Below are 46,487 nucleotides of genomic sequence, written 5' to 3'. Positions count from 1 at the left end.
GGCGAAGCTGGTGATCGATACGCGCAATGCCTGCGAGCGGGCCGGCGTCGCGGCCGAGAACGTGGTGAAAGCTTAAGAGTCCTCGCCGACCCGCCGCCAGAAGGAGGAGGAAAGGCCGGGGTCGATGTGGGCGCGGAAGCGCTCCAGCGCCGGGTAGCCGGCCTCGAACAGGTCGCGGGGCAGGCGGCCGTCCTTCGCCGGATAGAGCCGGCCGCCGGCTTCGCGGACGATCGCGTCGAGTCGCGCGAGGAGTTGCAGCGTCGACGCGCCGCGATTGGGGAAGTCGAGCGCCAGCGTCGTGCCCTCCGCCGGAAACGACAGGAGGCCGGGCGAGGCGAGGACGCCGAAGGTCTTCAGCACCACGAGGAACGATCCCTGACCGGCCTTGGCGATCTCGCCCAGCATCGCGCGCGTCGCCTCGCGCGCGAACCTCGGCGGCACGACGCTCTGGTATTGGTACATGCCGCGCCGGCCGTAGAGCCGGTTCCAGTCGCGGATCGCGTCGAGCGGATAGAAGAACGGCTCGTAGGGCACGCGCCGCGCCCCGGCTCGTCTCCGCCCGAGCGCGTAGTAGGCCGTGTTCATCGCGCCGATCGTCCAGCGGTTGAGGAAGAGGCTTGGGGCGTCCATCGGCACCGCCGGACCGCGCCGGGCCGGGACCGCCAGCGGCCCCTCGGTGGCGTGGTTGGCCCGCGTGAACAGGCCGCGCCCGAGCGAGCGCCCGCTGGCGAGACAGTCGATCCAGGCGACGGTGTATTCGTGGCTTGCGGCACTTGCCTCGGCCAGCGCGAAGAAGCCGTCGAGGTCCGGGAACGGGACCGTCTCCGCCTCCATGTCCGAGGTTGCGATGCGGCGCAGGCGGATCGTCGCCTCGGTGATGACGCCGGTGAGGCCGAGGCCGCCGACTGTCGCGGCGAACAGACCGGACACTTCCGCCGGGGGCAGCCGGTGTTCACTGCCGTCGGTGCGGAGGAGCCGGATCCGTTCGATCCATCGCCCGATCGTCCCGGCGCCGTGATGGTTCTTGCCGTGGACGTCGTTGGCGATGGCGCCGGCGAGCGTCGCAAAGCAGGTGCCGGGCGTCACCGGCAGGAAGAAGCCCTGTGGCACGGCGAAGGCGAGGATCGCGTCGAGCGACGCGCCCCCTTCGGCGGTGAGAAGTCCGGTTTCAGGGTCGAACGCCGTGATGCCGGCGAGGGCGCGGCAATCGAGCACCGCGCCGTCGGCGTTGAGGTTCGAGTCGCCGTAGGAGCGGCCGAGCCCGCGCGCGAGGAGACCGTTCTCGAAGCGGTTCGAGCGTTGCAGGAGGTCGGGGAGGTCCGTCTTGATCGACGGACTCGCCACGAACTGGCGCGGACGCAAAACGCGTCCCCAGGACGTGAGGTCGGTGCGTGGAACGAACGGGTCCATGCACCGAGATGATCACCGGAGAGGTTCCCGGATCGCCAACGTGGCCGAACCGGATCGACCTATGGTAAACGCCGGATGTTTCGGCGGCCTCCCGCGCCGAACCCGCCAAGGGGATGCGCAGTGCAGGTCAGCGCCTTGAACGTCTATCCGGTTAAGGGCGCGCGCGGCGTGGCCATGACCCGCTCGCCGGTCGAACTGGCAGGCCTCACCGGCGACCGCCGCTGGATGGTGGTGGAGCCGGACGGGCGCTTCGTGACGCAGCGCGAACTGCCGGCCCTGGCGCTGCTCGAAGCCGTGCCGGACGAGGACGGGCTGCACCTGTCCTTCCCGGCGAGCGTGGCGTCGGACGGCGGCGAGCGCTTCGTGCCCGTGCCGGACGGCGACCAGCGCCTGGCCGTCCGCGTCTGGAAGGACGCGGTGGACGCCGCGGCGGCGGGATCGGAGGACGACCGGGCGCTCTCGCGCTGGCTCGGCCGGCCGCTGCGTCTCGCCCACTTCGACGGGCAGGCGCAGCGCGGCGTGTCGCGCGACTGGCTGGACCGCGACGCGCCGGTCGGCTTCGCGGACGGCTTTCCGGTGCTGGTCGCGACGGAGGCGTCGCTGCGCGCCCTCAACCGCACGATCGTGGCGGGCGGCACGGAGGCGGTGCCGATGAACCGTTTCCGGCCGAACGTGGTGATCGCGGATACGGAAGCCTTCGAGGAGGACGGCTGGGCGACGATCCGCGTCGGCGACGTGGTGCTCGACCTCGTGAAGCCCTGCGCGCGCTGCACGGTGACGACGGTCGACCAGTCGGGCGGCGTCTTCGACGGGCCTGAGCCGCTGGCCAGCCTCACGCGTCTGCGCATGTCCGGCGACCGGCGCGCGCCGGGCGTCCTTTTCGGCTGGAACGCGGTGCCGCGTGCGCCGGGCGAGATCGCCGTCGGCGACGGGGTGGAAGTGCTGGAGCGCCGCGAGGGCGGCTGGCCGCTGCGCCGGCCGAAGGCGGCCTGAGCCTTACGCGTTCATGTGCAGGTAGACCGGATCGAACATGCCGCGTTCCACGAGCCGATCCCAGTCCAGGATCTCGACGGTACGGCGTTCCATGCCGGCGAGGCCCTCTTCGCGCAGCGTGCGCAGCGCCCGGTTGACGCTGACGAAGGACAGGGCCAACAGGTCGCCGATCTCCTGCTGCGTCATGTCGAGCGTATAGCGGCCGTCCCGCACCGCGCCGACCGCATCGAAGCGCAGCGTCATCTCGCAGATCAGGTGCGCGAGGCGCGCCACCGCCGAGAGCTTGCCGATCCGCAGGTTCGACGCCCGGTAGATCGCGGCGTCGATCAGCGTCTCGCGCCAGAAGGCGGCGTTGATCGTCGGGGAGCGGTTGCAGGCGTCGAAGAGGCTGGCATGCTCGACGAAGGCCAGCCGGCATTCGGACAGGGTGCGGATGCTGTGGTCCATCTCGCCGAGATGCAGGCTGCAGAGGTCCGGCAGTTCACCGCGGATCTGGATGGCGTGGATCTGGTACTCGCCGTCGCGCGTCAGCTGGTAGCGCGAGGTCACGCCGTCGAGCACCACGAAGCACAGCGTCGGCGTGTCGCCCATTTCAGCGATCCTGGCGCGCGGGGGAAAGCTGCGATAGTCGAAGTCGAGGCCTGCCAGGATGTCGCGGTCCTTATCGGAAAGCTCGCTCGCCGAGCTCAGCCGCCGCAGAAGGACGTCGAGCGCCTCGTTGTCGGATCCCATCGCGCCGTTCGCCTCGCCCCGCCGCTTTACGTTCAAAGCGCCTGTAGCGCGTCGGGGTTGCGAGAGGAACGGCGCAAATGTCGTGAGGCGCGCCGCTTTCTTGAGCCGTCAAACGATCTCGGTCTCGGGACGCGCCGCGGGGCGGGAAGACCTCGAGGTGGGACCGCCTGGTCCCGTGGATACGGCGGCCGGTTCAGTCCCGCCGCGGCGTGAGCTTGCCGTCGACGCTCCAGCTTCCCGGGCCGGCGGCCGCCAGATACAGGAACACGAAGCAAAAGAGGATCGCCGCGTCGCCCTGGTTGAGAATCGGGAAGGCGCTTTCCGGCGCGTGGAACATCCAGTAGGCCACCGCCATCTCGCCGGACAGGATGAAGGCGACCGGCCGCGTGAACAGGCCGAGCACGATCAGGATGCCGCCGAAGAGTTCCAGGACGCCGCCGAGCCCGAACAGGGAGAACAACGGCGGGCCGGGGTTCTCCGAGGGCGGGAAGCCGAGCAGCTTCTGGGCTCCGTGCTCCATGAACAAGAGACCGGAGACGATCCGGAGCGCTGCGAGGGCGCGGGGGCTCCAGGCTTCGATGTTCATGCGATTGCTTCCCTCCAAGGTTTGCGCGCTCATGGCTTGGCGATGTGCCAAACGTCGTTGACGCCGTCACCGGTCACGTCGCCGGGCCGCGAGTCCTTGACCCAGCCATACAGCGGTTTGCCCTTGTAGGCCCATTGCATGGCGCCGTCATCGCGCGAGACCAGCGACCACTCGCCGTCAGCCTTCGCTCCGGCCGCGGCCGCAAGCGGCGGCCAGTTGGCCGCGCACTTGCCCGAACAGGCGGACTTGCCGGCCTCGTCCTTGTCGAAGGTGTAGAGCGTCATGCCCTTGGCGTCGACGAGCGCCGGGCCGAGCTTCGTCTCGCCTGTCGAGGCGGGAGCGCCCTCCGCCGCGAAGGCGACGGCCCGCGCGGCCAGAAGCGCCGCGATGCCTCCCGCGAGCAGCGTTCGATGAAGGATGGTGCGCATGCGGTCTTCTCCCCTTGCGAAGGCAAGCCCGACCTGCCCGTCATCCGCGAGCATGGCAGGCCGCATGTGACGCCGCTTCGGACCAAAGTCCGATGGCGCGGCGTTCGGTGGTCCGATGGGCTTCGGCCGCCGAAGGCGATAGGATCGCCGGATGGCTCTCGCCTTCCCTTCGACGGTGCGCGCGCTGCTGCGTCGCTGGCGCGTCCTCAGCCTCGCGCGGCAGTATCTCCTCGCCGGCGCGGCGGTGCTCGTCGTCGGCATGGTGGTGATCGGCTTCTGGGTGACGCGCCAGATCGAGGAAGGGGTGACGCAGAATACGGCGACGGCGACGGCTCTCTACGTCGACGGCGTCATCGCGCCGCTGCTGGCCGACATCGACGGGTCGAGCGTCCTGTCCGAGGGGGCGAGGCGCGCGCTCGACGAGACCCTGGCGCAGGGAGCGCTCGGCGCGCGGCTGGAGACATTCAAGCTCTGGGGCCGCGGCGGACTGATCACCTATTCGAGCGATCCCTCGCTGATCGGCAAGCGCTTCCAGCCGACGGACAGCCTGAAGAAGGCGTGGTCGGGCCACGTCGCCGCCGAGTTCGACGACCTCGACGACGACGAGGACGCGACCGAGCGGGGCTCCGACGTGCCGCTCCTGGAGATCTACAATCCGATCCGCGCGCCCTGGTCGGGCGAGATCGTCGCCGTCGCCGAGTTCTACGAGCATGCTGGCGACCTGGAGAACGGCCTGTTCGCGGCGCGACTCAGGAGCTGGTTCGTCGTCGCCGCCGTGACGCTGGCGATGATGGGGGCGCTGTTCGGCATCGTCATGCGCGGCAGCGCGACGATCGCCCGCCAGCGGAGCGACCTCGAAGGCCGCGTCGCCGACCTCCAGCGCCTCCTCGCCGAGAACCGCCGGCTCGGCCGGCGGGTGCGCGAGGCGTCGAGCCGCGTCGCGGCGCTGAACGAGCGGACGCTCCGCCGGCTCAGCGCCGACCTGCACGACGGCCCGGCGCAGCTTCTGGCGCTCGCCTCGCTGCGGCTCGGCAGCCCGGGGCTGGCGCAATCCGGCGACCCGGCGAAGGTGGAGGAGATCAGGTCCATCCGCGGCTTCCTCGACGAGGCGATGTCCGACATCCGCGGCATCTGCCACGGCCTCGCGCTGCCGACGATCGAGTCGCTCGATCTGGCGGGACTCGTCGAGACGGCGGCGCTCGCGCACGAGCGCCGCACCGGCACCCATGTCCGGCTCGACCTGCCGGCGCAGCCGGTGGCGCTCAGCCCGGCCGAGAAGATCGGCGTCTACCGTTTCGTCCAGGAGGGGCTGACCAACGCCTTCCGCCATGCCGGCGGTGCCGGCCAGGCGGTCACGGTCCGGCTCGACGCCGAGCGGCTGACGGTGCGGGTGGACGACCGGGGCGGGGGCATCGGCGCGGCGGAGCCGGGTCTCGGCCTGTCGGGCCTGCGCGACCGGATCGAGAGCCTCGGCGGCACGCTCGACGTCGAGACCGGGCCGGAGGGAACCGGCCTCGTCATGACCATCGCCAACGTTCGGGAGCTGGCCGCATGAGCGAGGTTCGACGCATCGTCCTGGCGGACGACCATCCGTTGTTCCGGGCGGGCGTCGCGCTCAGTCTCGCCGAAACCGGCCGCTACGATGTCGTCGCGCAGGTGCCCGATGCCGACGGTGCGGTGGCGAGCGTGCGGGAAGCGGAACCCGACCTGGCGCTGATCGACCTGTCGATGCCGGGTTCCGGCCTCGACGCTGTGCGCCGTATCGCGGAGAGCGCGCCGACGGTCCGTGTGGTGGTGCTGACCGCTTCGGAGAGCGACGACGACGTGCTGGCGGCGCTGGCGGCCGGCGCGAAGGGATACGTCCTGAAGGGGGTCGGCTCCGAGAACCTGGTGGACGTCTTGGATGCCGTGATGCGCGGCGAAAGCTACGTGCCGCCGACGCTGGCGGCGCGCATCCTGTCCGCGATGCGCCGGCCGGCGCCCCAGGCCGTCAGGGACGACCCGCTGGCGCGGCTGACGGACCGGGAGGACGAGATCCTGCGCCTCGTGGCGGACGGGCTCAGCAACAAGGAGGTCGGGCTCCGCCTCGACCTTCAGGAGAAGACGGTCAAGCATCACATGACCAGTATTCTCGGCAAGCTGAACGTGCGCAATCGCACGGAAGCGGCGGTGCTGCTGAAGGACCGGCCGCGGAGCGGCTGATGCCGCGAAGCGGGGACGCCGGAGCGTCCTCGCGGCGGCGCGGCCTCGTCAGCGCGCGAAGCGTGCGAGCCGCGCCCGGTCGGCCGCCGTCGCGGCGCGCTCCACGATCGTGCGGCCGCGCGGATCCTTCATCTCGTACCGGCCGTTCTCGATCTCTTCCTTGAAGCCGTCGCGCGTCGTGATCTCGATGTTCCGGCCGTCCGTCTCGATCCTGGCGCCGGTCGTGGCCGAAACGTGCTCGAGACCGCGACGCGCCTCGCCGGCTCGCCGGTCGTCGCCCGCCCGGTCGTCGGCGCCGTTCCGACCACCGCCCTTGTCGTCGCCGCCGCGATTCGAGCCGTGGCTGCCGGAATTGCCGGAGCTTCCGCCGTTCGACGAGCCGCCACCGCCCGAGCTTCCGTGACTGCCGGAGCCGCTGGAGCCACCGCTGCCGCCGGAGCTGCCGTGGCTGCCGCCGCCACCCCCGCTGCCGCCACTTCCGCCGCCGTGACCGCCTCCCGATCCGCCGCCACCGCCCGACCCGCCGTCCTTGGCGAAGGCGGCCGCGGCGTGAAACGCCCCGGAGCCGAAAGTGAACGGCTGGGCCGCGAGAATGGTCGCCGCGAACAGAAGCGCGGCTCGGGATGCGATGCGGATGGTCATGGGGGATCCTCGTGCGCTTCGGTCGAAGCGGCGCCCTGCCGCTCCGACGTATCGTTCTTTGGTGAAAAGGCGGGTTCTTACTTGTACTTGCCCTTGCCGTTCTGGTCGTGCGCGCCCGGATGGTCGTCGTTCTTCTTGCCGCCGTGCTTGTCGCCGCCCTTGTCGTCGTTCCGCTTGCCGCCCTTGTCGTCGCCGGCCTCGTGCCTGCCGCCGGACTCGGCTTCCTTCGCGGCGGCCGTCAGGCCCGTGAGGCCGCTCGTGGCGTAGAGCGCGACGGGCGCGGCGGTGAAGGCGAGCGCCAGCGAAGCGGTGGCGAGGGCGCGCTGGATGCGGGTCGTGTCGATCATGGCCTGTCTCCTCGTTGCCGGCAGGCCTGCTGCCCGGCCGGTGAGGAAAACATGCCGGCCGCCGCCGCGCCGCGATAGCGGCCCAGGACCTTTACGGCTCCAGCCCGGACCTCGGTCCGACCGGCACCGGACCATGACCGGGCGGCCGGTCGACCGCCTTTTCCGACGGCCTCTTATCCCCCGTCCGGCGGTGCGCCGTAGCATCCGGCGGCAGCTTTCCCGATCCGACGAGGTTCCGATGCCCGACGACGCGACGCCGAATTTCGCCTTCCCCTACATCATGCCCTCGCAGGCGCAGAAGCATCTTACCCACAACGAGGCGCTGCGGATGCTCGACGCCGTGGTGCAGGTCGGCGTCGCCGACCGCGACCTCGTCGCGCCGCCGGCCGACGCGGCGAACGGGGCGCGCTTCATCGTGGGCGCGGCCGCGAGCGGGGCTTGGGCCGGGCAGGCGGGGCGGATCGCCGCCTGGCAGGACGGGGCCTGGGCCTTCTTCGCGCCGCGCGAAGGCTGGCTCGCCTGGGTCGCGGACGAGGACGCGCTTCTCGCCTTCGACGGCGCCGGCTGGGTGCCGGCGCTCGGCAAGGTTCCGATCCAGAACGCGCCGCTCCTCGGCGTCAACGCGGCCGCGGATGCCGTGAACCGCTTCGCCCTGAAGTCCGACGCCGCGCTGTTCAGCCACGACGACGTCCGGCCCGGCAGCGGCGACATGCGCGTCAAGCTCAACAAGGCCGCGGCGGCGGGCACCGCCTCCTTCCTGTTCCAGACCGGCTATTCCGGCCGGGCCGAGTTCGGCACCGTCGGCGACGACCGCTTCGCCCTGAAGGTCAGCGCCGACGGCGCGACGTGGCGCGAGGCGCTGCGGGTCGACAACGCGACCGGCGGATTGAGTCTGGCCGCCGAAGCCCGCACGGCCGCCATCCGGCCGGCGGCCGACAACACCTCCGCGCTCGGCGGCAGCGGAGCGCGCTGGTCGCAGATCTGGTCGGCGAACGGCGTGATCCAGACCTCGGACCGCCGCGACAAGACCGAGATCGAGGCGCTCGATCCGGAGCTCGCCGCCCGCCTCGTGGATGCGGTGGAGGCGGTGACGTTCCGCTGGATCGAGGGTGGCCGCGACGCGGCGGAGGGTGGCACGGTGGCCCGCCCCGGCCGGCGGCGGCATGCCGGCTTCATCGCGCAGGACCTTCGCGCCGCGCTGGACCGCCAAGGACTCGACGTCGCCGCCTGGGGGCTGGACGACCCGGCCGACCCAACGAGCCGCCACTGGCTGCGGCCGGACCAGCTCGTCGCGCTGCTCTGGGCCGCCTTGCGCGAGACCCGCCAGCGCGTCGAGGCGCTGGAGGCGGCGGCTCAGGCCGCCAGCAGCGCGTAGGTACCGAAGGCCGGCACCTTCACCGCGAGACGCCGCGGATCGATGCCGGCGACGAGGCCGAGGATGTTGACCTCGAAGCCCGACGTCGCGCCGGCCGCGACGCCGGCATAGCCGAGGATCGACAGGCGGAGGTCGCCGCGGTCGCCGTCCCATTCGGCGAAGCGGCCGTCGGACGGGAAGTCCCGCCCGATCGCCGCCGGCGGCAGCGTCGTCCGCAGGCCGGGGACGTTGCGCAGGACGTGCTCGACGAAGGTGTTGGAGTTCGGCCCCGGGAAGATGTGGTAGCCGCCCTGCATGGCGAAGGGATAGGTCTCGATCGCCCGCCGCACCGCCGGGATGATCGCCTTCGTCGCCTCGCCGTGCCGCTCCAGCACGAGGCGCGGCGGGTTCGAATACCAGCGTCCGTCCGGCGGATAGGCGTTGCGGCGGATCGGCGAACCCCAGCCGACCTTGTCCCAGCGCTCGTAGGAGGGCGCGCCTTCGTCCTTCACGACGATCCAGGAATGTTCCGACACCGCGCCCTTCAGACCGCCGGTGCGTGCGGCGAAGACGTAGACGGCCGCATCGCGCGCGGCCGACGCCGGCGGCAGGAGCTTCGCGCTGGTCCAGTCCGCGTCGCGCCAGCTCGAAGGGTGGTTGCCGGCGTACCAGAAGGCGACGGCGAGGCCCGCCGGCACGAGATAGACGAGCACGAAGGCGAGGAGAACGAACTTCAATATCCGCATCTGTCGGGTGGCGAGGAAAGGGCGGGACTGCTAAGCCGCGCAACATATGGCGAGCGGCGGCATCCGGCGGAAGGCCGCCCGCGCGTCGCATGATCGCAGCATCCGCCGGGGGCGAAGCGTTGGACAATCCCGTTCTGGTCGAGGTCACGCGCGGTGGCCGGGTCGAAAGCCGGCATCGCGGCACGGTGGCGGTGGTGGATGCATCCGGCGCGACGGTCTTCGGCAGCGGCGACCCGGAAGCGCCGGTCTATCCGCGCTCGGCGATCAAGGTGTTCCAGGCGCTGCCGCTGGTCGAGACCGGCGCGGCGAACCGCTTCGGCTTCGGGAACCGGGAGCTCGCGCTGGCCTGCGCCTCGCATTCCGGCGAGGAAGGGCACGTGGCGCTCGCGGCCGACATCCTCGTCCGCGCCGGCCTCGGCGAGCCGAACCTCGAATGCGGCTGCCATTGGCCCTCGTCCGGCACGGTCGCGCGCCAGATGGCGCGGAACGGCGTCGAGCCGACGCAGCTCCACAACAACTGCTCGGGCAAGCATTCCGGCTTCCTCTGCACCGCCGTCCACGAAGGCGAGGCGACGGAGAGCTATGTCCAGCCGCGGCACGTCGTGCAGGACCGCATCCGCCGGACGATGGAGGACGTGATGGCGCTCCGTCTCGATCCGGACGAGGCCGGCGTCGACGGCTGCTCGATCCCGACATACGCCGTGCCGGTGCGGGCGATGGCGCACGGCTTCGCGCGGCTCGTCGGGGAAACCGGCGTCGAGCGAAGCCGTGCGCAGGCCGGACGCCGGCTGATCGAGGCCTGCATGGCCGAGCCGTGGTACATGGCGGGCACCGGCCGCGCCGACGTTTCGCTGATGGAGGCGGCGCCGGGCCGCGTCTTCGTCAAGGCAGGGGCCGAGGGCGTCTATTGCGGCGCGGTGCCGGAACTCGGACTCGGTTTCGCGCTGAAGATCGACGACGGCGCGGGGCGCGCGTCGGAAGCCGCCGCCGCCGCGACGCTGTCGCGCATCTTCCGCGACCGGGACGCGGCGCTCGCCGAGCGGTTCGCCGAGCATTCGCGGGAGACGCTGCGCAACTGGCGCAAGATCGAGGTCGGCGACGTCCACGCCGTGGCGTGATCGCGCAGCCTCCTACAGCCAGCGTTTGTAGCGGAAGAAGACCAGCGGCAGGACGGCCGAGAGCACCATCACGCCGAGCGCGAACGGGTAGCCGAGCCGCCAGTTCAGCTCCGGCATGTGCTGGAAGTTCATGCCGTAGATCGAGGCGACCAGCGTCGGCGGCATGAAGCCGACCGCGGCCACCGAGAAGATCTTGATGATGGCGTTCTGCTCGATCGAGATCAGTCCGACCGTGGTGTCGAGCAGGAAGGTCGTCTTGTTCGACAGGAAGGACACGAAGTCGTTCAGCGAATGGATGTCCCGCATCATACCCTTCACACGGGCGCGCGCATCCTTCGGGCATTTGCGCCCGTCGAGCACGTATTGGAGGTAGGGCATCAGCCGGTCGAGCGTCGCGAGGCTTTCGCGCGTGCGGGAGGAAAGGTCACCCGCCGCGCCGATCTGGCGCAGAAGCTCCTTGAATTCGTGCGTCGCGATCGGCTTCTTGTCGCGCGAGGCGGCGAAGATTTCGTTTGCGATCCGATCGAGATCGGCGGCGATCGATTCCAGCATGTCGGCGACGCGGTCGACCACCGTTTCCAGGAGGCCGATCAAGGCGGTTTCCGCGCTCGGCACCTTCGGCGGCTTGTGCCCGGACGGTTCTTCCGGCGCCACCGGATCGTCGGCCGCGAGCGGCGCGCGTTTGCCGTTGCCGCCGCCGTTCTCCTGCGCGTCGCGCGTCAGTTTGGCGGCGAAGATCGCGAAGGAACGCGGCTCGGTGTAGCGCAGCGTCACCAGCCGCTCGCCGGCGAGGATGAAGGTCACCGGCGCGAAGCTCGGCGTTCCGCCGTCGAGCCCGTAGACGACCGAGGCGGTCATGAAGTCCGCGCCGTCCTCGGAATAGAGCCGGCTGGAAACCTCGATCTCGCGCATCTCCTCGCGCGTCGGCACGTCGATGCCGCACAGCCGCTCGACCGCGCCCTCCTCATCGTCCGAAGGGTTCAGGAGGTCGATCCACAGGGCGTCGGGCGGAATGTCGGTGCCGGCGACCTTCAAGGCGCGCGTCCGCCCAGCCTCGAAACGATAGGCTTCGATCATGATCCGGCTCCGGAGCGCCCCCGCGCGGCTGTCGCCGGCGGGTCATGGGCCGTTCGCCCGGCCCTTGCAAGCCGGCGAGCCGGGGATTTCAGTGGACGAGGACGGTTTCCGGCGGGCAGCGCAGCCGCCATTCGACGCCGGTCGGCGCGAAGGTCATGTCGACCTCGCCGTTGAGGCCGCGCGCCGTCATCTTCTGTACAACGAGTGAACCGAAGCCGGAACGCTTCGGCACCTTGACCGGCGGACCGCCGATCTCGCGCCAGGACAGCGCGAAGCGATCGTCGAGCGACCATTCGATCCGCACGTAGCCGTCCGGAACGGACAGGGCGCCGTATTTCGCGGCGTTCGTCGCGAGTTCGTGCAGCGCGAGGCCGAGCGTCTGCGCTGCGGTCGGGTTGAGCTGCACCTCGGGACCCGAAGTCTCGAACTGTTCCGCATCGGCGGCGCCGAAGGCCTTCAGCTGCGCGAGGACGAGGTCCGACATCGTGACGCTTTCCCAGCCGCGGCCGGCGAGGAGGTCGGCGGAGCGCGCCAGCGAGCTCAGCGCCTCCGACAGGGTGTCGAGGAACTCGCCCGTATTGGCGCTTTCCTTGGCGGCGCGGCGGGCGATCGCGGCGATCAGCGCGTACTGGTTCTTGGCGCGATGCGTCATCTCGCGCATCAGGAAGCGGCTCTGGTCCTCCGCCTCGCGCCGCTCGCGGGAGGCCTGCGCCAGAACGCGCGACACGTCGCCGATCTCGGCTATGCGGGTGGCGACCGGGTGCGCCGGCCGACCCTTGCCGATCGCGTCGGCCTGCTTCGCGAGCGAGTGGATCGGCGCGAGCAGGAGGCGACGGCCGAAGAACATCGCCATCGCCACCGAGAAGGCGATGAGCGCCAGGCAGACGATGGCGAGCAGCGACCACGACCGCATGATCGGCTGGCCGATCACCGCGTCCGGCACGGCCACCGAGGTCGTCCAGCCGGACAGCGCGGAAGTGTAGTTCGCCTCGATCAGCGGCTGCGCCGCCATCTCGCCCAGCGCGTGGTCGGCGGACGGGTTGTCGAAGGCGACGGCGCCGCTCTGCCGCGCCCGTCCGCCGGTGGCGAGGGCCGCGACGACCCGGTGGCCGCTCCGGTCCGTCACCACCGCCGACCAGGTGTCGGGCAGGTTGCGGTCGGCGACGAAGCTGCCGAGGTCGCGGGCCGGCCGCGTCAGCGACAGGACGTAGAGCACCCGGTCGCCGCGCGTGACGGGCACCGCGACGTGGAACACGAAATCACCCGACTGGCCGCTGCGGAAGACGTCGGACACGAAGGGCGCACGGGTGCGGAACACCGCTTCCTCCGCCGCGACATCCTTGCCGGTGACCGCCGGGTCGGACTCGCCGCCGCGCGTGTCGGCGACAATGCGCAGCGCCGGGTCGATCAGGAGCGCGTCGGCGTTCGACATGGCGAGAGCGGAGGTGGTCCGCTCGACGAAGTCCGTCATGTCGCCGCCGTCGATCGCCGGCGAGGAGGCCAGCACACGCGCCATGGTGATCATGGTGGAAAGCTCGCGGTCGATCGTGTCGGACAGGATCTCCGCCGTGTCCTTCACCTGAGCGGAGGCGATCTCGCCCTGCTGCTGCGAGAAGCGTACGATCAGGAAGGCGCTGAACAGGAGCGCCGGGATCATGATCATCAGCGCGAAGGCGGAAAGATGCGCGATCAGCGGCGGACGCCGGCGCAGCCGCGCGAAGCTGGACGGCCGCTGAGAGCTGGCCGTGCGCTCCGCCGGCGCCGTTTCCACTTTCCGCCTCACGGCTCCGATCGATTCCGACATGCCAAGCGGCCTTTGTCGTCCAGCATGTTCGTTTCGCCCCCGACGCTCGCGACACTATTGGTTGCGCGCTGCGGAGGGCAAGCTCCGTGGGCGGTTCTGCAGAGCGTTCGGGGCTTTTATCAGGCGAACTGCGACAGGCCTGGCGTCGTCTGGATCACGCGGTCGACGGTCTCGTCGCCGGCGTTCCGGCGCGCATGGGACACGAGCTCGCGCGCCACCGCCTGGATCCCGTCCATGTCGAGGCCGAGGCTCATCAGCCGCGAGCCGAGCGCCATGATGCCGCCCCCGCCGCCGAACATGCCGCCGAGACCCGACGCGTCGGCGTCGGCGTTGCCGGCCTCGATGATCGCCTCGTTGGCGCCGGGCGTGCCGTCGATCATCGTCTCCACCGCCGGATCGGTGCCTTCCGTCTTGATGTAGAGAAGGATCTGGCCGAGCGCCTGCATCGCCTTTTCCGGGGAAAGGCCGGTTTCGGCGGCGATCCTGCTGATCAGTTCCTGCATGGCGCTGCTGTCCTCGAATCGTCCGCCCGCATCGGCTCGCGCAATCTACGGAAACAACACGCGCTCGGCCACCGGGAACCTTCGCGGCATCGATTCGCGCGACCCGACGAGCGGGCTCGATGTACGGCGAAAACGCGGCTAGTCTGCAACCCAATCGATTCGAAAGCGTCTAAACTCATAGCCAGCACCGAAACGGAGCGATGCGGTGACAGATATGCGTTCGATCCCAGGCCCGATCGTCGAAGCGATGGAAGTCGGAATTCCGGCAGCCAAGGCGTTTCGCGTCTACTCCGATACGTCCATCCCGGAACTCGCGGAAGCCACGCAACTGGAGGCGGGCCGCATCTGCATGATCGAGGCGGGCGTCTCGCCGACGCTTTCCGAAGCCGACGCGATCGGCCGTGCGCTCGACATGCCGACGGCCCTGCTCGTCGAGGAATTCTAGCGGGTCAACGCCCGTCGTTCAGGCGCGGCGTCACTTTGTCGTCCCCGAAGGCGGTGTGGCTTTCGGCGGTCTCGCGCTCGGCGCGGAAATCCTGGGCGTTCTCGCCCTCCGCCGCCGCTTCGCGGCTTTCCTCCGCTTCGGTGACGGCCGGGTCCGCCGCCTCGTCGTCTCGCTGTTTGCCGATATCGCTCACGCCGGCCTCCCGATGGTTCGCCGGTAGAAGCATCGGAACGGGCTTCGCGTTCCGTCTGCGGCGGTTCAACTCAGGCTCGCGCCGATGTTGATCGCGAGCGCCAGGACGGTGGTGTTGAACAGGAAGGCGAGGATCGTCTGGACCAGCACCACGCGGCGCATGGTGCGGCTCGTCACCGCGACGTCGGACGTCTGCGCCGCCGCGCCGATGGTGAAGGAAAAGTAGAGAAAGTCGGCGTAGTCGGGCGCCGGCGTCTTCGGAAAGTCGAGCCCGCCCACCGCCTTGCCGCCCGTGCCGTAGAACAGGCGGGCGTAGTGCAGCGTGATCGTCGTGTGGATGAACAGCCAGGATACGACGATCGTCGTCGCGGCAAGGGCGAGCCGCCAAGCGTCGACCTCCTGCCCGGGACCGCCGGCGGCGTGGAGTTCCAACCCGATCGCGCCGAGGCTGACGATCGTCGCCAGCGCGCAGATGCCGAGCACCACCCATTCGGCCTCGTCCTGCTCTGCGGCGCGTCGTCGCACGTCGCCGACATCGGCGCGCAGCATGTCGAACCACGACCAGACGAGATAGAGCCCGGCTCCGGCGTTCCAGCCGATGAGGGCGCGAGTGCTGGTGGCGAGCCGCCCGGCGAATGCGAATATCACCGCGCCGAGGAGCGCGGAGAGCGCGAGGCGCTTGCGCGCCCAGATCATGCGCCAGAGGGGCCGCCGCATGCCGGCGTCCTCAGGTTGCCACCAGCCGGGCGACATGCGCCCGGAAGTCGAAGTCGTCGCGCGCGACGTCGGCTCGCGCGAGATGGAAGTCCGAGGCCAGCAGCTTGCGCCCGGCCATGTGCTCGCCGGGCCGGTTGATCGTCTCGATGCCGAGCAGGCGGTCGCCTCGGAAGCAATAGGCGACGAAGCGGCCGTCTTCGGGCGAGCCGACCGCGTGGACATGGTCCGCGCCGGCGGTGATCCCGGCGATCTGCAGCTTGAACGTGCCCTGGTCGCTCCAGAACCAGGGAACGCTGTCGTAGGGCACGTCCTGTCCGAGAATGCGCGCCGCGACGCACTTCGCCTGGTCGACGGCGTTCTGCACGGATTCCAGCCGCACCGGGGCGGAGGCGTGGCGGCTCTCGAAGACGGCGCAATCGCCGATCGCGAAGATGGACGGGTCGCTCGTCGTCATGAACCCGTCGACCTCGATGCCGCCGTCGACGGCGAGCCCGGCATCGCGCGCCAGCCCGTCGTTCGGCGCGACGCCCGCCGCGACGAGCACGAGGTCGGCCGGGTGGCGACCTTCGGCCGTCTCGACCGCTTCGGCTTTCGTGGGGCCGGCGATGCGCAGCACCTTCTGTTCGAGCAGGACCTCCGATCCCATCGCGCGGTGCGCGTCGAGAAAGAACGCGGAAGCCGCCGGCGAGACGACGCGCGCCATCAGCCGCGTCCCGGCTTCCAGCACGGTGACGGCAAGGCCCCGCGCCCGCGCCGACGCTGCGACTTCGAGGCCGATGAAGCCGCCGCCGATCACCACCAGCCGCCTGGCCGTCTCCATCGCGGCGCGCAACCGCTCCGCGTCGGCCGCGCCGCGCAGCATCAGGACATTCGGCAGCGTCGCGCCATCGATCGGCAGCGCCCGGTTGCGCGCGCCGGTCGCGAGCACGAGGCGGTCGTAGGCGAGAGTGTCGCCCGAAGCGACGTGGACATGCCGCCGGTCCCGGTCGATCCAGACGGCCGCGTCGTCCAGCCGGAGTTCGATAGAGTTCTCGGCGAAGAAACTTTCCGGTCGGAACAGCAGACGATCGAAGCCGAACCCTTCCTTGAGATAGGCCTTCGACAGGGGCGGGCGTTGGTAGGGAAGCCGTCCCTCGTCGCCGACAAGCGCGATGTCGCCCGCGAACCCGCCTTGGCGCAGGCTGAGCGCGACCTGGAGTCCCGCCTGTCCCGCGCCGACGATGATTACGCGCATGGCTTCAACGCTCCCGTTGCCGGAGGGGCGAGCGATGGCACGGGACGAGGAGGCCGACAAGCTTCAAAGCGCCGACGCGTTTTGTTATCGCGAGTTCGACTCAACGGAGAGACCATCCATGACCATCCGCCGCGTCGAACCCGGAAAGCGCATGTCGGGCGCCGTGATCCACGGCGACACCGTCTATCTCGCGGGGCAGGTGGGTGACCCGTCCAGCGGCATCACCGAGCAGACGGAAAGCGCGCTCGCCGAGGTGGAACGGCTGCTCACCGCCGCCGGCTCGTCGAAGGCGAAGATCCTCTCGGCGCAGATCTGGTTGAAGGATATCGCCGACTTCGGCGCGATGAACCTCGTCTGGGACGCCTGGATCGACCCGGCGAACCCGCCGGCGAGGGCGACGATGGGCAAGGCCGACCTTGCGACCTCGGAATACTTGGTCGAGGTGATCGTCGTCGCCGCGCTCTGACGCGCTCTCGCGGCGGTCAAGGCATGAGCTGGCCGCCGTTCACCTCGATCACCTGGCCGGTGACGTAGGCGGCCAGCGCGTTCGAGGCGAGGAAGAGGTAGGCGCCGGCGCAGTCCTCCGCCGTGCCGAGGCGCTTCAGCGGGATCGCCTCGGCCGTCGCCCGGAGCTTCTCTTCCGACGAGTAGCGGCGGTGAAAGTCGGTCATGATCGTGCCCGGCGATACGGCATTGACGCGGATGCCGTCGGGCGCGACCTCGCGCGCCAGCGAGCGCGTCCAAGACGAGAGGAAGCCCTTCGCGCCGGAATAGAGCGAGGAGCCGGCGCTGCCGCCGGCCCGCGCCGAGATGGACGAGGTGTTGACGATCGCGCCGTCCTTCGCGACTTTCAGCGCTGGCAGGAGCGCTGTCGTCAGCGCCACAACGGAGCGGATGTCGAGATCGAGGACGCGGCTGTATTCCTCGTCGGTCACGTCTGCGGCCATGATACGACCGACCATCGTCCCGGCGTTGTTGACGAGGACGTCGACCCGTTCGCCGCCGGAGAGTATGTCGGCTGCGAGTTTTTGGCCGCTGCCCGGGCGGGCGAGATCGCCGGTGAGGATAGTCAGGCGCGCCGTCCGGTCGGAGGCGAGCCCGGGCGTCAGGTCGCGCGAGACGTATTCGTCGGTGCGGCCGGCATGGGCGACGACGGTCGCGCCGCAGGCGAGGAAGGCGCGCGCCACCGCCGCGCCGATGCCACGGCCGGCACCCGTCACGACGACGCGCTTGTCCGCGAAGAGGTCGGGGGCGAAGCCGTTCGTCATGTCCCGGTCCTTCCGGCTGGTGGGTAAAATCGTGCGGCCGTCGCGCCCGCTGCGACCAGCAGCCAGCCGACGATGAGCAGGCTGCCGCCGGTCGGCGCGGCATCGACGAACAGCCGGCCGCCGTTGAAGAAGCGCGACGCCAGATCGCCCGAGAACAGGACGACTCCGGCTGCCAGCAGCAGGCCGGCCGCGAGCCGGAAGCGCAGCACGCCGGCCGGCAGGGCCGCCAGCGCCAGCAGCGAAGGGGCGTGGACGAGCGCGATCTCGGCGGCCGAAGCCATCAGCCGCGCCTCACCCGACCCGTGCGCGGCGAGCGCAGCGAAGGCGACGCCGGCCGCGCCCGACAGGCCGGCGGCGAGAACGAGCGCGAAGGTGGCGGCGGAGCCCATCGGCGCTTCTGTAGAGGCTATCCGCCGCCGGGTACAAGCAAAGCATTTGCATGGTGCCCCACGCTTCGCTCTTATGTTGCCATGACTGCGCCGAACCTCGACGACTTTCTCGCCACCATGATCGACGCCGCGGCGGACGCGGGCGCGATCGTCCTCGCCTTCTTCGAGGGCGAATGCGCCGCGCGAGCGAAGCGCGACGGCTCGCCGGTGACCGAGGCCGACCGCGCCGCCGAGACCGCGATCGAGCGGGCCCTGCGAGAGCGGTTTCCGGACATGCCAGTGGTGGCGGAGGAGGCGATCGCCGACGGGCACGTGCCGCCGGTGCTCGGCGAGCGCTTCTTCCTGGTCGATCCGCTCGACGGCACGAAGGAGTTCGTCGCCGGCCTCTACGACTTCACGGTCAACATCGCGTTGGTCGAGGACGGCGTGCCCGTCGCCGGGGTCGTCTTCGCGCCCGCCTACCGCGAACTGTTCTACGGATCGCCGGCGGGCGCGTTCAAGCTGCGCACCGGCGACCGGGGCGAGCGCGGCGAAGCCGTGCCGATCGCCGCGCGGGCGGAGCCGGAGGCGATCATCGCCGTCGTCAGCCGCTCGCACTACTCGACCGATACGGACGATTTCCTGGCGGGACACACGCTGGAATCGGTCGTGCCGGTCGGCTCGTCGCTGAAGTTCTGCCGCATCGCGGAAGGGATGGCTGACATCTACCCGAAGCTCGGCCGGACGATGGAATGGGACACCGCCGCCGGCCACGCGATCCTTGCCGCCGCCGGCGGCAGCGTCACCCGCATCGACGGCTCGCCGCTGGTCTATGCGAAGCGCGGCGTCGAAGGGGAGGCGGACTTCGCCAACCCCTCCTTCATCGCGCGCGGCCGACCCGACCCCACCGCCGCCGGCGAGATGCGGGCCGGCGCGCGGTCGCGCGCATAGCGGCACTCCGCGACGGATCGTATCGACATCGCCGCCATCATGCGGCATTCGGGGTCCACATTGGAACGAGGCCGCCGTCGCGCCGGCCGCCACAGGATCGACCGCAGCTTTTGACTGACCAGCAGCCCATCCCCTTCGCCACTGCCGCCGCCGGGCGTACCGCGCCCGAGGCCGAGCGCCGGCCGCTCGAACTCGAAACGCACGGCATCCGCCGCACCGACGACTACGCCTGGCTGCGCGCGCCGAACTGGCAGGAGGTGTTCAAGGACCCGCGCGTCCTCGACCCCGCCATCCGGTCGCATCTCGACGCGGAGAACGCCTACCAAGCGGCGATCCTCGAGCCGCTGGGCTCGCTTCGCGAGGCGCTGATCGCCGAGATGCGCGGGCGCATCAAGGAGGACGACTCCTCCGTACCGGCGTCGGACGGCGAGTGGAGCTACGGCGTCTCCTACCGGCAGGGGGCGGAATATCCGCGCTTCGTGCGCTATCCGCGCCACGGCGGCGAGCCGACCGTGATGCTCGACGGCGAGCGGGAGGCGGCGGACGTTTCCTACTTCTCGCTCGGCGACGTGGCGCATTCGCCGGACCACGCGCGCATCGCCTGGTCGCGCGACGACAAGGGCTCGGAATACTACGCGATCTCGGTGCGCGAACTGGAGACCGGCGAGGACGCCGAAACCCGCATCGAGGACACGAGCGGCAGCGTCGTCTGGACCGCGCGCTCGGACGGCTTCTTCTACGTGCGGATGGACGCCAACCACCGGCCGAGCCGGGTGTTCTACCACGCGCTCGGCAGCGACCCGGCCGGCGACCGGCTGATCTACGAGGAGACCGATTCCGGCTTCTTCATGGGCGTTTCGGAAACCCAGCCCGGCGAGCACGCCGTGATCCACGTCCACGATCACCAGACCTCCGAAGCATGGCTGATCCCGCTCGCCAACCCGGCAGCCGAGCCGCGCCTGCTCGCCCCTCGCGAAACGGCGGTCGAGTACGATGTCGACGAGGCGAACGGCACCCTCTACATTTTGACCAACGCCGACGGGGCGCGCGACTTCAAGATCGCGACCGCGCCGGTGAACTCGTCCTCGCGCGACGAGTGGGCCGATTACGTGCCGCACGAGGACGGCCGGCTGATCCTCGACCACCTCGCGCTCAAATCGCATCTCGTCTGGCTGGAGCGTCGCGACGGCCTGCCGCGCATCGTGGTGAAGCGCTTCGCGGACGGCGCGGAGCACGCGATCGCCTTTGCCGAGGAGGCTTATTCGCTCGGTCTCGGTGGCACCTACGAGTTCGACACGAACACGATCCGCTTCACCTATTCCTCGCCGACGACGCCGACGCAGACCTTCGACTACGATCTGGAGTCGCGCGAGCGCCGGCTCCTGAAGACGCAGGAAGTGCCGTCCGGCCACGACCCGGACGCCTACGTCACGCGCCGCATCCTCGCGCTAGCCGCGGACGGCGAGAGCGTGCCGGTGACGCTGCTCTATGCCAAGGACACGCCGCTCGACGGCTCGGCGCCGCTGATGCTCTACGGCTACGGCGCCTACGGCATCACGATCCCGGCCTCGTTCTCGACCAACGTCCTCAGCCTCGTCGACCGCGGCTTCGTCTATGCGACAGCGCATATCCGCGGCGGCAAGGACAAGGGCTTCCGCTGGTACGAGGCGGGCCGGCGCGAGCACAAGACCAACACCTTCACGGACTTCATCGCGGCGGCCGACCATCTCGTCGCCGAGGGCTTCACGCGCTACGACCGGATCGTCGCGCAAGGGGGGTCGGCCGGCGGCATGCTGATGGGGGCCGTCGCCAATCTCGCACCGGAGAAGTTCGGCGCGATCGTCGCGGCGGTGCCCTTCGTCGACGTGCTCAACACGATGCTCGACGATACCCTGCCGCTGACGCCGCCGGAATGGCCGGAATGGGGCAATCCGATCGCCTCCGAGGAGGACTTCCGCCGCATCGCCGCCTACAGTCCCTACGACAATGTCGAGGCGAAGCGCTATCCGGCGATGCTGGTGCTCGCCGGCCTCACCGACCCGCGCGTCACCTACTGGGAGCCGGCGAAGTGGGTGGCGAAGCTGCGGGAGCGGAAGACCGACGGCAACGTCATCCTGTTCCGCACCAACATGGATGCCGGCCATGCCGGCGCGTCCGGCCGCTTCAACCGGCTGGAGGAGATCGCGCTGATCCACGCCTTCTCGCTCCACGCGATGGGGAAGGCGTGAAGGAAGCGGCGCGGCGCTGCATCCTGCGCGCCGCGACCGCGGCGGATCGCGAGGCCATCGCCGCGGTCTGGCATGCGAGCGCCAGCCTGCCGGACGTCGGACCGCCGGCCATGCCGACGCTGCGGGAGTTGCGGCAGCGGCTCGACGCGGAACTCGCCGCCGGTTGGGCCGTGACGGTGGCCGTTCAGGACGGCGCGGTCGTCGGTTTCGTCGCGCTGAAACCGGCCGAATGCATCCTCGCCGAACTCTTCGTCCGCCCGGACGCGATCGGCGGCGGCCTCGGCCAAGCGCTGCTCGACCATGCCAAGCAGGCGATGCCGGACGGCTTTACGCTCTACACCCGCCCGGCGAACGTGCGGGCCTGCCGCTTCTACGAGCGCGCGGGGCTTAGCTTCCTTCGCTACGGCACGCATCCGCGCACCGGCGAGCCGACGGTGTACTACCACTGGAAGGGGCGCTGAGCCGGCGCGTCCTTGCGCCGCCGGACTTGCCGAACGCGTCTCCCGCGCAAAGTGCCCGAAAGGCACGAGGCGGGAGAAGGCCGGATGGCGATCACGGAAGGCACGACGGCGACGGGTGGCCGGACCTGGAACCCGGACTTCTCCAAGCACCGCCCGACCCTCTGGGTGCTCGGGCTGCTGGGGCTGGTGCCGATCGTCGTTCCGACGGCGCTGCTTCTCTACGCCGGCGACCGCTTCATCGCCTTCTCGGCGCTGGTGACTGCAGTCGGCGGCTACAGCGCCGTGATCCTGTCCTTCCTCGGCGGCATCCGCTGGGGCTCGTCGCTGATGACCTCGGTCAGCGGGCGCGGCACGCTGATCGTCTCGATCCTCCCCGCTTTGTTCGGCTGGATCCTCCTGTTCGTGCCGGCGCCGTGGATCTTCGCCGGCTTCGCGATCGCCTTCCTGCTGCAGGGCATCTGGGACGTCTTCGCCATCCAGCGCGGCGCGCTGCCGCTCTACTTCCGCAAGATCAGGATCGTCCTCACCGTGGTCGTGGTGCTCTGCGAGGCCGCGAGCTTTCTCGCCACCTACGGCTATGTCCCGCCCTCAGCGTGAGAGCGAGGAAAAGCCGATCGGGTAGATGCGCGTCTGGCCGATGACATAGGCCTTCGCCGTCTCCAGCCGGAACAGGCCGGCGAAGGGTGCGTCGAGCACGTTGAGGCCGCCGGTGGTGATGCCGAAGCTCGGCATGATCATGCGCGATCCGTCGCTCGCGAAGCAGGCACCGCGAATGGAGCGGCCGTTCTTCGCGACGCGCGCCATCGGGTGCAGGTGGCCCGCGACCTCGCCGAAGCGATAATCGGCGCTCGGCTCGTGCCGGAACACGAGGCCGCCGATCCGGACTTCCTCCACCGTCTCGCCGCCGAGACCGGCGGGCGGCTCGGGATCGTGGTTTCCGCGCACCCAGACCCATTCCCGTCCCTGCATCAAAAGCGCCAGGGTGTCGCGATAGGGCGCCGGCATCAGCGCCGCGCCGTGCCGGTCGTGGAAGGAGTCGCCAAGGCAGACGACGCGAGCCGGCGCATAGCGCTCGATCGCGGCGGTGAAGAGCGCCAGCGTCGCGGCCGTGTCGTAGGGCGGCAGCATCATGCCGCGCCGGGCGAAGGCCGCGCCCTTCTCCAGATGGAGGTCCGAGACGACGAGCAGCGCGTGGTCCGGCGCATAGAGAACACCGGACGGGTCGCAGAGAACCGCCTCGCCGTTCAGCGCGCTCGCATGCGGCTCCGCCTCCGACTGGCGCGCACGGCGCAGGATCGCATTCATTCGGGCCGTGCTCGCGGATGCTTCGTTCACGGCCGATAGAATCACGCTTTCCGGCAAACACAAGGCGAGCGCGCTGCGACCGAACGACTCGATCTAGCGCAGATAGTTCGAGCGGAACTTCGTGGTCTCGCCGAGCGCCCTGATCACCGCGTCGGTGTCGTCGTCGCTCATCGCTTCGGCCAGGAGTTCGTCGCGCGCCTCGCCCTCGATCCGCTCGCGGCCGGCTTCCAGCATGATCGGCACGGCGAGCGGCGAAATTTCCTCCAGGTCCTGGTGCAGGATGTGGTGGCGGATGCGGCCGAGAAGGTCGGAGACACGACGGACGTCGAGAAGACCCGTCGCCGCGTCCGCCCAGGTGGCGCGCAAGAGGATGTGGTCCGGCTCGTGCGCGCGGAGCACGTCGTAGACGAGATCGGACGAGACCGTCACCTGCCGCCCGGTCTTCTCGCGGCCGGGCTGGTTCTTCTGGACGAGCCCGGCGATCACCGCGCATTGGCGGAAGGTGCGCTTCAGCAGCCAGGAGTCGGCCATCCAGGCTTCGAGATCGTCGCCGAGCATGTCCTCGTCGAAGAGGTCGTCCAGCGCGAGGCGGCCGTCGGTGATCATCGCCCCGATGTCGGCCGCGCCCCAGATCGACAGCGCGTAGTCGGTCGCGACGAAGCCGAGGGGTTTCGCCCGCGCCCGCTCCAGCCGGCGGGTGAGCAGCATGCCGAGCGTCTGGTGCGCGAGGCGGCCCTCGAACGGGTAGGCGACCATGAAGAAGCGGTTGCCGTTCGGAAAGGTCTCGATCAGCATCTGGTCGGCGCGCGGGATCGCGGATTTCAGGCGCTGGATGTCGAGCCAGTCGTGGACCTGCGGGGGCAGGGCGTCCCATTGCCGCTCGTCGCCCAGCATCTCGCGGATGCGCTCGGCGAGGAAGGTCGTCATCGGGAACTTCTGGCCGCCGTAATAGGGGACTTTCGCCTCCTCGCCCTTGGTCTTCGTGACGAGGCATTCCATCTCGTGGATGCCCTCGAACCTGACGACATGGCCGGAGAACAGGAAGGTGTCGCCGGGCGACAGGGTTTCGAGAAAGTTCTCCTCGATCTTGCCGAGCACCATGCCGCCGCGATTCGCCGTCGCCTTGGTCTTCTTGCCGACCATGCGGACCAGCAGCGTTTCCGATTCGATGATCGTCCCGGCATTCATCCGATAGCCCTGCGCGACGGAGGGATGCGTGATCCGCCATGTGCCGTCCTCGGTCAGGCGGATCTTGGCGTAGCGCTCGTAGACGCGGAGCGAATAGCCGCCGGTCGCGACGAAATCGACCACGCGGTCGAAGGTGTCGCGGTCAAGGTCGCGATAGGGGAAGGATGCGACGATCTCGGCGTAGAGGTCGTCGGCGCGGAACGGGGCGGCGCAGGCCATGCCGAGCACGTGCTGGGCGAGGACGTCGAGGCAGCCGTCGCGCATCGGCGGCGAATCCTGCGCGCCGAGATAGTTCGCGTCGAGCGCCGCCTGGCACTCCATCACCTCGAAGCGGTTGGCGGGGACGAGGATCGCCTTCGACGGTTCGTCCATGCGGTGGTTGGCGCGGCCGATCCGCTGGGCGAGGCGGCTCGCGCCCTTCGGTGCGCCGACATGGACGACGAGGTCGACGTCGCCCCAATCTATCCCCAAGTCGAGCGTCGAGGTCGCGACGACGGCGCGGAGCTCGTTCGCCGCCATCGCGGCCTCCACCCGCCGCCGCTGACCGACGTCGAGCGAGCCGTGATGCAGCGCGATCGGCAGCGTCGCCTCGTTGATCCGCCAGAGTTCCTGGAACAGCAACTCGGCCTGGGAGCGGGTGTTGACGAAGAGCAGCGTCGTCCGGTGCTCCCTGATCGCCTCGTAGATTTCCGGCATCGCGTAACGCGACATGTGCCCCTGCCAGGGCACGCGCTCGCGCGATTTCAGGATGGTGATCTCCGGCTTCGCGCCGCCTTCGACGGTGATGAGGTCGGCGAGTTCCGTCTCGCCCGGCCTCTGCGCCACCAGCCAGCCGCGCAGTTCGTCCGGGTCGGAAACGGTGGCGGACAGGCCGACGGTCTTCAACTCCGGCCGCAGCCTGCGCAGCCGGGCGAGGCCGAGCGCGAGGAGATGTCCGCGCTTCGAGGCGACGAGCGAGTGCAACTCGTCGAAGACGACCACCTTCAGGTCGGAGAAGAAGCGGTCGGCGTCCGGGTTGGAGATCAGGAGCGCGAGCTGTTCCGGCGTCGTCAACAGGATGTCCGGAGGCGACAGTCGCTGGCGCTGGCGCTTCGACTGCGAGGTGTCGCCGGTGCGCCCTTCCATCGTGACTTTGAGGCCCATCTCCTCGACGGGGCCGGCGAGGTTGCGCTGGATGTCGGTCGCGAGCGCCTTCAGCGGCGAGACGTAGAGCGTATGGACCCCTGGCGGCCGCGTGCCGGGCTTGCGGCGCGGCCGGCGGGCGAGGTCGACCAGCGACGGCAGAAACCCGGCCAGCGTCTTGCCCGCGCCGGTCGGCGCGATGAGCAGCACGGACGCGCCGCCCTCGACCTTCTCCAGAAGGTCGAGCTGGTGCGGGCGCGGCGCCCAACCTTTCTTCGCGAACCACTCGACGAAGGGCGAGGGCAGGGGAAAGGCGCTGGTCTCGGCGGGGTCGATGCGGTGGACGACGGTCACACCCCGAAAAGTAAGACTCGAGTCCGCCGCCGCCTAGTCTGCGTCGCGTTGACGGTTAAGCGCCAACGGCTAGGTCGAGAGCTGCTTCATCCCGAGCTTCGGCTCCCGTTGGCCGGATGAGCCCCGCGGCTCCAGCCAGCGCGCCGGGAGCGAGTTCCAGTCCAAGCAGCCGGTGCCGTTCGAACGGGCCCGGCATGGCAAGATCGGCGGCCGGCGCGGCCGCGAAGCCGAATCGCTCGTAGTATTCCGGATCGCCGACGAGCAGGATCGCCGCGTGGCCGAGCCATGCGGCCTTGGCGACCGCGCGGCGCATCAGTCGCGAGCCGACGCCGAGCCCGGCATGGGTCGGCGCGACGGCGAGCGGCCCGAGCAGGAGGGCGGGGCGACCGTCGTCGCCGGCCGCGACGTTCCACAGCCGCACCGTGCCGACAAGCGTACCAGCCTCGTCCGTCGCCGCGAAGGACAGGCCTTCGGCGGGCAAGCGGCCGCGCCGGATCGCCTCTGACGACTTGCGGCGGCGGTTCGCGCCCATCGCGAGGTCGAGCAGCGCCTCGCGCGCGGCCGCGTCGCCGGCGCACTCGTATCCGAGCGTGACGATGGGCATGGCCGGTGCGATGCCGGTGGAACCAGGAAGAGCTTCCGCGAACATGAACGATTCAACCCCGATGGGAGCCGAAGAATGACGCGCCGGAGGTCTGGTTCCGGCGCGCGGGCGAAAGGCCCGGCGCCGGAGCGCCGGGTCAGATCACGTAGGCTCGCAACGGCTCGAAGCCGTTGAAGGAGACCGAGGCGTAGGTCGTCGTGTAGGCGCCCGTGCCCTCGATCAGGATCTCGTCGCCGACGGTCAGCGAAACCGGCAGCGGGTAGGGCGTCTTCTCGTAGAGGACGTCCGCCGAGTCGCAGGTCGGGCCGGCAAGGACGCAAGGCGTCTTCGCCTCGTGGTCCCGCTCGGTGACGATCGGGTAGCGGATCGCCTCGTCCATCGTCTCGGCGAGGCCGCCGAACTTGCCGATGTCGAGGAACACCCAGCGGTTCTCGTCCGCCGCCGACTTCTTCGAGACGAGCACCACCTCGGCCTTGATCACGCCCGCGTCGCCGACCATGCCGCGGCCCGGCTCGATGATCGTCTCCGGAATGCGGTTGCCGAAGTGCTTGCGCAGCGCGTCGAAGATCGAGCGGCCGTATTCGGCGGCGCTCGGCACGTCCTTGAGGTACCGCGTCGGGAAGCCGCCGCCCATGTTGACGAGCGAGAGCTGGATGCCGCGCTCCGACAGCGCGTCGAACACCATCGCCGCATCCGCCACCGCCGAGTCCCAGGCATCGAGGTTGCACTGCTGCGAGCCGACGTGGAACGACACGCCGGTCGCGCGGAGGCCCAGCGCCTCGGCGCGCGTCAGGACGGCGATCGCCATGGCCGGCACGCAGCCGAACTTCCGCGACAGCGGCCATTCGGCCCCCTCGCCGGAGGTAAGGACGCGGCAGAACACGCGGGCGCCCGGCGCGGCGCGCGCCACCTTCTCGGCCTCTTCCACGCAGTCGACCGCGAAGAGCGACACGCCGAGGGCGTGGGCGCGCGCAATGTCGCGCTCCTTCTTGATCGTGTTGCCGTAGGAGATGCGGGCGGCCGGCGCGCCGGCGTCCATCGCCATCTCGATCTCGGCGACCGAGGCGCAGTCGAACGAGGAGCCGAGCGAGGCGAGCAGGCGCAGGATCTCCGGCGCGGGATTGGCCTTCACCGCGTAGTAGATGGCGGAATCCGGCAGCGCGCGGCGGAAGGCGTTGAAGTTCGCCTCGACCACGTCGAGGTCGACCACGAGGCAGGGGCCGGTCGGTCGTCGGGTGGCGAGGAAGTCGATGATGCGCTGCGTGGCCATGGGCGTCGATCCTTCGAATCGGCGTTCAGACAGGAGCGGACGACTTCGCGTTTCCGCCGGCGCCGAAGAGGCGACGAGCGAATCCGCGCCGTCGTGCCGCGACGGCTTGACCGGCGAGCCGCGCGAAGGACGCGCGTCACCGGCTCTATGTCTGCCTTGGCGTGGAGGGCTTGAACCCGCCGCACTTGGGGCAAGGAAGGTGTGCCTCTTCAGTATTCCCGGCTTTGGAGACCGGGAGAGACCAAAAAAGCCCGCACCGTCGTTGCTTTAAGGCGTCCTCGACTTCGCGATGCCGCGAGGTCGACTGGAGGCGTTCTCCAGGACCGTCCCGATGGCCCGCGCGATAGCGGATCGGGGGACGCCCACAGGCTCGTGCGACTTTGGGCGAGGCGGCATATAGGCCCCGCGTCCGTCACACACAACACCGATTTTTAGGGATATGTTGATTTCGTTTCCCGGCCATCGGATGAAGGCGCGAGGCGGTCCCGTTCGCGTGGCGGCCGGCGGGTTTCGGGTAGGGGTCGAGGGGGTGGCTTGGATACGCTGACGCGGATGCGGGCGTTCATCGCGGTGGTCGAGAACGAGGGCTTCTCGGCGGCGGCGCGCAAGACCGGGCGCTCGAAGGCGCTCCTGTCCAAATACGTGCGCGAGCTGGAGGACGAGCTCGGCGTCCTCCTCGTGAACCGCACCACGCGGCAGATCGCGCTGACGGCCGCCGGCGAGGTGTATCACGCCCGCGCTTCCGCGCTTCTCGCCGAGCTCGACCACCTGAACGAGGACGCGCGCGAGGCGACCGGCGAGGCGCGCGGCAAGATCCGCATCAGCGCGGCGCGCACCTTCGGCGACGCCGAGCTCGGCCGCTGCCTCGTCGACTTCGCGGCGGCGCATCCGGCAATCTCGCTCGACATCCACCTCGACGACAACTTCGTCGATCTCCTGAACGAGGGGTTCGACGTGGCGGTGCGGATGACCCGGCTCGGCGATTCGGCGATGATCGCGCGAAAGCTCGCCGAGCTCTCGTTCCGCCTCTGCGCCAGCCCGACGCTGATCGAGCGCGTCGGGACCCCGAAGCATCCGAGCGAACTCGCCGGCCTGCCGGCGGTGATCGACACCAATTCGCGCATGTTGTCGAACTGGGGCTTCCGCGATCCGGCGGACGGCTCGCCGATCGCGATCTCCGTATCCGGCCAGTTCCTCGCCAACAGCCCGGTCGCGGTGCGCGAAGCGGTGCGCGCCGGCCTCGGCTTCTCGGTGATCCCGGAATTCGTGGTGCGCGACGACCTCGCCTCCGGCCGCCTCGTCAGCGTCCTCGAACCCTTCATGCCGCAGGAAGCGGGCATCTACGCAGTCTTCCCGCATCGCCGGCACCTGCCGACCCGCGTCCGGCTGTTCGTCGACTTCCTGGCGGCGTGGTTCCGGCGCAACCATTGCGACGGAAACGAAACGAAGGCCGCCTGAGCCCGGGCTTACGAAGCGCTAATCTCTATGCCTGAAACTTCGCGTCGCCTATCGGTCGGCCTGTCGCCGCGATGGGAGGAAGGATCGATCATGCGCCGCGCCGTGCTCTTCGCGCTTTCGCTTCTCGCCGGTGCGGCCGCCTGGATGCCGGGCGCCGAAGCCGCCAGCATGCCGCGCCCGAACTTCCGGCAGACGGAGTTCGACGGAAACTTCGAGCCGGGCACGATCGTGGTGCGCACGTCCGAGCGCAAGCTCTACCTCGTCACCGGACCCAGCCAGGCGCTCCGTTACGACATCGCGGTCGGCCGGCCGGAGGAGCAGTGGTTCGGGCGGAGCTGGGTGTCGAAGAAGCGGCACGACCCGGTCTGGATCCCGACCGCCGACATGCGCGAGAAGAACCCGGACCTGCCCGTCTCCGTCGGCCCCGGCCCGAAGAATCCACTTGGGCTACGGGCGATGAATCTCGGCTGGGGCACCTATCGCATCCACGGCACCAACTCGCCGAACTCGATCGGCTCGGCCGCTTCCGCCGGCTGCTTCCGCATGCGCAACGCCGACGTGCTCGACCTCTTCGAGCGCGTGAACGTCGGTGCGCAGGTCGTCGTCGAGGAATAGCGCCCGCCCGCGCCCGCTCCGCTTGAATTCCGCCATTCTTGCGCGGCAGAAGGCGCGGGGGTCGAAGGGGCACGGCAGCAGAGCATGCGATCATCCGCGCAACGCGCCGCGCTCGGCGCAAGCCTCGCCGCATGGCTCCTCGCCGCGGCGACCGGCACGGCCGAGGCCCATCCGCACGTCTTCGCGGACGCGCGCATGGAGATTGTCGGCGACAAGGCCGAGAGGGTGGAGGCGATCCGCAACATCTGGCGGATGGACGAGATGTTCTCCACCAGCGTCGTGGTGGACTACGACAAGAACAAGAACTCGATCCTCGACGACGACGAGCTGCAGGCCGTCGCCGACACGGTGAAGGAATCGATCGCCGAATATTCGTTCTACACCTTCGTGCAGAAGGGAGGCGCGCCGGTGAAGATGAAGCCGCCGGAGGAGATCCGGGCGCTGTTCCAGGACGGGCAGCTGCTGATCTTCTTCGAGATGAAGCCGGAAGCGCCGATCGACCTGAAGGGCGGGCCGATCACGGTCGCCGCCTTCGACGAGACGTTCTTCACCGCCTTCCAGTTCGCCGACGACGGCTTCCAGCTCGTCGACCTCGCCCCCTCCTGCAAGGCCGCCGTGACCGTGCCGGACGAGGACGAGGCGGCGCAGCAGTGGATGGCCTCCATCGCCGCGCTCGGCCCCGACCAGACCGTGCCGGAGGACGGGGTGAACTACGCGCAGGTCCTCGCGACGCGGGCGGAAATCAAATGCGGCTGAAGCACTTCGTCCTTCTCGCCGCGGCAGCGGCGGTTATCGTCGCCGCGGCGGAGCCGGCGCTGGCGAAATCCTCGCTCGGCATCGGCACGGCGGAAGCCAGCGGCCTGCCGGGCGGCGGCCCGTTCGGTGGGCTGCTGCTCCAGATCAACGTCTGGCAGCGCCAGTTCCTGATGCTCCTGAACAAGTCGCTCGTCGCGATCCGCAACGGCAGCGGGGGCACGTGGATCCTCGTCGGCATCTCCTTCGCCTACGGCGTCTTCCACGCCGCCGGGCCCGGTCACGGCAAGGCGGTCATCTCCTCTTACGTCCTGGCCGACCGTGTGCAGCTTCGGCGCGGCATCGGGCTTTCCTTCGCGTCCGCCGCGCTGCAGGCGGCGATGGCGATCCTCGTTTCCTGTCTCGGCTGGTTCGCGCTGCGCGGCACCGGCCTCTCGATGACCGCGATCACCGGCTGGCTGGAAACCGCCTCTTTCGCTCTGGTCGCCGGTTTCGGCGCGTGGCTGCTCCTGCGCAAGCTCGTGAGCATCGCCCGCCGGCCGCGGCGGACGCGGATCGCCCTCGACTTCGCCGCGCCCGTCCCGGCTTTCCGCACGAGCGGCGGCGCGCTCGCCTTCGCCGGCCCCGCCGCCGTATCGGCCGGGCCGATCATGCGGCCGGCGTCCGGTGCGCTCACGGCCAGCGAGACCTGCGACGAAGACGACGAGAACTGCGGCTGCGGACGCGCCCATATCGCCGACCCCTCGCAGCTTTCGGGCAACCGCTTCACCTTCGCCAACGCGGTGTCGACGGTTTTCGCGATCGGCCTTCGGCCCTGCTGGGGCGCGGTCAGCGTGATGGCCTTCGCGCTGGTCAACGGCCTTTATCTCGGCGGCGTGCTCAGCGTCCTCGCGGTATCGCTCGGTACCGCCATCACGGTATCGCTGATCGCCGCTTTCGCGGTCTTCGCGAAAGGGCTCGCCATGCGGCTCGGCCGCGCCAGCGGGCGCGGCACGCTGGTGATGGACGTCTTGGAGATCGCGGGCGCCTCCATCGTCCTGGCGATGGGCCTGTTGCTCCTCGGCGGCGCGCTGATCTAAGGGCTAGCGCAGCTTCACGAAGCGCTTGAACACGAAGCCGCGCTTGCCGGCGGCTTCGACCTCGCACCAGTACTTGCAGCCGATCACCGTCACCGCCGTGTTCGAGGCGAGAACCGTCAGGGTGCCGGCCGAGCCGTCGGGCTTCGCGCGCAGGTTGACGCTGGAAACGATGCGACCGATCCGGCTGGTCGAGGTGTCGGCCATCCCGCCGGCCGCCTGAGGCTCCTCGCGCACCGGCGAAGCCGAAGCTGCAGCAGCCGGCTCCGGCGGGAGAAGCGACGTCGCCATCGCCGGCAATCGCGGCGGCGCATCGCCGTTTCGCGCCGCGACGCTGCCGGTCGTGATCAGCGCGTCGCCGAGATCCTCCATCGGCACCGCGACGTCTTCCGACGCCAGCATCCGGAGCATCACGGCATTTTCGGCGGACGCCATGCTCGGCGAGGTCTCGGAAGAATCCCGCTCCACTTCGGAAGAGGTCCGCAAGGTCGCGGCACCCAGCACTGGCGACGCGGCCGGGGAGGGCGGCGGGCCGTCTTCCGCCCGCGCGGCGCCGAGGCCCGCGACCGTAAGGCCTAGAAACGCGCCCGCCAGGAGGCTCGCCCGCGAGCCGTCCCTCCATCGTCCATGCGCCTGATGAGGACCGCTTCGACCGAACTTCGTCACCCTCGTTCCCCTTACGCAAGGGCGGGACGCTCGCCCGACCGGACAGTGCCGGTTTCTCGCGAGCGGTTCCCGCCGGCATCATGTCCCCCGGCATTAACCAACGTTAATGTGATTTAACGATTGTGGCGATTCGAAGTTGAGCGTCCAGCGATTACTCCGCCGCTGCGGCGAGGTTGTTGCGATAGACTCGGCAGGCATCGCCGAAAGCCCGGAAGATCGCCGCCGAGTGCTGGTCGGTTTCGGCGAAATATTCCGGGTGCCACTGGACGCCGAGCGCGAAGCCCCGCGCGCCGGGCACCGATACCGCCTCGATCGTCCCGTCCGGCGCGCTCGCCTCGACCTTGAGGCCGTCGCCCAATCGGTCGATCGCCTGCCGATGCAGCGAGTTCACGCGGATGTTCGAGGAACCGAGGATGCGCTTCAGGCTCTCGCCTTCGACCAAAACGTCTTGGCGGATGGCGTAGCGGGTGTCGCGCTCCGGGTGCTCCGGCGAGCGGTGGTCCATGCGGCCGTCGAGTTCCTGGATTTCGGTCGCGAGCGTGCCGCCGTGGAGGACGTTGAGCTCCTGGATGCCCCGGCAGATCGCGAGGAGCGGCAGGCCGGCGGCCAGCGCACCGCGCATCAGCGCATCGGTCAGGGCGTCGCGGCGCGTGTCGAACGGCTCGTGCCGCGCGGAGGGCTCGACGCCGTAGCGCGACGGGTGGACGTTGGACACCGCCCCGGAGATCAGGACGCCGTCGACGCGCTCCAGAACGCTGCCGACCTCGAAGTCGTCCGACAAAGCGGGGACGATCAGCGGCACCACGCCTGCGACGCGCAGCGCCGCCGTCAGGTATTGCTGCGGGCTCGCGTGCCACGGCGCGCCGTTGAACGACTGCACGTCGCTCGGCACCGCGACGAGCGGGGCTTTGGCATCGAGCATTCCGAGGCTCCATCGGTGAAGTCGCCGAGAAGCATCATGCGCGCCCCGCCGCGTCAACCGTTTGCCGAACGCGGGTTTCCCGGCACGGGCAAGCTTTACCCGTTCCGGGAGCGCGTCTATTTGAATCCGGGGACGGGGGAGGTTTCACGGCGAGGGGAGGAGAGCCATGGCTCGCCAGCGGCCGATCGTGCGCGCGGGAATTTTCTGTCGCGATCCGCGGCGTTCGGCCGTGCGTGCCGAAGTTTCGGCGCAGAGCGCTGGTTTCAAGGGCGCTCGCGAGAATCACCTCGCCGTGAAGAAGGACGATCGCTCCCGGATGCGCGCCGCCGAATCAAGCCTCGACACGCAAGACGATCCGGCGGCGCGAGGATGCGGCGTCTGGAGCGCGCGCTAATGGATCGTCGGCGGTTCATTCGCGCTGGAACCCTTGGCGCGGCCGGGGCCGCGGGTCTCGCCGCGCCGGCCCTGGCGCAGGGCGCGCCGCAGGTGCGGTGGCGCTGCACTTCGGCTTTCCCGAAGGCGCTCGAGACGCTCTATGGCGGTGCGGAGGACATCGCCCGCTTCGTTCGCGAGGCGACGGACGGCGCCTTCGACATCCAGACCTTCGCGGACGGCGAGATCGTGCCCGCAGCGCAGGCCGCCGACGCGGCGATCGGCGGCACGGTGCAGATGTGCCACGTCGCCTCCTACGACTATGTCGCGAAAGACCCTACCTACGCGCTCGGCGCGGCGGTGCCCTTCGCGCTGAATGCGCGCGGCATGGCAGCCTGGCTCTACAGCGGCGGCGGCGTCGACCTCCTGAACGAGTTCTTCGCCGGCCAGGGTCTCCACTACCTGCCCGGCGGCAACACCGGCACCCAGATGGGCGGCTGGTTCCGGCGCGAGATCAACGCGACGCAGGACTTGAAGGGCTTGAAGATGCGCGTGTCGGGGCTGGCGGCACAGGTGCTCGGCCGGCTCGGCGTCCAGCCGCAAGCGGTGGGCGCGAACGACATCCCCGCCGCGCTGGAGCAGGGTACGATCGATGCCGCCGAATGGATCGGTCCCTACGACGACGAGAAGCTGAACCTCGTGAAGGTCGCGCCGTTCTATTATTATCCCGGCTGGTGGGAAGGGAGCCTCACGCTCAGCTTCCTGATCAACAAGGGCGAATACGATCGGTTGCCGGCGAGCTATCGCAGCATCCTCGCCACCGCCGCGCGGGCGGCGACGATCGAGATGCAGGCGAAGTACGATTTCCGCAATCCGGGCGCGCTGAAGCGGCTCGTCGCGGCCGGCGCGCAGCTCCGTCCCTTCCCACAGGACGTCCTGAACGCCTCCTTCGACGCGGCGAATCAGGTTTACGGCGAGATCAACGGACAGAACCTGCCGTTCAAGAAGATCTTCGACTCGATGATGGCGTTCCGTGCCGAGACGTATCTCTACCAGCAGGTGCCGGAATACACGTTCGACACCTTCATGATGATCAAGCAGCGCGAGGGCGCGCTCGGCGGCAAGTGATCGGCCGGGGCGCGAAGGGCTTGCGTCCCGGCGGTGAGGCGCGTGCCGTTCGGCCGAAGCCGGTCACGGTGGACTGGCTGTTCCGCGCCGGCGCGCACTACCTCGAACGCTATGCGAGCTCGGCGGAAAACCTCCGCCGCGTTCTCGCCCGCAAGGTGGAGCGCCGCGTCGCGACGCACGAGGAGCCGCCGGACGAGACGGCGCGGGCCGCACATGCCGCGATGATCGAGGAAGCGCTCGGACGCTTCACCGAGCTGAAGCTGATCGACGACGCGAGCTTCGCCGAATCGAAGCTGCGGAGCCTCCGGCGGGCCGGGGCGTCGAGCCGGCAGGCGCAGGCGAAGCTCGCCGCCAAGGGCGTCGACCGCCAGACGGTTGCGGAGGTGGTCGCGGGCGACGAGACGAGCGAGCGCGAGGCCGCCCATCGCTACGCCAGCCGCCGCAGGCTCGGGCCGCACCGGACCCGCGAGCGGGAAGAGCGGCGCGAGCGCGACGTCGCCGCGATGATGCGGGCCGGCTTCGGCTACGCCGACGCGAAGGCCGCGATCGACGGCCTGCCGGACGAGGCGGAATAGCGCCGCCCGTCGCTGCGCACCGCATTGCCTGTTCGCGGCGGAGTCGTGTAGATGCGAAGGCGATACACGGCACCTCGCGGCGGACGGCGAGACGGCGCCGGCAATGGAGACCCCGCATGGCAGAGCAGCCAGGATTCGACCCTCACGCCGTCGGCGAGATGGACTATCCGGAGCACAACCGGACCTACGGGCGCTTTCTCGGCTTCTTCAAGTACGGGGCGATTGCGGTCGTCGCCATCCTGATCTTCATGGCGACCGCGCTGGTCGGCCACGGCGGCTTCATCGGCGGCATCCTGCTCGCCGCGATCTTCGCCGCGGTCGCCGTGTTCGTGCTCGGCAAGGGCGAAGAGAATTCGATGAAGCATTGACCGGCTCGGCCTTGCGTCCTTCGGCGGACGCGGGCGGGCCATGCCGCACGGGCGGCGGGAGGGGAACATCGGCATGAAGGTCTTCGTCCCGCGCGAGCGCGAGGACGGCGAGCCGCGCGTCGCGGCCTCGCCCGATACGGTGAAGCGTCTCGCCGGCTACGGCGTCGAGGTCGTGGTCGAGGCGGGCGCGGGCGACGCATCCCGCCTGCCGGACGATGCTTTCGCCGCGGCAGGAGCGCGGATCGGATCGGCCGAGGATGCGCGCGATGCCGACGCGGTCCTGAAGGTGCGCCGGCCGAACCCGGACGAGTTCGCCGGCTACCGGTGCGGCGCGGCGGTGATCGCGATCATGGACCCGTACGGCCGCGACGCGGAACTCGCCGCGATGGCCGATGCCGGTATCCAGGCCTTCGCCATGGAGCTGATGCCGCGCATCACCCGCGCGCAGACGATGGACGTGCTTTCGTCCCAGGCGAACCTCGCGGGCTATCAGGCGGTGATCGATGCGGCCGCCACCTACGACCGCGCTTTCCCGATGATGATGACGGCAGCCGGCACGGTGCCCGCCGCGCGCGTCTTCGTCATGGGCGCGGGCGTCGCGGGCCTCCAGGCGATCGCGACCGCCCGCCGGCTGGGAGCGGTCGTCACCGCGACCGACGTCCGGCCCGCCGCGAAGGAGCAGGTCGAGTCGCTCGGCGCGAAGTTCATCGCGGTGGAGGACGAGGAGTTCCGTGCCGCGGAAACGGCCGGCGGCTACGCCAAGCAGATGTCCGCCGACTATCAGGCGAAGCAGGCCGAACTCACCGCCTCGCACATCGCCAAGCAGGACGTGGTGGTGACTACCGCGCTGATCCCCGGTCGCCCTGCGCCGCGGCTGATCACGCGGGCCATGCTGGAATCGATGAAGCCGGGCTCCGTCGTCGTCGACCTTGCGCTGGAGCGCGGCGGCAATGTCGAGGGCGCGGAGGCCGACCGGATCGCCGAGATCGGCGCGGTGAAGGTCGTCGGCTACCGCAACGTGCCGGGCCGCATCGCCGCGACCGCTTCGCTGCTCTACGCCCGCAATCTCTTCGCCTTCCTCGAGACGATGATCGACAAGGACACGCGCTCGCTGAAGATCAATCTCGAGGACGAACTGGTGAAGGCGACCATGCTGACGCGCGACGGCCGGGTCGTGCATCCGGGCTTCGCCCCGCCGGACTCCTCGCCCGCCGACGAGATCGTCGAGGCTTCCGCGGAAAGGGACGCGTGATGGAGGAAACGACGCTTCAGGACGCGATCCGCCGTCTCGACGCCGCAGGCAGCGCAGTCGGCGCGGCGCGGGAGAGTGTCGGCGCGCTCGCCCGGCAGCATGCCGAAGGCATCGCCGCCGCCGGCCATGCGGTGACGGGCGTCGACCCGTTCGTCTTCCATCTCGCGATCTTCGTGCTGGCGATCTTCGTCGGCTACTACGTCGTCTGGTCGGTGACCCCGGCGCTCCACACGCCGCTGATGTCGGTGACGAACGCCATCTCCTCGGTGATCGTCGTCGGCGCGATCCTCGCCGTCGGCATCTCGGCCTCGGGCGCCGCCAGCTTCTTCGGCTTCGTCGCGCTGGTGCTCGCCAGCGTCAATATCGTCGGCGGCTTCCTCGTGACGCAGCGCATGCTCGCGATGTATCGCAAGAAAGGGAGCTGAGCGGCGCGATGAGCGAGACCACCGCCGCCTTCCTCTACCTCGTTTCCGGCGTCCTGTTCATCCTGGCGCTGCGCGGGCTGTCGCATCCGACCACGTCGCGGCAGGGCAATCTCTACGGCATGGCGGGCATGGCGCTCGCCGTCCTGACGACGCTGTTCCTGGCGAGCCCGCATTTCGGCGGGTTCCTCTTCATCGTTCTCGGCCTCGCCATCGGCGGCGGCATCGGCGCGGTGGTGGCGAAGCGCATCGCGATGACGGCGATGCCGCAGCTCGTCGCCTTCTTCCACAGCCTCGTCGGCCTCGCGGCGGTGATGGTCGCGGCCGCCGCGCTCTACGCGCCGGAGGCCTTCGGCATCGGCTTCGTCGGCGGCATCCGCGGCGAGGCGATCGTCGAGATGAGCATCGGCGTCGCGATCGGGGCGCTCACCTTCACCGGCTCGATCATCGCCTTCCTGAAGCTCGACGGGCGGATGAGCGGCAAGCCGATCCTCCTGCCGAACCGCCACGCGATCAACATCTCCCTCGGCGTCGCTGTCGTGGTGCTGATCGCGGTCTTCGCCTCCACCGAAAGCCATCTCGCCTTCTGGCTGATCGTCCTCGCCAGCCTTGCGCTCGGCGTGCTGCTGATCGTGCCGATCGGCGGGGCGGATATGCCGGTCGTCGTCTCGATGCTGAACAGCTATTCCGGCTGGGCGGCGGCGGGCATCGGCTTCACGCTGCAGAACCTCGCACTGATCGTCACCGGCGCGCTGGTCGGCTCGTCCGGCGCGATCCTCTCATACATCATGTGCAAGGGCATGAACCGCTCGTTCCTGTCGGTGATCCTCGGCGGCTTCGGCGGCGAGAGCGCGGTCGCCGCCGGGCCGGACGGCGTCGAGCGGACAGTCAAGCAGGGCTCGGCCGACGACGCGGCCTACCTGATGAAGAACGCGAGCCGCGTGATCGTCGTGCCCGGCTACGGCATGGCGGTGGCGCAGGCGCAGCACGCGCTGCGCGAGATGGCGGACCTCCTGAAGCGCGAGGGCGTCGAGGTGAAGTACGCGATCCATCCGGTGGCGGGCCGCATGCCGGGGCACATGAACGTGCTTCTCGCGGAAGCCAGCGTTCCCTACGACGAGGTGTTCGAACTGGAGGACATCAACTCGGAGTTCGCGCAGACCGACGTCGCCTTCGTGATCGGCGCGAACGACGTGACGAACCCGGCGGCGCGCGACGACAAGACCTCGCCGATCTACGGCATGCCCATCCTCAACGTCGACCAGGCGGCGACCTGCCTCTTCGTCAAACGCTCGATGGGCTCCGGCTATGCCGGCATCGACAACACGCTGTTCTACAAGCCGAATACGATGATGCTCTTCGCCGACGCCAAGAAGATGGTCGAGGACATCAACAAAGCCTTCGGGCACTGACCGGCTCAGCCGCTTCCAAACGAAAGCCCGCCCGGAGCGATCCGGGCGGGCTTTTTCGTTTCGCGAAAGCGGAATCAGTTCTTGTAGACGGCCTTGCCGGTGTCGGCGGCAGCGAGCTCGAAGCGGGAAACGCCGGCTGTCGCGTTCAGGCCGAACTGCGCCTGGAGGCCGATCGGCTGCAGCGTGAAGCCGTTGTTCGGGCCGCCGACCAGCACCTTCGCGCCGCCGCCGCTGGCGATCGCCGCATCCACCGACGCGCCGTAATAGGCGCCGTCGAGGCTCATCGGTTCGCCGGAGCGGAAGGAGGGCGCGTAGACCGCCCAGGAAAAGTCCTGCCGGCCGGTGATGCCGACATCGACGCCAACCGTCCGCAGCCGCCCGACATAGGGCTCGCTCGGATAGCGGCTCGACGCCGGCGTGAAGACGCAGAGATAGTCCTTCTTCGAGGTGACGAGCAGGCCGAGCGAGCCATCGCTCTGGCAGGTCAGCAGCCCGATCTTCTGCCCGGCTTGTGCCGCCGGTGCGAAGGATAGCGCCGCGGCGACGGCCGCCCCGGCGAGAAGAGCACGTTTGAACATGACGCGAGAACTCCAGTCAGATTTCCGCGAGCCAAACGTCGTGCCGACCGTTCGGGTTGCCGGGCGGCGTTCAAGCCTGTCCCGACGCGGAAATCTTTCGGGAGTTGCTTCCCGCCTCAGGCCGTGCCGCGCGTGCGTGCCAGACCATCCTTCGCCGGCTTGTAGTTCGGGTCGAGCTGCGCCGCCCGCGCGTAGGACTTTGCCGCCCGCGCCTTGTCGCCGCGCCGCTCGAACACGATCGCCTGGTTGGTCCAGTACTCGGCGCTCCGGTCGTTCAGCTTCAGCGCCATGTTGAAGTCGCTGAAGGCATTCTCGTCGTCGCCGAGCGCCAGATACGAGACGCCGCGGCCGGAATAGGGCTCCGGCGCGTCGGCGCGGAGCGAGATCGCGGTCGAGAAGTCCTCGATCGCCTGCTTGTGCTGCCCGTCGCGTTGATAGAGGAGGCCGCGATTGTGGTAGGCGCGCGGGTCCGTCGTGTTGAGGTCGATCGCCTTCTGGAAGTCGGCCAGCGCCTCGCGGTTGCGGTTCGCCGTGCGGTAGAGGTTGCCGCGGCCGATATAGGCGCCGTCGTAGTTCGGGTTCAGCCGGATCGCGGCGTTGTAGTCGGCGAGCGCGGCTTGGTTGTCGCCGGTCTGGCGGTAGACGAGCGCGCGGTTGGCATAGGCCTGGTAGAAGTTTGGATTGAGCTGGATCGCGGTCGTGAAGTCGGCGATCGCGTCCTTGTTCTGCCCGGCGCGCCCGTAGGCGGTGCCGCGCACGTTGTAGCTTTCCGGGTTGCGCGGGTCGGCGTTCACGGTGGCAGTCAGGGACGAGATGTTCTCGCTCGACCCTTGCGCCTTGTCGAGCGTGATGACGCTCGGCGCGGATACGGTCTGGCAGGCGGCGAGCAGCGCCAGCAGTGAAACGGCGGCGAGGCGCTTCGCGTCGAACAACAATGCCGTCTTTCCCTCTTAGTCGAACCGACCGCATCCGGCCGGACTGGACCCCTCGCCGGAGGAGTCCGTCCACGATGCCGGACTTCCCGTTAAGAAAGGCGAAACCATGCGGCCGCCGTCGCGAAGTCCATTGGTTGCGATGTCGTCGAAATCATGATCCGGCAAGCCCTATACCCTTGTCGGACAATCGAAATCGAAACCATGTCGCATTTTTGCCGCGTGCGGTGCGGCGTCGCGGTGGGCTACGGCTCATGGGCGCGTCACGGCGGCGTCGCAAAATGAGCTTGATCGACGGTTCAAAGCTCTAGAAGAGTTCCTCCGCCCGCGCGTCGTCCAAGCGCTCGCGGCGGCAGCAGCCTTAGACGGGGATGCCCGAATGCGACGTTTCTCGGCCTTCGCGGTTGCGCGCGAGGCGTTCCGCAACCACAGCGGCTGGGGCGAGCAGTGGGCTTCGCCCGAGCCGCGCCGGCACTACGACGTCGTCATCGTCGGCGCCGGCGGGCACGGGCTCGCGACCGCCTACTACCTCGCCAAGGAGCACGGCATCACCGATGTCGCCGTGATCGAGAAAGGCTGGCTCGGCGGCGGCAATACCGGCCGCAACACGACGATCATCCGCTCGAACTACCTCTACGACGAGTCCGCCGCGATTTACGACCACGCGGTGAAGCTGTGGGAGGGCCTGTCGGAGGACCTGAACTACAACGTCATGTTCTCCCCGCGCGGCTGCATGATGCTGTCGCACAACGTCCACGACCAGCAGGTTTTCAAGCGCCACATCCATGCCAACCGGCTGAACGGCATCGACAACGAGTGGCTGACGCCGGCCGAGGCCAAGGCGTTCTGCCCGCCGCTGAACATCGCGGCGAACGTCCGCTACCCGATCAACGGCGCCGCCCTGCAGCGGCGCGGCGGCACGGCACGGCACGATGCGGTCGCCTGGGGCTACGCGCGGGCTGCGTCGGCGAGGGGCGTCCACGTCATCCAGAACTGCGCCGTCACCGGCATCCGGCGCGGCGCCGACGGCGCAGTGCAGGGCGTCGAGACGAGCCGCGGCTTCATCGGCGCGAAGAAGGTCGGGGTCGTCGCGGCCGGCTCGACCTCCGTCGTCATGGAGATGGCGGGCGTCCGCATGCCGCTCGAAAGCTACCCGCTGCAGGCGCTGGTGTCGGAGCCGGTGAAGCCGGTGTTCCCGTGCATCGTCATGTCGAACACGGTGCACGCCTATATCTCGCAGTCCGACAAGGGCGAACTCGTGATCGGTGCCGGCACCGACCAGTATCCGAGCTACAGCCAGGCCGGTAGCTTGCACATCCTCAACCACACGCTCGACGCGATCTGCGAGATGTTCCCGATGTTCCGGCGCATGCGGATGCTGCGCTCCTGGGGCGGCATCGTCGATGTGACGCCGGACCGCTCGCCGATCCTGTCGAAGACGCCGGTGAAGGGCCTCTACGTCAACTGCGGCTGGGGCACCGGCGGCTTCAAGGCGACGCCGGGCTCGGGCAACGTCTTCGCCCACACGATCGCGCGCGACGAGCCGCACCGGATCAACGCCGCCTTCAGCCTCGACCGCTTCGTGTCCGGCCGCTTCATCGACGAAGCCGCCGCCGCCGCCGTCGCGCACTGAAAGAGAAACCGATGCCCGAAGCCGTCAATCTCGAAGCGAAGCTGTCGCTGTTCCACGAGCCCTGGTCGCCGAAGATCGTCACCACCTACAACGACAACGACATCATGGTCGTGAAGTTCGAAGGCGAGTTTCCGATGCACAAGCATCCGGACACCGACGATTTCTTTCTCGTCCTCGACGGCCATGTGACGATCGAGACGGAGGAGGGCGACGTCGAGCTGCGGCCGGGCGAGCTCTACGTCGTGCCGAAGGGCGTGATGCATCGCCCGATCGCGCATGGTGAGGCGAAGGTTCTGCTGATCGAGCCGAAGGGCCTGCCGAATTCCGGCGATCCGGCCACCGCGGCAACCAAGGTTCGCATCTAGATGCTGCTGATCCACTGCCCCTATTGCGAGGAAGAGCGGCCGGAACTGGAGTTCCGCCATGCCGGCGAGGCGCACGTGCCGCGCCCGGCCGGCGATGCCGGCCTTTCCGACGAGGAGACGGCGCACCGCCTCTACTACCGCTCGAACGAGCGCGGGCTCGTGTTCGAGCGCTGGCGGCACGGTTCCGGCTGCGGCAAGTTCTTCAACGCCGCGCGCCATTCCGTCACCGACAAGTTCGTCGTCACCTACAAGACCGGGGAGCCGAAGCCCGAGCTTGCCGACCTCGGCGATGCCGACTTCGATGCCAACGTCAATCCACGCGTTCAGGGCGATCCGGCCCATACGCCCGCGGCCCGGACGGAGGCGCAGCAGTAATGACCGAGCGCTTTCGCATCCCGGGTGCCGGCCGGCTCGATTCCGCCCGCCGCATCGCCTTCTCGTTCGACGGCAACCGCTACGAGGGGCGGGAGGGCGACACGCTCGCCTCGGCGCTGCTCGCCAACGGCGTCCATCTCACCGGCCGCTCGTTCAAGTACCACCGGCCGCGCGGCATAATCGGCATCGGCTCGGAGGAGCCGAACGCGCTGGTCGAGATCCGGCGCGACCGCGCCCGGCGCCAGCCGAACGCCCGCGCGACGGTGCAGCCGCTCTACGAGGGGCTCCGCTCGGTCAGCCAGAACCGCTGGCCCTCGCTCGACTTCGACGTCGGCGGCGTGAACCAGTATTTCTCGCGCTTCCTGCCGGCCGGTTTCTACTACAAGACCTTCATGTGGCCGCGCGGCTTCTGGCACCGCGTCTACGAGCCGAAGATCCGCGCCGCCGCCGGCCTCGGCCGCGCCCCGGCCGATCCCGATCCCGACAGCTACGCCAACCGCTTCGAGCATGCGGACGTGCTCGTCGTCGGCGGCGGTGCCGCCGGCCTGACGGCGGCGCTCGCGGCAGGCGAGGCGGGCGCCTCCGTCATTCTCTGCGATGAGAACGCTGAGTTCGGCGGCTGGCTCAGGGCCGAGCGCAACGCCACGATCGACGGCGTCCTCGCGGTGAACTTCGTCGCCGATGCCGTCCGCCGGCTGGAAGCGATGCCGAACGTCCGGCTGCTCCGCCGCGCGACGGCCTTCGGCTACTACCTGCAGAACATGGTGGCCGTGTCGGAAGAGGCGACCGACCATCTGGCGAACCCCGATCCGGCGACGCCGCGCGAGCGGCTGTGGCAGATCCGGGCGAAGCGCGTCGTGCTCGCCACCGGCTCGATCGAGCGCCCGCTGGTGTTCCCGGACAACGACCGGCCGGGCGTGATGCTGGCCTCCGCCGCCCGGACCTACCTCAACCATTACGGCGTCGCGCCGGGCCGCCGCGTCGCGGTGTTCACCGCGCACGACGCGGCCTATGCGGCAGCGGGCGACCTCCGGCGCGCCGGCATCGACGTGCCGGTGCTGGTCGACCTCCGAGAGGAACCGGACGCAAGCCTTCTGCGCGAGGCGAGGAACCTCGGCATCGAGGTGCTGACCGGCTACTCCATCGCGTCCGTCCGCGGCCGCAGGCGCGTGCGCGGCATCAAGGTCGAGGAAACGCGAAGCGGCCACGACCAGCGCGGCTTCGATTGCGACGCGCTCCTGATGTCGGGCGGCTTCACGCCTTCCGTTCACCTGTTCTCGCAATCGCGCGGCAAGTTGAAGTTCGACGCGGCCTCGCACGCCTACATTCCCGGCGAGTATTCGCAGGACTGCGTTTCCGTCGGCGCCTGCGCCGGCGATTTCGACCTCGCCTCGACGCTGCGCGCGGCGCGCCTCGCCGGCTTCACGGCGACCGGCGGACAGGCGCTGGAAACGGCGGCCGATGTCGCGGTGGAAGGCATGGCCGGCACCGCCGGCGGCTCGGCCGGCGCGACGCCGACCGCCGCGCCGGGGCGCTTCCGAAAGGCCTTCGTCGACTTCCAGAACGACGTCACGGCGAACGACATCCGCCTCGCGACCCGCGAGGGCTTCCGTTCGGTGGAGCACATCAAGCGCTTCACCACGAACGGCATGGCGACCGACCAGGGCAAGACCTCGAACATCCACGGCATCGGCGTCGCGGCCGAGGCGCTGAACGTGACCATGCCGCAGGTGGGGCTCACGACCTTCCGCGCGCCGTTCACTCCAGTCACCTTCGGCACGATCGCCGGGCACAATCGCGGCGACCTGTTCGACCCGGTGCGCCGGACGCCGATCCACGAGAGCGCGGTCGCCGAAGGCGCGGTGTTCGAGGATGTCGGGCAGTGGAAGCGCGCCTGGTACTTCCCGCGCGGCGCCTCGATGCACGACGCGGTGAAGCGCGAATGCCGCGCGGTGCGCGACGCCGCCGGCATGTTCGACGCCTCGACGCTCGGCAAGATCGAGGTCGTGGGACCGGACGCGGCCGCCTTCCTCGACCTCATCTACGCGACGCCGATGGCCTCGCTGGCGGTCGGCCGCTGCCGCTACGGGATCATGCTGTCGGAAGCGGGCTACATCATCGACGACGGCATCGTCGCTCGGATCGGCGAGCATCGCTACCACGTCACCACGACGACCGGCGGGGCGGCGCGCGTCCTCAACCACATGGAGGACTACCGCCAGACCGAGTTCCCGCACCTGAGGGTGTGGCTGACCTCGATCACCGAGCAGTACGCGACGATCGCGGTGCAGGGTCCGAAGGCGCGCGAGATCGTGACGCCGCATTTCGAGGGCGCCGACGTCTCGAACGCCGCCTTCCCGCACATGTCGGTGGCGGAAGGGCGTTTCCTGGGCGTGCCGAGCCGCTTCTTCCGCGTCTCGTTCACCGGCGACGCGGGCTTCGAGATCAACGTACCGGCCCGCTACGGCCGCGCCGTCTGGGACGCGATCCGCGAGATCGGCCGCCCGCACGGGATCGCGCCCTACGGCACCGAGGCGATGCACGTGCTGCGCGCCGAGAAGGGCTACATCATCGTCGGCCAGGAGACCGACGGCACAGTGACGCCGGCCGATGCGGCGCTCTCCTGGGCCGTGTCGAAGAAGAAGGCGGACTTCGTCGGCAAGCGCGGCATGGGTCGGCCCGACCTCCTCGCCGCCAACAGGAAGGAACTCGTCGGGCTGTTCACCAAGAACCCGCTCCACGTCCTGGAAGAAGGGGCGCAGATCGTCGCCGATCCGAAGCAGGCGAAGCCCATGACCATGATCGGCCATGTGACGTCGTCCTACTGGTCGGAAACGCTCGGCCGCTCCATCGCGCTGGCGCTCGTCAGGAACGGCCGGGCACGCAAGGGCGAGACGCTCCACGTCCCGATGCCGGACGGCGACCACGCCGTCGAGGTGACCGATCCGATCTTCTACGACAAGGACGGGGAGAAGCTGCATGGCTGACGCCGCGACCGCGCTCGCGCCGATCCGCGCGCTCCATCCGCTCGACGGGCGCTACCATTCCGGCCCGGGCATCGCGCTCGGCTCTGTTCCGGCGCGGACGCTGATCGCGCTGCACCTGTCGGAGCCCGCCTTCGAGCCGGTCGGCCGGGCGCTCGGCTTCGACCTGCCGCGCCGCCCGAAGGCAAGCACGGCGACGGACGGCATCGCGGCGCTTTGGCTCGGGCCGGACGACGTGATGCTCGTGTCGGAAGCGACCGGCGACGACGCGGCGGCGGAACTGATCGCGAAGATCGAGGCGAGCGGCACGGCGGAGCAGTCGCCGGTCGACGTGTCGGACCGATTCGTCGCGATCTCGCTGGAAGGACCGGCGGCGGAGGCGGTCCTCGCCGCGGGCTGCCCGCGCGACCTTCGGCTCGCGACCTTTCCGGTCGGCGCGGTGACGCGCACCGTGTTCAGCCGCGCCGAGATCACGGTGTGGCGCCGGGGCGAGACCCATTTCGAGGTCTTCTGCGGCCGCTCCTTCGCAGACTACCTCTGGGAATATTTCGTCGACGCATCGCGCTCGCCGGCGGTTTGACGCGCCCTTCCTTCTCCCGACCCGGAAGAGGGAAGGACCCTCTTCCTCCGATGCCTGCTTCTAGCGCACCCGCATGCCGGCGGCTTTGTCGTAGTGCAGCACCTTATCCGACTTCGGCAGCGGTGCGTCCGTCCGGCCGATCGTGACGCCGTTCGGGGCGTCCGGCGGGCAGATCGCGACGTAGCGGGCGTAGCCGCCGAGGCCCCCGCCGAACTTCGGATAGCCGATGGTGACGAGGCAGCCGGTTTCCGGCACCTGGTCGAGGTTCGCGACGCCTTCGGCCTGCGCGTAGCCGTTGTGCATCAGCCAGTGCTCGCCTTCCAGCGTCGGCGTCGAATCGGTGTCGAGCGGCTCGTGGCCGTGGAACAGGAT

At 69.6% G+C, this 46,487-nt stretch carries 51 protein-coding genes (1 of these 51 cut by a window edge); 27 read left to right on the top strand and 24 right to left on the bottom strand.

Going from position 1 to position 46,487, the window contains the following annotated elements; translation table 11 throughout:
• Positions 1 to 72 precede the first annotated feature (72 nt).
• Positions 73 to 1,344, bottom strand: coding sequence for an FAD-binding oxidoreductase (locus F6X38_RS10805; RefSeq protein WP_246191298.1), 1,272 nt, complete (start codon positions 1,342 to 1,344; stop codon positions 73 to 75).
• A 186-nt stretch (positions 1,345 to 1,530) separates the two neighbouring features.
• On the opposite strand from F6X38_RS10805, the gene F6X38_RS10800 reads away from it, so the two are divergent.
• A complete protein-coding gene (locus tag F6X38_RS10800; protein WP_150969778.1) occupies positions 1,531 to 2,403 on the top strand; it encodes an MOSC domain-containing protein in 873 nt (290 codons plus the stop codon).
• Positions 2,404 to 2,406: 3 nt separating this feature from the next.
• Here the strand turns inward: F6X38_RS10800 and F6X38_RS10795 are convergent, their stop codons facing one another.
• The 3 genes from F6X38_RS10795 to F6X38_RS10785 all read right to left on the bottom strand — a co-directional run bounded on the left by F6X38_RS10795 (position 2,407) and on the right by F6X38_RS10785 (position 4,149).
• A complete protein-coding gene (locus F6X38_RS10795; protein ID WP_150969776.1) occupies positions 2,407 to 3,135 on the bottom strand; it encodes a Crp/Fnr family transcriptional regulator in 729 nt (242 codons plus the stop codon).
• A 193-nt stretch (positions 3,136 to 3,328) separates the two neighbouring features.
• On the bottom strand, positions 3,329 to 3,721 hold the full coding sequence (locus tag F6X38_RS10790) for a DoxX family protein (protein ID WP_150969774.1): 393 nt from the start codon (positions 3,719 to 3,721) through the stop codon (positions 3,329 to 3,331).
• A 29-nt stretch (positions 3,722 to 3,750) separates the two neighbouring features.
• Positions 3,751 to 4,149: a COG4315 family predicted lipoprotein gene (locus F6X38_RS10785; protein ID WP_150969772.1), complete on the bottom strand. Its 399-nt coding sequence runs from the start codon at positions 4,147 to 4,149 to the stop codon at positions 3,751 to 3,753.
• A gap of 151 nt (positions 4,150 to 4,300) precedes the next feature.
• On the opposite strand from F6X38_RS10785, the gene F6X38_RS10780 reads away from it, so the two are divergent.
• Both F6X38_RS10780 and F6X38_RS10775 read left to right on the top strand, forming a co-directional pair.
• Positions 4,301 to 5,704 (top strand): sensor histidine kinase, encoded by a 1,404-nt coding sequence (locus tag F6X38_RS10780; protein WP_150969770.1) that lies wholly within the window; start codon positions 4,301 to 4,303, stop codon positions 5,702 to 5,704.
• Positions 5,701 to 6,351: a response regulator gene (locus F6X38_RS10775; protein ID WP_150969768.1), complete on the top strand. Its 651-nt coding sequence runs from the start codon at positions 5,701 to 5,703 to the stop codon at positions 6,349 to 6,351. The genes F6X38_RS10780 and F6X38_RS10775 overlap by 4 nt, the downstream gene beginning before the upstream one ends.
• Before the next feature lie 48 nt (positions 6,352 to 6,399).
• On the opposite strand, the gene F6X38_RS10770 is transcribed toward F6X38_RS10775, so the two are convergent.
• Both F6X38_RS10770 and F6X38_RS10765 read right to left on the bottom strand, forming a co-directional pair.
• Entirely contained in the window at positions 6,400 to 6,993 is a 594-nt protein-coding gene (locus F6X38_RS10770) for a hypothetical protein (protein WP_150969766.1), read from the bottom strand.
• Between the two features lie 77 nt (positions 6,994 to 7,070).
• A complete protein-coding gene (locus F6X38_RS10765; RefSeq protein ID WP_150969764.1) occupies positions 7,071 to 7,340 on the bottom strand; it encodes a hypothetical protein in 270 nt (89 codons plus the stop codon).
• Between the two features lie 238 nt (positions 7,341 to 7,578).
• On the opposite strand from F6X38_RS10765, the gene F6X38_RS10760 reads away from it, so the two are divergent.
• On the top strand, positions 7,579 to 8,715 hold the full coding sequence (locus F6X38_RS10760; RefSeq protein ID WP_161992710.1) for a DUF2793 domain-containing protein: 1,137 nt from the start codon (positions 7,579 to 7,581) through the stop codon (positions 8,713 to 8,715).
• Here F6X38_RS10760 and F6X38_RS10755 read toward each other — a convergent pair.
• A complete protein-coding gene (locus F6X38_RS10755) occupies positions 8,694 to 9,440 on the bottom strand; it encodes a DUF3750 domain-containing protein (protein ID WP_150969760.1) in 747 nt (248 codons plus the stop codon). The genes F6X38_RS10760 and F6X38_RS10755 overlap by 22 nt on opposite strands.
• A gap of 119 nt (positions 9,441 to 9,559) precedes the next feature.
• Here F6X38_RS10755 and F6X38_RS10750 point away from each other — a divergent pair, with 119 nt between their 5' ends.
• Entirely contained in the window at positions 9,560 to 10,558 is a 999-nt protein-coding gene (locus tag F6X38_RS10750) for an asparaginase (RefSeq protein WP_246191297.1), read from the top strand.
• 12 nt (positions 10,559 to 10,570) lie between these two features.
• Here F6X38_RS10750 and F6X38_RS10745 read toward each other — a convergent pair whose 3' ends face one another.
• The 3 genes from F6X38_RS10745 to F6X38_RS10735 all read right to left on the bottom strand — a co-directional run bounded on the left by F6X38_RS10745 (position 10,571) and on the right by F6X38_RS10735 (position 13,942).
• Entirely contained in the window at positions 10,571 to 11,635 is a 1,065-nt protein-coding gene (locus F6X38_RS10745; protein ID WP_150969756.1) for a magnesium transporter CorA family protein, read from the bottom strand.
• A gap of 88 nt (positions 11,636 to 11,723) precedes the next feature.
• On the bottom strand, positions 11,724 to 13,439 hold the full coding sequence (locus F6X38_RS10740; RefSeq protein ID WP_150969754.1) for an HWE histidine kinase domain-containing protein: 1,716 nt from the start codon (positions 13,437 to 13,439) through the stop codon (positions 11,724 to 11,726).
• A 119-nt stretch (positions 13,440 to 13,558) separates the two neighbouring features.
• Complete coding sequence (locus tag F6X38_RS10735; protein ID WP_150969753.1) at positions 13,559 to 13,942, bottom strand: hypothetical protein; 384 nt, start codon at positions 13,940 to 13,942, stop codon at positions 13,559 to 13,561.
• Between the two features lie 205 nt (positions 13,943 to 14,147).
• On the opposite strand from F6X38_RS10735, the gene F6X38_RS10730 reads away from it, so the two are divergent.
• A complete protein-coding gene (locus F6X38_RS10730; protein ID WP_161992709.1) occupies positions 14,148 to 14,387 on the top strand; it encodes a hypothetical protein in 240 nt (79 codons plus the stop codon).
• A gap of 4 nt (positions 14,388 to 14,391) precedes the next feature.
• Here F6X38_RS10730 and F6X38_RS10725 read toward each other — a convergent pair whose 3' ends face one another.
• The 3 genes from F6X38_RS10725 to F6X38_RS10715 form a co-directional block, all read right to left on the bottom strand.
• Positions 14,392 to 14,580 carry a hypothetical protein gene (locus F6X38_RS10725; protein WP_150969745.1) on the bottom strand — a complete coding sequence of 63 codons (189 nt, stop codon included), beginning with the start codon at positions 14,578 to 14,580 and terminating at the stop codon, positions 14,392 to 14,394.
• Between the two features lie 65 nt (positions 14,581 to 14,645).
• Positions 14,646 to 15,296 (bottom strand): DUF1345 domain-containing protein, encoded by a 651-nt coding sequence (locus F6X38_RS10720; protein WP_161992708.1) that lies wholly within the window; start codon positions 15,294 to 15,296, stop codon positions 14,646 to 14,648.
• Positions 15,297 to 15,306: 10 nt separating this feature from the next.
• On the bottom strand, positions 15,307 to 16,530 hold the full coding sequence (locus F6X38_RS10715; RefSeq protein WP_150969741.1) for an NAD(P)/FAD-dependent oxidoreductase: 1,224 nt from the start codon (positions 16,528 to 16,530) through the stop codon (positions 15,307 to 15,309).
• A gap of 118 nt (positions 16,531 to 16,648) precedes the next feature.
• Between F6X38_RS10715 and F6X38_RS10710 the strand changes: the two genes are divergently transcribed.
• On the top strand, positions 16,649 to 16,996 hold the full coding sequence (locus tag F6X38_RS10710; protein ID WP_150969739.1) for a RidA family protein: 348 nt from the start codon (positions 16,649 to 16,651) through the stop codon (positions 16,994 to 16,996).
• A gap of 16 nt (positions 16,997 to 17,012) precedes the next feature.
• Here F6X38_RS10710 and F6X38_RS10705 read toward each other — a convergent pair whose 3' ends face one another.
• The gene (locus F6X38_RS10705) at positions 17,013 to 17,798 is read right to left on the bottom strand and encodes an SDR family NAD(P)-dependent oxidoreductase (RefSeq protein ID WP_150969737.1); all 786 of its coding nucleotides are present in this window, start codon (positions 17,796 to 17,798) and stop codon (positions 17,013 to 17,015) included.
• The gene (locus F6X38_RS10700; protein WP_150969735.1) at positions 17,795 to 18,187 is read right to left on the bottom strand and encodes a DUF423 domain-containing protein; all 393 of its coding nucleotides are present in this window, start codon (positions 18,185 to 18,187) and stop codon (positions 17,795 to 17,797) included. Before F6X38_RS10700 ends, F6X38_RS10705 begins: the two co-directional genes overlap by 4 nt.
• Positions 18,188 to 18,268: 81 nt before the next feature.
• On the opposite strand from F6X38_RS10700, the gene cysQ reads away from it, so the two are divergent.
• The 4 genes from cysQ (at position 18,269) to F6X38_RS10680 (ending at position 22,403) form a co-directional block, all read left to right on the top strand.
• A complete protein-coding gene (gene cysQ, locus F6X38_RS10695; protein WP_150969733.1) occupies positions 18,269 to 19,117 on the top strand; it encodes a 3'(2'),5'-bisphosphate nucleotidase CysQ in 849 nt (282 codons plus the stop codon).
• A gap of 110 nt (positions 19,118 to 19,227) precedes the next feature.
• Positions 19,228 to 21,345 (top strand): S9 family peptidase, encoded by a 2,118-nt coding sequence (locus tag F6X38_RS10690; protein WP_246191296.1) that lies wholly within the window; start codon positions 19,228 to 19,230, stop codon positions 21,343 to 21,345.
• Positions 21,342 to 21,806, top strand: coding sequence for a GNAT family N-acetyltransferase (locus F6X38_RS10685; protein ID WP_150969731.1), 465 nt, complete (start codon positions 21,342 to 21,344; stop codon positions 21,804 to 21,806). The genes F6X38_RS10690 and F6X38_RS10685 overlap by 4 nt, the downstream gene beginning before the upstream one ends.
• Positions 21,807 to 21,890: 84 nt before the next feature.
• A complete protein-coding gene (locus F6X38_RS10680; RefSeq protein WP_150969729.1) occupies positions 21,891 to 22,403 on the top strand; it encodes a DUF3429 domain-containing protein in 513 nt (170 codons plus the stop codon).
• Here F6X38_RS10680 and pdeM read toward each other — a convergent pair.
• From pdeM to odc2, 4 genes are all read right to left on the bottom strand, one after another.
• Positions 22,395 to 23,111, bottom strand: coding sequence for a ligase-associated DNA damage response endonuclease PdeM (gene pdeM / locus F6X38_RS10675; protein ID WP_150969727.1), 717 nt, complete (start codon positions 23,109 to 23,111; stop codon positions 22,395 to 22,397). The genes F6X38_RS10680 and pdeM overlap by 9 nt on opposite strands.
• A gap of 93 nt (positions 23,112 to 23,204) precedes the next feature.
• On the bottom strand, positions 23,205 to 25,775 hold the full coding sequence (locus F6X38_RS10670; RefSeq protein ID WP_150969725.1) for a ligase-associated DNA damage response DEXH box helicase: 2,571 nt from the start codon (positions 25,773 to 25,775) through the stop codon (positions 23,205 to 23,207).
• Positions 25,776 to 25,830: 55 nt separating this feature from the next.
• Positions 25,831 to 26,379: a GNAT family N-acetyltransferase gene (locus F6X38_RS10665; protein WP_150969723.1), complete on the bottom strand. Its 549-nt coding sequence runs from the start codon at positions 26,377 to 26,379 to the stop codon at positions 25,831 to 25,833.
• Positions 26,380 to 26,515: 136 nt separating this feature from the next.
• Positions 26,516 to 27,649, bottom strand: coding sequence for an ornithine/lysine decarboxylase (odc2, locus tag F6X38_RS10660; RefSeq protein WP_150969721.1), 1,134 nt, complete (start codon positions 27,647 to 27,649; stop codon positions 26,516 to 26,518).
• 534 nt (positions 27,650 to 28,183) lie between these two features.
• Between odc2 and F6X38_RS10655 the strand changes: the two genes are divergently transcribed.
• The 4 genes from F6X38_RS10655 (at position 28,184) to F6X38_RS10640 (ending at position 31,554) form a co-directional block, all read left to right on the top strand.
• Positions 28,184 to 29,107, top strand: a complete 924-nt coding sequence (locus F6X38_RS10655; protein ID WP_246191295.1) for a LysR family transcriptional regulator — start codon at positions 28,184 to 28,186, stop codon at positions 29,105 to 29,107.
• Positions 29,108 to 29,197: 90 nt separating this feature from the next.
• Complete coding sequence (locus tag F6X38_RS10650; protein WP_150969719.1) at positions 29,198 to 29,722, top strand: L,D-transpeptidase; 525 nt, start codon at positions 29,198 to 29,200, stop codon at positions 29,720 to 29,722.
• A gap of 84 nt (positions 29,723 to 29,806) precedes the next feature.
• Positions 29,807 to 30,478 carry a DUF1007 family protein gene (locus F6X38_RS10645; protein ID WP_150969717.1) on the top strand — a complete coding sequence of 224 codons (672 nt, stop codon included), beginning with the start codon at positions 29,807 to 29,809 and terminating at the stop codon, positions 30,476 to 30,478.
• Positions 30,469 to 31,554, top strand: coding sequence for a nickel/cobalt transporter (locus F6X38_RS10640; RefSeq protein WP_150969716.1), 1,086 nt, complete (start codon positions 30,469 to 30,471; stop codon positions 31,552 to 31,554). The genes F6X38_RS10645 and F6X38_RS10640 overlap by 10 nt, the downstream gene beginning before the upstream one ends.
• A 3-nt stretch (positions 31,555 to 31,557) precedes the next feature.
• Here the strand turns inward: F6X38_RS10640 and F6X38_RS10635 are convergent, their stop codons facing one another.
• Both F6X38_RS10635 and F6X38_RS10630 read right to left on the bottom strand, forming a co-directional pair.
• Positions 31,558 to 31,986 carry an SH3 domain-containing protein gene (locus F6X38_RS10635; protein ID WP_150969714.1) on the bottom strand — a complete coding sequence of 143 codons (429 nt, stop codon included), beginning with the start codon at positions 31,984 to 31,986 and terminating at the stop codon, positions 31,558 to 31,560.
• Between the two features lie 382 nt (positions 31,987 to 32,368).
• Positions 32,369 to 33,139: a gamma-glutamyl-gamma-aminobutyrate hydrolase family protein gene (locus F6X38_RS10630; RefSeq protein ID WP_150969712.1), complete on the bottom strand. Its 771-nt coding sequence runs from the start codon at positions 33,137 to 33,139 to the stop codon at positions 32,369 to 32,371.
• Between the two features lie 166 nt (positions 33,140 to 33,305).
• Between F6X38_RS10630 and F6X38_RS10625 the strand changes: the two genes are divergently transcribed.
• The 7 genes from F6X38_RS10625 (at position 33,306) to F6X38_RS10595 (ending at position 38,668) form a co-directional block, all read left to right on the top strand.
• A complete protein-coding gene (locus tag F6X38_RS10625; protein WP_150969710.1) occupies positions 33,306 to 33,533 on the top strand; it encodes a hypothetical protein in 228 nt (75 codons plus the stop codon).
• Positions 33,533 to 34,639 carry a TRAP transporter substrate-binding protein gene (locus tag F6X38_RS10620; protein ID WP_150969708.1) on the top strand — a complete coding sequence of 369 codons (1,107 nt, stop codon included), beginning with the start codon at positions 33,533 to 33,535 and terminating at the stop codon, positions 34,637 to 34,639. Before F6X38_RS10625 ends, F6X38_RS10620 begins: the two co-directional genes overlap by 1 nt.
• A complete protein-coding gene (locus F6X38_RS10615) occupies positions 34,636 to 35,214 on the top strand; it encodes a regulatory protein RecX (protein WP_246191294.1) in 579 nt (192 codons plus the stop codon). The genes F6X38_RS10620 and F6X38_RS10615 overlap by 4 nt, the downstream gene beginning before the upstream one ends.
• Positions 35,215 to 35,330: 116 nt before the next feature.
• Positions 35,331 to 35,582 (top strand): aa3-type cytochrome c oxidase subunit IV, encoded by a 252-nt coding sequence (locus F6X38_RS10610; protein ID WP_150969706.1) that lies wholly within the window; start codon positions 35,331 to 35,333, stop codon positions 35,580 to 35,582.
• Positions 35,583 to 35,655: 73 nt separating this feature from the next.
• A complete protein-coding gene (locus tag F6X38_RS10605; protein WP_150969705.1) occupies positions 35,656 to 36,834 on the top strand; it encodes a Re/Si-specific NAD(P)(+) transhydrogenase subunit alpha in 1,179 nt (392 codons plus the stop codon).
• Positions 36,834 to 37,259 carry a proton-translocating transhydrogenase family protein gene (locus tag F6X38_RS10600; RefSeq protein ID WP_150969704.1) on the top strand — a complete coding sequence of 142 codons (426 nt, stop codon included), beginning with the start codon at positions 36,834 to 36,836 and terminating at the stop codon, positions 37,257 to 37,259. Before F6X38_RS10605 ends, F6X38_RS10600 begins: the two co-directional genes overlap by 1 nt.
• 8 nt (positions 37,260 to 37,267) lie before the next feature.
• Positions 37,268 to 38,668 carry an NAD(P)(+) transhydrogenase (Re/Si-specific) subunit beta gene (locus F6X38_RS10595; protein ID WP_150969703.1) on the top strand — a complete coding sequence of 467 codons (1,401 nt, stop codon included), beginning with the start codon at positions 37,268 to 37,270 and terminating at the stop codon, positions 38,666 to 38,668.
• A 74-nt stretch (positions 38,669 to 38,742) separates the two neighbouring features.
• Here the strand turns inward: F6X38_RS10595 and F6X38_RS10590 are convergent, their stop codons facing one another.
• Positions 38,743 to 39,246 carry a DUF992 domain-containing protein gene (locus F6X38_RS10590; protein WP_150969702.1) on the bottom strand — a complete coding sequence of 168 codons (504 nt, stop codon included), beginning with the start codon at positions 39,244 to 39,246 and terminating at the stop codon, positions 38,743 to 38,745.
• A 116-nt stretch (positions 39,247 to 39,362) separates the two neighbouring features.
• Positions 39,363 to 40,178 carry a tetratricopeptide repeat protein gene (locus F6X38_RS10585; RefSeq protein ID WP_246191293.1) on the bottom strand — a complete coding sequence of 272 codons (816 nt, stop codon included), beginning with the start codon at positions 40,176 to 40,178 and terminating at the stop codon, positions 39,363 to 39,365.
• A 379-nt stretch (positions 40,179 to 40,557) separates the two neighbouring features.
• On the opposite strand from F6X38_RS10585, the gene F6X38_RS10580 reads away from it, so the two are divergent.
• The 5 genes from F6X38_RS10580 to F6X38_RS10560 are packed head-to-tail and all read left to right on the top strand — an operon-like array spanning position 40,558 to position 46,115.
• On the top strand, positions 40,558 to 41,811 hold the full coding sequence (locus F6X38_RS10580) for a sarcosine oxidase subunit beta family protein (RefSeq protein WP_150969700.1): 1,254 nt from the start codon (positions 40,558 to 40,560) through the stop codon (positions 41,809 to 41,811).
• 11 nt (positions 41,812 to 41,822) lie between these two features.
• The gene (locus F6X38_RS10575) at positions 41,823 to 42,176 is read left to right on the top strand and encodes a cupin domain-containing protein (protein WP_150969699.1); all 354 of its coding nucleotides are present in this window, start codon (positions 41,823 to 41,825) and stop codon (positions 42,174 to 42,176) included.
• Positions 42,177 to 42,551 (top strand): sarcosine oxidase subunit delta, encoded by a 375-nt coding sequence (locus F6X38_RS10570; protein ID WP_150969698.1) that lies wholly within the window; start codon positions 42,177 to 42,179, stop codon positions 42,549 to 42,551. It abuts the gene before it with no gap.
• Positions 42,551 to 45,538, top strand: a complete 2,988-nt coding sequence (locus F6X38_RS10565; RefSeq protein WP_150969697.1) for a sarcosine oxidase subunit alpha family protein — start codon at positions 42,551 to 42,553, stop codon at positions 45,536 to 45,538. Before F6X38_RS10570 ends, F6X38_RS10565 begins: the two co-directional genes overlap by 1 nt.
• Positions 45,531 to 46,115: a sarcosine oxidase subunit gamma gene (locus F6X38_RS10560; protein WP_150969696.1), complete on the top strand. Its 585-nt coding sequence runs from the start codon at positions 45,531 to 45,533 to the stop codon at positions 46,113 to 46,115. The genes F6X38_RS10565 and F6X38_RS10560 overlap by 8 nt, the downstream gene beginning before the upstream one ends.
• A 60-nt stretch (positions 46,116 to 46,175) precedes the next feature.
• Here F6X38_RS10560 and F6X38_RS10555 read toward each other — a convergent pair whose 3' ends face one another.
• A protein-coding gene (locus tag F6X38_RS10555; RefSeq protein ID WP_150969695.1) for a cyclase family protein crosses the window boundary here: on the bottom strand, positions 46,176 to 46,487 show its 3' portion. 621 nt of this gene lie beyond the right edge of the window; the window shows 312 of its 933 coding nt (coding positions 622–933); its start codon lies beyond the right edge, outside the window; the stop codon is at positions 46,176 to 46,178.

It is taken from the genome of Plantimonas leprariae, from assembly GCF_008802405.1.
GTDB lineage: Bacteria > Pseudomonadota > Alphaproteobacteria > Rhizobiales > Rhizobiaceae > Plantimonas > Plantimonas leprariae.
This window is presented reverse-complemented; position numbering and strand designations above follow the sequence as displayed.

Coding starts and splice junctions, on each gene's coding strand:
- F6X38_RS10795 (WP_150969776.1), bottom strand. CDS start 3,135: ATGGGATCCGACAACGAGGCGCTCGACGTCCTTCTGCGGCGGCTGAGC.
- F6X38_RS10790 (WP_150969774.1), bottom strand. CDS start 3,721: ATGAACATCGAAGCCTGGAGCCCCCGCGCCCTCGCAGCGCTCCGGATC.
- F6X38_RS10785 (WP_150969772.1), bottom strand. CDS start 4,149: ATGCGCACCATCCTTCATCGAACGCTGCTCGCGGGAGGCATCGCGGCG.
- F6X38_RS10780 (WP_150969770.1), top strand. CDS start 4,301: ATGGCTCTCGCCTTCCCTTCGACGGTGCGCGCGCTGCTGCGTCGCTGG.
- F6X38_RS10775 (WP_150969768.1), top strand. CDS start 5,701: ATGAGCGAGGTTCGACGCATCGTCCTGGCGGACGACCATCCGTTGTTC.
- F6X38_RS10770 (WP_150969766.1), bottom strand. CDS start 6,993: ATGACCATCCGCATCGCATCCCGAGCCGCGCTTCTGTTCGCGGCGACC.
- F6X38_RS10765 (WP_150969764.1), bottom strand. CDS start 7,340: ATGATCGACACGACCCGCATCCAGCGCGCCCTCGCCACCGCTTCGCTG.
- F6X38_RS10760 (WP_161992710.1), top strand. CDS start 7,579: ATGCCCGACGACGCGACGCCGAATTTCGCCTTCCCCTACATCATGCCC.
- F6X38_RS10755 (WP_150969760.1), bottom strand. CDS start 9,440: ATGCGGATATTGAAGTTCGTTCTCCTCGCCTTCGTGCTCGTCTATCTC.
- F6X38_RS10745 (WP_150969756.1), bottom strand. CDS start 11,635: ATGATCGAAGCCTATCGTTTCGAGGCTGGGCGGACGCGCGCCTTGAAG.
- F6X38_RS10740 (WP_150969754.1), bottom strand. CDS start 13,439: ATGTCGGAATCGATCGGAGCCGTGAGGCGGAAAGTGGAAACGGCGCCG.
- F6X38_RS10735 (WP_150969753.1), bottom strand. CDS start 13,942: ATGCAGGAACTGATCAGCAGGATCGCCGCCGAAACCGGCCTTTCCCCG.
- F6X38_RS10720 (WP_161992708.1), bottom strand. CDS start 15,296: ATGCGGCGGCCCCTCTGGCGCATGATCTGGGCGCGCAAGCGCCTCGCG.
- F6X38_RS10715 (WP_150969741.1), bottom strand. CDS start 16,530: ATGCGCGTAATCATCGTCGGCGCGGGACAGGCGGGACTCCAGGTCGCG.
- F6X38_RS10710 (WP_150969739.1), top strand. CDS start 16,649: ATGACCATCCGCCGCGTCGAACCCGGAAAGCGCATGTCGGGCGCCGTG.
- F6X38_RS10705 (WP_150969737.1), bottom strand. CDS start 17,798: ATGACGAACGGCTTCGCCCCCGACCTCTTCGCGGACAAGCGCGTCGTC.
- F6X38_RS10700 (WP_150969735.1), bottom strand. CDS start 18,187: ATGGGCTCCGCCGCCACCTTCGCGCTCGTTCTCGCCGCCGGCCTGTCG.
- cysQ (WP_150969733.1), top strand. CDS start 18,269: ATGACTGCGCCGAACCTCGACGACTTTCTCGCCACCATGATCGACGCC.
- F6X38_RS10680 (WP_150969729.1), top strand. CDS start 21,891: ATGGCGATCACGGAAGGCACGACGGCGACGGGTGGCCGGACCTGGAAC.
- pdeM (WP_150969727.1), bottom strand. CDS start 23,111: ATGAATGCGATCCTGCGCCGTGCGCGCCAGTCGGAGGCGGAGCCGCAT.
- F6X38_RS10665 (WP_150969723.1), bottom strand. CDS start 26,379: ATGCCCATCGTCACGCTCGGATACGAGTGCGCCGGCGACGCGGCCGCG.
- odc2 (WP_150969721.1), bottom strand. CDS start 27,649: ATGGCCACGCAGCGCATCATCGACTTCCTCGCCACCCGACGACCGACC.
- F6X38_RS10650 (WP_150969719.1), top strand. CDS start 29,198: ATGCGCCGCGCCGTGCTCTTCGCGCTTTCGCTTCTCGCCGGTGCGGCC.
- F6X38_RS10645 (WP_150969717.1), top strand. CDS start 29,807: ATGCGATCATCCGCGCAACGCGCCGCGCTCGGCGCAAGCCTCGCCGCA.
- F6X38_RS10640 (WP_150969716.1), top strand. CDS start 30,469: ATGCGGCTGAAGCACTTCGTCCTTCTCGCCGCGGCAGCGGCGGTTATC.
- F6X38_RS10635 (WP_150969714.1), bottom strand. CDS start 31,986: ATGGCGTCCGCCGAAAATGCCGTGATGCTCCGGATGCTGGCGTCGGAA.
- F6X38_RS10630 (WP_150969712.1), bottom strand. CDS start 33,139: ATGCTCGATGCCAAAGCCCCGCTCGTCGCGGTGCCGAGCGACGTGCAG.
- F6X38_RS10625 (WP_150969710.1), top strand. CDS start 33,306: ATGGCTCGCCAGCGGCCGATCGTGCGCGCGGGAATTTTCTGTCGCGAT.
- F6X38_RS10620 (WP_150969708.1), top strand. CDS start 33,533: ATGGATCGTCGGCGGTTCATTCGCGCTGGAACCCTTGGCGCGGCCGGG.
- F6X38_RS10610 (WP_150969706.1), top strand. CDS start 35,331: ATGGCAGAGCAGCCAGGATTCGACCCTCACGCCGTCGGCGAGATGGAC.
- F6X38_RS10605 (WP_150969705.1), top strand. CDS start 35,656: ATGAAGGTCTTCGTCCCGCGCGAGCGCGAGGACGGCGAGCCGCGCGTC.
- F6X38_RS10600 (WP_150969704.1), top strand. CDS start 36,834: ATGGAGGAAACGACGCTTCAGGACGCGATCCGCCGTCTCGACGCCGCA.
- F6X38_RS10595 (WP_150969703.1), top strand. CDS start 37,268: ATGAGCGAGACCACCGCCGCCTTCCTCTACCTCGTTTCCGGCGTCCTG.
- F6X38_RS10590 (WP_150969702.1), bottom strand. CDS start 39,246: ATGTTCAAACGTGCTCTTCTCGCCGGGGCGGCCGTCGCCGCGGCGCTA.
- F6X38_RS10580 (WP_150969700.1), top strand. CDS start 40,558: ATGCGACGTTTCTCGGCCTTCGCGGTTGCGCGCGAGGCGTTCCGCAAC.
- F6X38_RS10575 (WP_150969699.1), top strand. CDS start 41,823: ATGCCCGAAGCCGTCAATCTCGAAGCGAAGCTGTCGCTGTTCCACGAG.
- F6X38_RS10570 (WP_150969698.1), top strand. CDS start 42,177: ATGCTGCTGATCCACTGCCCCTATTGCGAGGAAGAGCGGCCGGAACTG.
- F6X38_RS10565 (WP_150969697.1), top strand. CDS start 42,551: ATGACCGAGCGCTTTCGCATCCCGGGTGCCGGCCGGCTCGATTCCGCC.
- F6X38_RS10560 (WP_150969696.1), top strand. CDS start 45,531: ATGGCTGACGCCGCGACCGCGCTCGCGCCGATCCGCGCGCTCCATCCG.